Annotated in this window: 46 protein-coding genes (1 of these 46 cut by a window edge); 30 read left to right on the forward strand and 16 right to left on the reverse strand. The window is 62.3% G+C overall.

The window, feature by feature from the left end; all coding sequences use genetic code 11:
- The 7 genes from IAE33_RS10780 to IAE33_RS10810 all read left to right on the forward strand — a co-directional run.
- Positions 1-432, forward strand: the 3' portion of a protein-coding gene (locus tag IAE33_RS10780; protein ID WP_201163528.1) for a type VI secretion system Vgr family protein. Its footprint begins 1,731 nt before the window's first position; 432 of the gene's 2,163 nt are visible here — the last part of the coding sequence; the start codon falls outside the window, past its left edge; its stop codon occupies positions 430-432.
- Positions 432-1,364, forward strand: coding sequence for a DUF4123 domain-containing protein (locus IAE33_RS10785; RefSeq protein WP_236406386.1), 933 nt, complete (start codon positions 432-434; stop codon positions 1,362-1,364). Before IAE33_RS10780 ends, IAE33_RS10785 begins: the two co-directional genes overlap by 1 nt.
- Positions 1,364-4,180: a toxin VasX gene (locus IAE33_RS10790; protein ID WP_328804854.1), complete on the forward strand. Its 2,817-nt coding sequence runs from the start codon at positions 1,364-1,366 to the stop codon at positions 4,178-4,180. Before IAE33_RS10785 ends, IAE33_RS10790 begins: the two co-directional genes overlap by 1 nt.
- On the forward strand, positions 4,177-5,088 hold the full coding sequence (locus IAE33_RS10795) for a DUF6708 domain-containing protein (protein ID WP_201163495.1): 912 nt from the start codon (positions 4,177-4,179) through the stop codon (positions 5,086-5,088). The genes IAE33_RS10790 and IAE33_RS10795 overlap by 4 nt, the downstream gene beginning before the upstream one ends.
- Positions 5,089-5,538: 450 nt before the next feature.
- Entirely contained in the window at positions 5,539-7,242 is a 1,704-nt protein-coding gene (locus tag IAE33_RS10800) for an amidase (RefSeq protein ID WP_201163496.1), read from the forward strand.
- Positions 7,243-7,328: 86 nt separating this feature from the next.
- The gene (locus IAE33_RS10805; protein ID WP_201163497.1) at positions 7,329-8,003 is read left to right on the forward strand and encodes a helix-turn-helix transcriptional regulator; all 675 of its coding nucleotides are present in this window, start codon (positions 7,329-7,331) and stop codon (positions 8,001-8,003) included.
- Positions 8,000-8,923 (forward strand): pyridoxal-phosphate dependent enzyme, encoded by a 924-nt coding sequence (locus tag IAE33_RS10810; RefSeq protein ID WP_201163498.1) that lies wholly within the window; start codon positions 8,000-8,002, stop codon positions 8,921-8,923. Before IAE33_RS10805 ends, IAE33_RS10810 begins: the two co-directional genes overlap by 4 nt.
- A 55-nt stretch (positions 8,924-8,978) precedes the next feature.
- Here IAE33_RS10810 and IAE33_RS10815 read toward each other — a convergent pair whose 3' ends face one another.
- Positions 8,979-9,188, reverse strand: a complete 210-nt coding sequence (locus tag IAE33_RS10815; protein ID WP_201163499.1) for a DUF2945 domain-containing protein — start codon at positions 9,186-9,188, stop codon at positions 8,979-8,981.
- Positions 9,189-9,381: 193 nt separating this feature from the next.
- Here IAE33_RS10815 and nspC point away from each other — a divergent pair, with 193 nt between their 5' ends.
- From nspC to IAE33_RS10840, 5 genes are all read left to right on the forward strand, one after another.
- Positions 9,382-10,479 carry a carboxynorspermidine decarboxylase gene (gene nspC, locus IAE33_RS10820; protein WP_060483342.1) on the forward strand — a complete coding sequence of 366 codons (1,098 nt, stop codon included), beginning with the start codon at positions 9,382-9,384 and terminating at the stop codon, positions 10,477-10,479.
- Positions 10,480-10,512: 33 nt separating this feature from the next.
- Positions 10,513-11,757: a saccharopine dehydrogenase family protein gene (locus IAE33_RS10825; protein ID WP_060483341.1), complete on the forward strand. Its 1,245-nt coding sequence runs from the start codon at positions 10,513-10,515 to the stop codon at positions 11,755-11,757.
- A 142-nt stretch (positions 11,758-11,899) separates the two neighbouring features.
- Positions 11,900-13,237, forward strand: a complete 1,338-nt coding sequence (locus tag IAE33_RS10830) for a UDP-glucose dehydrogenase family protein (protein WP_201163500.1) — start codon at positions 11,900-11,902, stop codon at positions 13,235-13,237.
- A 118-nt stretch (positions 13,238-13,355) separates the two neighbouring features.
- Positions 13,356-14,576 carry a putative DNA modification/repair radical SAM protein gene (locus IAE33_RS10835; RefSeq protein ID WP_028634179.1) on the forward strand — a complete coding sequence of 407 codons (1,221 nt, stop codon included), beginning with the start codon at positions 13,356-13,358 and terminating at the stop codon, positions 14,574-14,576.
- Positions 14,567-15,439 carry a TIGR03915 family putative DNA repair protein gene (locus tag IAE33_RS10840; protein ID WP_201163529.1) on the forward strand — a complete coding sequence of 291 codons (873 nt, stop codon included), beginning with the start codon at positions 14,567-14,569 and terminating at the stop codon, positions 15,437-15,439. Before IAE33_RS10835 ends, IAE33_RS10840 begins: the two co-directional genes overlap by 10 nt.
- Before the next feature lie 168 nt (positions 15,440-15,607).
- Here the strand turns inward: IAE33_RS10840 and IAE33_RS10845 are convergent, their stop codons facing one another.
- From IAE33_RS10845 to IAE33_RS10855, 3 genes are all read right to left on the reverse strand, one after another.
- The gene (locus IAE33_RS10845) at positions 15,608-16,579 is read right to left on the reverse strand and encodes a biotin-dependent carboxyltransferase family protein (RefSeq protein ID WP_201163501.1); all 972 of its coding nucleotides are present in this window, start codon (positions 16,577-16,579) and stop codon (positions 15,608-15,610) included.
- Positions 16,576-17,463: a 5-oxoprolinase subunit B family protein gene (locus tag IAE33_RS10850; RefSeq protein ID WP_201163502.1), complete on the reverse strand. Its 888-nt coding sequence runs from the start codon at positions 17,461-17,463 to the stop codon at positions 16,576-16,578. Before IAE33_RS10850 ends, IAE33_RS10845 begins: the two co-directional genes overlap by 4 nt.
- 89 nt (positions 17,464-17,552) lie before the next feature.
- Positions 17,553-18,311, reverse strand: coding sequence for a 5-oxoprolinase subunit PxpA (locus IAE33_RS10855; protein WP_201163503.1), 759 nt, complete (start codon positions 18,309-18,311; stop codon positions 17,553-17,555).
- A 122-nt stretch (positions 18,312-18,433) separates the two neighbouring features.
- On the opposite strand from IAE33_RS10855, the gene IAE33_RS10860 reads away from it, so the two are divergent.
- From IAE33_RS10860 to IAE33_RS10875, 4 genes are all read left to right on the forward strand, one after another.
- Positions 18,434-19,351 carry a LysR family transcriptional regulator gene (locus IAE33_RS10860; RefSeq protein ID WP_201163504.1) on the forward strand — a complete coding sequence of 306 codons (918 nt, stop codon included), beginning with the start codon at positions 18,434-18,436 and terminating at the stop codon, positions 19,349-19,351.
- 84 nt (positions 19,352-19,435) lie between these two features.
- Complete coding sequence (treS, locus tag IAE33_RS10865) at positions 19,436-21,502, forward strand: maltose alpha-D-glucosyltransferase (RefSeq protein ID WP_201163505.1); 2,067 nt, start codon at positions 19,436-19,438, stop codon at positions 21,500-21,502.
- A 73-nt stretch (positions 21,503-21,575) separates the two neighbouring features.
- On the forward strand, positions 21,576-22,205 hold the full coding sequence (locus IAE33_RS10870; RefSeq protein ID WP_028634185.1) for a riboflavin synthase: 630 nt from the start codon (positions 21,576-21,578) through the stop codon (positions 22,203-22,205).
- Positions 22,206-22,214: 9 nt separating this feature from the next.
- On the forward strand, positions 22,215-22,916 hold the full coding sequence (locus IAE33_RS10875; protein WP_201163506.1) for a YoaK family protein: 702 nt from the start codon (positions 22,215-22,217) through the stop codon (positions 22,914-22,916).
- Here the strand turns inward: IAE33_RS10875 and proP are convergent, their stop codons facing one another.
- The 3 genes from proP to IAE33_RS10890 all read right to left on the reverse strand — a co-directional run bounded on the left by proP (position 22,917) and on the right by IAE33_RS10890 (position 26,566).
- Positions 22,917-24,419 (reverse strand): glycine betaine/L-proline transporter ProP, encoded by a 1,503-nt coding sequence (gene proP / locus IAE33_RS10880; RefSeq protein ID WP_028634187.1) that lies wholly within the window; start codon positions 24,417-24,419, stop codon positions 22,917-22,919.
- A gap of 165 nt (positions 24,420-24,584) precedes the next feature.
- Positions 24,585-25,559, reverse strand: coding sequence for a porphobilinogen synthase (hemB, locus tag IAE33_RS10885; RefSeq protein ID WP_201163507.1), 975 nt, complete (start codon positions 25,557-25,559; stop codon positions 24,585-24,587).
- Between the two features lie 113 nt (positions 25,560-25,672).
- On the reverse strand, positions 25,673-26,566 hold the full coding sequence (locus IAE33_RS10890; RefSeq protein ID WP_201163508.1) for a PA4780 family RIO1-like protein kinase: 894 nt from the start codon (positions 26,564-26,566) through the stop codon (positions 25,673-25,675).
- A 189-nt stretch (positions 26,567-26,755) separates the two neighbouring features.
- On the opposite strand from IAE33_RS10890, the gene IAE33_RS10895 reads away from it, so the two are divergent.
- The gene (locus tag IAE33_RS10895; protein ID WP_028634557.1) at positions 26,756-27,436 is read left to right on the forward strand and encodes a response regulator transcription factor; all 681 of its coding nucleotides are present in this window, start codon (positions 26,756-26,758) and stop codon (positions 27,434-27,436) included.
- Positions 27,414-28,805: a sensor histidine kinase gene (locus IAE33_RS10900; protein WP_201163509.1), complete on the forward strand. Its 1,392-nt coding sequence runs from the start codon at positions 27,414-27,416 to the stop codon at positions 28,803-28,805. Before IAE33_RS10895 ends, IAE33_RS10900 begins: the two co-directional genes overlap by 23 nt.
- A gap of 36 nt (positions 28,806-28,841) precedes the next feature.
- Here IAE33_RS10900 and cysS read toward each other — a convergent pair whose 3' ends face one another.
- Complete coding sequence (gene cysS, locus IAE33_RS10905) at positions 28,842-30,224, reverse strand: cysteine--tRNA ligase (protein WP_201163510.1); 1,383 nt, start codon at positions 30,222-30,224, stop codon at positions 28,842-28,844.
- A 9-nt stretch (positions 30,225-30,233) separates the two neighbouring features.
- On the reverse strand, positions 30,234-31,937 hold the full coding sequence (locus IAE33_RS10910; RefSeq protein WP_201163511.1) for a glutamine--tRNA ligase/YqeY domain fusion protein: 1,704 nt from the start codon (positions 31,935-31,937) through the stop codon (positions 30,234-30,236).
- A gap of 249 nt (positions 31,938-32,186) precedes the next feature.
- Between IAE33_RS10910 and IAE33_RS10915 the strand changes: the two genes are divergently transcribed.
- On the forward strand, positions 32,187-32,687 hold the full coding sequence (locus tag IAE33_RS10915; RefSeq protein ID WP_028634193.1) for a peptidylprolyl isomerase: 501 nt from the start codon (positions 32,187-32,189) through the stop codon (positions 32,685-32,687).
- The gene (locus tag IAE33_RS10920) at positions 32,684-33,406 is read left to right on the forward strand and encodes a UDP-2,3-diacylglucosamine diphosphatase (RefSeq protein ID WP_201163512.1); all 723 of its coding nucleotides are present in this window, start codon (positions 32,684-32,686) and stop codon (positions 33,404-33,406) included. Before IAE33_RS10915 ends, IAE33_RS10920 begins: the two co-directional genes overlap by 4 nt.
- Here IAE33_RS10920 and pvdQ read toward each other — a convergent pair.
- Positions 33,399-35,702: a bifunctional acylase PvdQ gene (gene pvdQ, locus IAE33_RS10925; protein ID WP_328804853.1), complete on the reverse strand. Its 2,304-nt coding sequence runs from the start codon at positions 35,700-35,702 to the stop codon at positions 33,399-33,401. The genes IAE33_RS10920 and pvdQ overlap by 8 nt on opposite strands.
- Positions 35,703-35,898: 196 nt before the next feature.
- Here pvdQ and IAE33_RS10930 point away from each other — a divergent pair, with 196 nt between their 5' ends.
- Positions 35,899-36,273, forward strand: a complete 375-nt coding sequence (locus IAE33_RS10930; RefSeq protein ID WP_201163513.1) for a fe2+ zn2+ uptake regulation protein — start codon at positions 35,899-35,901, stop codon at positions 36,271-36,273.
- Between the two features lie 35 nt (positions 36,274-36,308).
- Here IAE33_RS10930 and IAE33_RS10935 read toward each other — a convergent pair whose 3' ends face one another.
- The gene (locus IAE33_RS10935; protein ID WP_201163514.1) at positions 36,309-36,497 is read right to left on the reverse strand and encodes a hypothetical protein; all 189 of its coding nucleotides are present in this window, start codon (positions 36,495-36,497) and stop codon (positions 36,309-36,311) included.
- Between the two features lie 148 nt (positions 36,498-36,645).
- Between IAE33_RS10935 and IAE33_RS10940 the strand changes: the two genes are divergently transcribed.
- The 4 genes from IAE33_RS10940 to IAE33_RS10955 all read left to right on the forward strand — a co-directional run bounded on the left by IAE33_RS10940 (position 36,646) and on the right by IAE33_RS10955 (position 39,096).
- A complete protein-coding gene (locus tag IAE33_RS10940; protein ID WP_201163515.1) occupies positions 36,646-37,104 on the forward strand; it encodes a hypothetical protein in 459 nt (152 codons plus the stop codon).
- Positions 37,105-37,355: 251 nt separating this feature from the next.
- Positions 37,356-37,736, forward strand: a complete 381-nt coding sequence (locus tag IAE33_RS10945) for a Mor transcription activator family protein (protein ID WP_028634199.1) — start codon at positions 37,356-37,358, stop codon at positions 37,734-37,736.
- A gap of 62 nt (positions 37,737-37,798) precedes the next feature.
- The gene (locus IAE33_RS10950; RefSeq protein WP_201163516.1) at positions 37,799-38,473 is read left to right on the forward strand and encodes a DUF2589 domain-containing protein; all 675 of its coding nucleotides are present in this window, start codon (positions 37,799-37,801) and stop codon (positions 38,471-38,473) included.
- Positions 38,474-38,541: 68 nt separating this feature from the next.
- A complete protein-coding gene (locus tag IAE33_RS10955) occupies positions 38,542-39,096 on the forward strand; it encodes a DUF2589 domain-containing protein (RefSeq protein WP_201163517.1) in 555 nt (184 codons plus the stop codon).
- Between the two features lie 17 nt (positions 39,097-39,113).
- On the opposite strand, the gene IAE33_RS10960 is transcribed toward IAE33_RS10955, so the two are convergent.
- From IAE33_RS10960 to IAE33_RS10970, 3 genes are read right to left on the reverse strand one after another with little or no spacing between them, the layout of a single operon-like run.
- Positions 39,114-42,776 (reverse strand): translocation/assembly module TamB domain-containing protein, encoded by a 3,663-nt coding sequence (locus IAE33_RS10960; protein ID WP_236406376.1) that lies wholly within the window; start codon positions 42,774-42,776, stop codon positions 39,114-39,116.
- Positions 42,777-42,784: 8 nt separating this feature from the next.
- Entirely contained in the window at positions 42,785-44,527 is a 1,743-nt protein-coding gene (locus IAE33_RS10965) for an autotransporter assembly complex protein TamA (protein WP_201163531.1), read from the reverse strand.
- 52 nt (positions 44,528-44,579) lie between these two features.
- Positions 44,580-45,230: a GNAT family N-acetyltransferase gene (locus IAE33_RS10970; RefSeq protein ID WP_201163519.1), complete on the reverse strand. Its 651-nt coding sequence runs from the start codon at positions 45,228-45,230 to the stop codon at positions 44,580-44,582.
- Between the two features lie 162 nt (positions 45,231-45,392).
- Here IAE33_RS10970 and xthA point away from each other — a divergent pair, with 162 nt between their 5' ends.
- Complete coding sequence (gene xthA, locus IAE33_RS10975) at positions 45,393-46,205, forward strand: exodeoxyribonuclease III (RefSeq protein ID WP_028634204.1); 813 nt, start codon at positions 45,393-45,395, stop codon at positions 46,203-46,205.
- Positions 46,206-46,231: 26 nt separating this feature from the next.
- Here the strand turns inward: xthA and IAE33_RS10980 are convergent, their stop codons facing one another.
- Together IAE33_RS10980 and IAE33_RS10985 are read right to left on the reverse strand one after the other, a co-directional pair.
- A complete protein-coding gene (locus IAE33_RS10980; protein WP_201163520.1) occupies positions 46,232-46,984 on the reverse strand; it encodes an anti-sigma factor family protein in 753 nt (250 codons plus the stop codon).
- The gene (locus tag IAE33_RS10985) at positions 46,981-47,502 is read right to left on the reverse strand and encodes a sigma-70 family RNA polymerase sigma factor (protein ID WP_201163521.1); all 522 of its coding nucleotides are present in this window, start codon (positions 47,500-47,502) and stop codon (positions 46,981-46,983) included. The genes IAE33_RS10980 and IAE33_RS10985 overlap by 4 nt, the downstream gene beginning before the upstream one ends.
- Positions 47,503-47,631: 129 nt before the next feature.
- On the opposite strand from IAE33_RS10985, the gene IAE33_RS10990 reads away from it, so the two are divergent.
- The 4 genes from IAE33_RS10990 (at position 47,632) to IAE33_RS11005 (ending at position 51,114) form a co-directional block, all read left to right on the forward strand.
- On the forward strand, positions 47,632-48,678 hold the full coding sequence (locus IAE33_RS10990) for a catalase family peroxidase (protein WP_201163522.1): 1,047 nt from the start codon (positions 47,632-47,634) through the stop codon (positions 48,676-48,678).
- A complete protein-coding gene (locus IAE33_RS10995; RefSeq protein WP_201163523.1) occupies positions 48,675-49,244 on the forward strand; it encodes a cytochrome b in 570 nt (189 codons plus the stop codon). Before IAE33_RS10990 ends, IAE33_RS10995 begins: the two co-directional genes overlap by 4 nt.
- Positions 49,245-49,282: 38 nt before the next feature.
- Positions 49,283-50,488 carry an MFS transporter gene (locus IAE33_RS11000; protein WP_201163524.1) on the forward strand — a complete coding sequence of 402 codons (1,206 nt, stop codon included), beginning with the start codon at positions 49,283-49,285 and terminating at the stop codon, positions 50,486-50,488.
- A gap of 80 nt (positions 50,489-50,568) precedes the next feature.
- Positions 50,569-51,114 carry a cupin domain-containing protein gene (locus tag IAE33_RS11005; RefSeq protein WP_028634209.1) on the forward strand — a complete coding sequence of 182 codons (546 nt, stop codon included), beginning with the start codon at positions 50,569-50,571 and terminating at the stop codon, positions 51,112-51,114.
- The last annotated feature ends 68 nt before the right edge of the window (positions 51,115-51,182 follow it).

Below are 51,182 nucleotides of genomic sequence, written 5' to 3' on the forward strand. Positions count from 1 at the left end.
AAACGCAATCGGGTGATTAGGGTTGGCAAGGACCACACGCTGGAAGTTGGCAATAATCGCTACGACCGGACTGCTGTGAATCATCTGCATCAGGTAGGCGGTCATCAGCAGACCACCGTGCAGGGGTCTGTGCACTTGGTTGCGGGGCAGGACATTCAGCAGGATGCCAGGCGTCTTCTGGTAAGGATACAAGACGAGATCCTGCTAGAAAGCGCGGGTGGCACCCTCCTCATCAACGAGAGCGGTATCACGCTCAAAGGGGTCGCGCTGCACCTCGAAGCCCCGATTGACACGTTGCCCAAAGGTGATGGCAGCGTTCACCCTGCATCAGGTACGCCTGCTCCAGGTGCCGACCTGGACCTCGCATGCGGTATGCGCAGTGATGGCAGTTGCACCCGCACCCCCTGCCCTTGCCGCAAGGTGGGCGCATGATGGACGAAGCGTATGTAAAAGCGGGCTGGCCAAGGCAGCACGTGAAAGTAGTACCACAACCCAACTGGCCTCTGTCGGAACCTGACACTGCATGGTTGCTGTTGAACGGTAACGATATCCCAGCACTGGCGGATACCATCCGTTCGCTGTCCCCACCTGGCGGGCACCATTGGGTGTGGCGAGGTACCCAGCACGAGTACTCAGGCCGCGGTTACCAGGCAGGCCCTTTGTTGGCGCGCCTCAACTGCGCACTCTTCGAGCAATTTATTGCCTGTTGGGGGCCGGACCAGACTGGTTTACTGCTACTGGGGCCAGATCATCACACCCTCCTGTTGCAACAACTTCAGCACGTGAAGCACCTGCGTTCGGCAGACGGCAACACGCTCATGTTCCGCTGGCAAAACCTGCGCAAGCTCGAAGAGCTGTGCGAGGCCTTGCCGCAAGTCACGTTGCAGCGACTGTTCAGCCCGATCCGCCAGATGATCTGGCACGGTGGCTTGGCTGCGCACACCTGGCTGCAGCAGAGCATTGCGCAGGCGACTGCACCGGACCTTTCTCCCCCACCCCCGGTGGTATTGACCAGCACAGAGGAGGCAGCCCTCAACAGCGCCTCGCACGCCTTGTTCATGCGCCGCGCCGAGTACCTGCTGAGTGGATACCTGCAGAAGATTGCCGGCGATCGTACGGCCGATGAGATGCGCGAGTACCTCGCCACGCTTGATGAAGAAGGCAGGTACTTCAGGTTTGAGTTTGAAGATGAGCGCATGTACTACCTGCAACTGCGCCTCTTCTACCCCGTTGAACCCTTCATCGAGGATCGAAAGATCCAAGGCCTGTTGCGTGACACTGAACGACAAGGGCGCCAGCGGGGGGTCGAGATCCTCGGGCGGCTGCGAGAAATCTCCACCCCACGGATCAAGGAAACGGCTTGATGGCCCACCACCCTGTTCTCGCGCTACAACCACCCCACCCGAGCGCCCCCCGGGTAGGCCAGGCGATTGCACCACCTCCCTGCGAGCGGGGGATTCCCTTGTACCCCGTTCGCTACGGAGTTGCCGATCAACCCCTGGACAGGGAGGTTTTCCAGACACTGAGCGTGGACCGCTATCCGCGCCCGCATTCGCCAAAGCCATACGGCCTGAGGCTGCTGCGCCCCGGTAGCTATGTCTACCTGTTCTATTTTCAGCACGGGCGTATGAAGACACGCCATTATCGGGTGACGGAAGACTTCCGCTTTGCGCACCTGTGGTGGACAGTCTACGACTACAACAGCGACATCCCAGGGAGCTGTGCACGCCCAGATGAGTCACGCGCCTCGCATACCGTACTTGCGCCAGAAACCCACATTGCCGATACGGTCTACCTGCTGGTCAGTGAAACACTGCTCAGCCATGCCATTCTGTGGCAGATCGAGCAAGACCAGGGCGGACTGCGCAGCCAGCTGACAACACAAGTCAAGCCCGCCGAGCCGCATCAGCAACCACACGTATTCGATTCTGCTTACGCAGGCAATGTACTGCCTGAACTGCAGAACATCGGTACAACCGGCATATTCACGACGTTTTCCGGCGCCTCAGTCCGGCCGGATTTTGCTGCCCGGTACGGCCAGTCGCTGCGCAACCTGGTACGCAACCTGGGGCCGCGCCCGGGGGTCAGCCCACTGGGGGTGGCGCTGCACGATCCGGTCGGCGTGGTCAGCGAATTGCACCACCTGGTAACACTAAGCGTTGAGCGGAAAACCCGCTTCGCCGGCCAGCACGCCCATCGCCTGCAAAGTGCCAAGTTCATTGCCGGTTACTTCCATAGCGCAGAACAAACAGCGAGCACCAACCCTGATATCGCCGGCGCGCTGAATCGCCAGCGCAAGCTGTTGGACTACAACGGCGCAATGCGCTTTCCCACGTGGTACGCCAAGGAGTTGGCTGAGCACGACACCGCCATCGGAAAACAGGTGATGGACATCATCGCCTGGGTTCGGACCCTCCAGCCAGGTCAGCTATTAAGCCTGGCGTTGAGCACCTTCGACCTAAACGTCAAAGCGGTAGCTGACGCATATGAAGCCGTGGTGTTCGACATGCTAGGTGGCCTGGTTCACTCGGGCGAAGGCCAGCAGCAACTCAACGACGCAGTGATGATGCCGCCCGACACCAGCCCTTTCTGGCTTGCCATCAGCAATGGGAGCCAACTGCTGGCGGACAGAATCAGAGACAAAGGCGGCGAGATCGTCAAGGACACGCTGACGGTACTGGATCAGTACGTGGACGACTATGTAGCAACCCCTGCCACCAACGCCCTGATCGGTCTGCTGCAGGCGCTGCCTGCCAGCCACCCGGCAGATGTGCTGGTTCGGCGTTTGCGGCACGTAGTTGAGGTCCGCTTCAGCGCAACCATCGTGCTGCATGAGATCAGCCTTGCAGAACTGGTGAGGCAGGCTCGGGAGTTTCAGCTGAACCAGGGGCCGGGGAGTGAGTACCTGAAAACATGGGACCTGCCTGAGCCGAAGGTGGGCCGGGTCGATTTTACGGCTCGGGTGAAGGTGTATGAGTGGATCAAGGTGGGTGAGTCTGAATACACGAACATTACAGATGTGGCAAAAAAAAATATCGAGGCACCCAAAATAAACGCTCAGGAGAATATATTTACGCAGAGTCAAAGAGCCATGACCGCAGCACTAGGCCCGGCATTATCAGGACTGGGAGGATACCTGGCAGTAGTTAACTTCATAAAAACAGTTCAAAAAGGCGAAAATTCAGCCAGCCCGCTATTGGGCCTGTCTGAACTCGCCAGCGCAAGCATGACGCTATTGGGCGCAAGTATAGAAATCGGCGGCAACCTTACTGCGCTTGGATTACAAGTGAATGGAAGACAACTTTCAGCAACGTCAGTCAGACATTTTTCGACACGGTTAGGCGTCAACATTTTTATAGTTGGGGGAACTGCCCTAAGCGCGATTATTGATAGCATTCGGGCCTTCAAATCACTTAACAATTACAACCCCGAACAGGCAACGATGTATTTAGGCTCCGCTCTGGCGGGAGGCTTTACAGCTGTGGCCACGTGGGCAGGCGGTAGCGCTGCCGCTGCGAGTCTGATTGCAGGCGCTGCGGTGCCAGTTTTGGGCATGACAACAGGTGCATGGGCAGCGGTAGCATTGCTTGCGCTAGGCGTCAGCATCTATTTCAGTGCAGGAGTAGATAATTTAACGCATGGACCCGCTGAAGCCTGGCTGAAGCACAGTGCGTGGGGGATTCACCATGACAGCTACACCGCGAGTCAAGAACTGGAAGCGGTGCAGAGCCTGTATCACCGCCCACGCATCGCTTCAGAATGGCAACTGAATAGCAGCTCTCAGGTGGGTACACTCTGGATAAAATATCAGACCCCAAGTCAAACAGACAATTCAAGGGGAACTTTTCAAGCCAGATTAGCATTCAAAAAAGATAATCGAAGCCTAAGGAGAATCGATGGCCCCGTCATACTCAATATGGATAAATCATCGTTCAATCCAGATGAAGAGTGCATCGTCACATCTATTTATCATGAAGGCGCGATGCAGGGATGGATGATAGTGATGCACAAAGCGACTAAAGTGTTATTGGAGTATCTCTACACCCCTGACCTAGAGAATCCTGAAAATAGTTTAGCTCAGCCCGACGCACCTGAACCTTTGGTATTTTCCGCCGCGGGTTTATTCACACAGTCAATCGACGCGAGCAAACTGAACATCGTCAATGGTCCAGCCAAATGAGCATAAAACCTTTACCTACTTTTATGCTGGCTGGAAGCACGGTCTTGCATCCTGAGCTGAGCCAGGCTATTACATCTCAACCAAATGCAGTTCGGCGAATAAACAGCACGTGTGTAGAGCTTGAGTCATATGCCAATGTAGCCCTAAGCGGCCATGCCGGCATGTTGGGAGTATCAATATTAATTCCAGTTATTTGTGCAATCACTCTATTAAGCATTGTGGAAATAACTCCAGATATGCTGCTAGCGATCTTGATAGCGAGCCCGATAATACCACTTTTAGCTTTTCTAAACTATTTGGTTATGGGGGCGCACCGGATTCGGGGCTCATACATTCGCGTCAACCGCATTACTCGCAAGGTCTATTTCATTAGCCCCCTGACTCCAGGCAACGTGCATGCCATAGATTGGAATCGACTGGTTGCGCGGGCTGGGCATATTTCTAGAAGATCCTCATACGGCCCCGCTTACCGTCGCCCTCTATTTTTGATAGGCGTAGACTACACCTTGGTCCCACCCACCGAGCTCTGCATTGCTTTCGGCAACACAGATATGCCCGGTGATGAACGTTCAGCACAGACGCTTTGGGGTTACCTTCAGCATTTCATGGAATACGGTGTGAGTGATCTACCCGACTTCGTCGCCCCTCAGAAAAAATTAAGTCGCCGCGATGCCGCGACCCAGCCATATCGCGAGTGGTACACCGGTGTCTGTACCATGTGCGATGGCGCAAATGCTTTATTATGGGCGCCGATTATGATCCCCATTTGGATATTTTTGCTTGCTTTCAAGGCTTATCCAGATAGTGTCGAGGCCTGGATCCAGCACAAGGTTCCTTACACCACATTCCCACACGAAATCGACATAATTTGTGGCTTCGACACCGCCTCACCTGTTTCTTTCGGCTGACTTTTATTCATCCAGCGATTCACAAATGCCGTGGTGCCTTTGTTCTTATAAACCGAAACGCCTATAAACCATGGCGAAACGTGGTGCAGTGCTTGCTTATATCGAGAAGGGACGGCCAGCGTGCAAGAAAAAAATTCCACATCGGACAGGAGGTGATTTTGATATGGAGACTGGACCCCTGAAATACAAAAAAATTAAGCGACTGCCCAAAAGTTTTTTGTTTGGCTGCACACTATTTGAACACAATTCAAGAGGACCATTACCCAAGCACGCTGAGGGCCTAAGACGCGCTAACAACATTTGTGTATCAATACCCAATACCGCCCTCAACCGCAGCCCAAGAACAATGCCCCCCTGCACGCACCCATTTGCCCCTGCGCAAGCCTGCGCCCGCGAACCCCTTCTTGTACACTCCCCGCACTAGCCCCAACCCGCATTTTTGGTGAACGCATGATCGAGGTAACCGAGGTTTCCATTGCCGCACTGCGCGAGGCGCTCGAAGCGGGCCGCACGACAGCAGTCGAATTGGTCAAGGCCTACCTGGCGCGTATCGAGGCATACGATGGCGCAGACACCGCCACTGCCCTCAACGCCGTGGTAGTGCGCAACCCGCAGGCCCTGGCGGAGGCCGAGGCCTCGGACGCCCGGCGTGCGCAGGGCAAGCTGCTTGGCCCGCTCGACGGCATCCCGTACACCGCCAAAGACAGCTATTTGGTAAAAGGCCTGACGGCGGCGTCCGGCAGCCCGGCCTTCAAGCACCTGGTCGCACAGCGCGACGCCTTTACCATCGAGCGCCTGCGCGCTGCCGGCGCCATTTGCCTGGGCAAGACCAACATGCCGCCCATGGCCAACGGCGGCATGCAGCGCGGCGTCTACGGCCGAGCCGAGAGCCCGTACAATGCCGACTATCTGACCGCCCCGTTTGCATCGGGCTCGTCGAACGGCGCTGGTACTGCTACTGCAGCCAGTTTCAGCGCCTTCGGGCTGGCCGAAGAAACCTGGTCCAGCGGCCGAGGGCCTGCGTCCAACAATGGGCTGTGCGCTTATACCCCGTCCCGAGGCGTCATCTCGGTGCGGGGCAACTGGCCGCTCACCCCGACCATGGATGTGGTGGTGCCATACGCACGGACCATGGCCGACTTGCTGGAAATCCTTGACGTGGTGGTGGCCGACGACGCCGACCCTCGTGGCGACCTGTGGCGCCTACAACCTTGGGTGCCCATTCCGGCCCCATCCGAGGTGCGCCCAGCCTCGTACCCGGCGCTGGCCGCCAAGGCCGATGCACTCAAGGGCAAGCGCTTTGGTGTACCGCGCATGTACATCAATGCCGATGAACAGGCAGGCACCTCGGAGAAGCCCGGCATTGGCGGCCCGACCGGCCAACGCATCCACACCCGCGCCAGCGTCATCGCGCTGTGGCAGCAAGCCCGCAAAGCCCTGGAGGCTGCGGGTGCCGAGGTGGTCGAGGTGGCCTTCCCGCTGGTGTCCAATTGCGAGGGCGATCGGCCAGGGGCACCCACCGTGTACAACCGGGGCATCGTCAGCCAGGCATTCTTGCAAGACGAACTGTGGGAACTGTCGGGGTGGGCGTTCGATGATTTCCTGCGCGCCAACGACGACCCCGCACTGAATCGCCTGGCCGACGTAGATGGCCCGCAGATCTTCCCGCACGACCCGGGCACCCTGCCCAACCGTGAGGATGACCTGGCGGCGGGCATGGACCAATACGTCGTCATGGCCGAGCGCGGCCTTAAAACCTGGGACCAGATCGACACCTTGCCAGACGGCCTGCGGGGCCTGGAGAAAACCCGCAAGCTGGACCTTGAAGACTGGATGGACAATCTTGGCCTGGATGCGGTGCTGTTCCCAACCGTGGCAGACGTGGGCCCGGCGGATGCCGACGTTAACCTGGCGTCAGCGGACATCGCCTGGAGCAACGGCGTCTGGGTCGCCAACGGCAACCTGGCTATCCGTCACCTGGGCATCCCCACCGTGACCGTGCCAATGGGCGTGATGGCTGACATTGGTATGCCCGTAGGCCTGACGTTTGCCGGGCGCGCCTACAGCGACAATGCGCTGTTGACCTACGGCGCTGCGTTCGAAGCTACCGGGCTCCGCCGCATGATTCCGCCTCGCACGCCCCCGCTTGGCTGAGCCTCTGGCAACCGTTACCCAAACGGCTATCGCGCAGGTCAACATTTTGTGTAAATATGCACATATTGTTGAACTGCGTGAAACCAATGCCCATCGAACCTAACGACGAACGCCGCATCACCCTGACCGTGCTCAAGGCCGCCTTACAGGCCATGGGGAGCGTCGCTGCGCGGAACATGGAAATTCTCCTGCATGACCTCGAGCAACCGGAGCGATCCGTCATTGCAATCGTCAACGGGCACTTGTCTGGCCGTCGCATCGGCAGCCCTATCCTGGCAGCCCCCGAGCAGGACCAAGGTTTCAAGGCGCTGATGCAGGCTACGGCCGACCAGCGCGGCATTGAGCCTATCGTGCTGCCGGACTACCCGACGCAACTGAAGGGTCGAAGCCTGCGAAGCGCGACAGCCATTTTTCGTGACAGCAATGGCCAGGCATTTGCCAGCCTGTGCATCAACACCGACGTCACCGGCCTGGACGCCGCCATGGCGTTTCTGCAGCAGTTCCAGCCACTGGGCGCGGTGCCCGTCACTCAGGAGGCCGCGGACATCGAGGTGTTGATGGCCGACATAATGCAGGCCGCACTACAGCGCAGCGGCCAAGGCCGCATGACCAAACAAGCCAAGGTCGACGCCGTGCGGGTGATGCAGGAGCGCGGGCTGTTCATCGTCAAAGGCGGCGTAGAAAAAGCCGCCGCCGCCCTGGGTGTGACCCGCTACACCATCTACAACTACCTCGAACAACTGCGCGGAGCCAGCCAGTGACCTTGCACATCCCGACCCCTTTGATCGAATCGCGCCCGTTGTCCCAGGCCTGCGGCAGCAACATGTGGCTGAAACTCGACGCCCTGCAACCCAGCGGCTCGTTCAAGCTGCGCGGCGTGGGCCATGCCTGCGAAGTGCACCACGCCCGGGGGGCCCGTCGCTTCGTGTCATCGTCTGGGGGCAATGCAGGCCTGGCGGTGGCTTATGCGGGGCGCAAGCTAGGCGTGCCGGTGACCGTGGTGGTGCCAGAGACCACCACCGAGCGGGCGAAAGAGCTGCTGCGCCAGGAAGACGCCGAGGTGATCGTCCACGGCAGCGCCTGGCACGAGGCCAATGCCCTGGCGCAAACGTTGGTAGGCGCCGATGCGGCTTTCATTCACCCGTTCGACGACCCATTGCTGTGGGCCGGCCATGCCAGCCTGGTGGATGAGGTGGCGCAAACCGGCTTGAAACCTGATGCCGTGGTGCTTTCGGTGGGCGGCGGCGGGCTGTTGAGCGGCGTGGTCGAGGGGCTGCAGCGCAATGGGTGGGTGGATGTGCCTGTAGTGGCCGTAGAAACCGAAGGCGCGGCGTCGCTGCATGCCGCCATGCGCGCCGGCCACTCCGTGGAGTTACAGCAGCTCACCTCTATCGCCACGAGCCTGGGCGCGAAGCGGGTGGCCGATCAGGCGCTGGCCAGCACCCGGCAGCATCCCGTTGTCAGCCAGTTGGTCAGCGACCACCAAGCCGTGCAAGCCTGCCAACAGTTCTTGCACGACCATCGCCTGCTGGTGGAGCCGGCCTGCGGTGCCGCCCTGGCGCTCGCCTACAGCACCCAGGCGCTGGCCGCGTATCGCACTGTACTGATAGTGGTATGCGGCGGCGCCACAGCCACGCTGGCGCAGATACAGGCCTGGGCTGCTTCAACCCGGCCTCAGTGATAAAAAAGCCCGTGGCAGGCACGGGCAACTGAGCAGCAACGCAGTAACCTGTGTTTCACCCCTTTTTCAGCGCCTGTTCCTTGTGCATGGCCAGGTGCCCGGTCTTGTCACTCTTGACCTCGTATTGCGGCTCGTCCTTTGAACAGTGGCGCTGGCGCCCGCAGAACTCCACATCCTGGGTATGCACTTTGACCACGGTACCGTGGATGGTGCCGGCTTCAGAATTCCACTGCACCTTGTCACCTGCCTTGTATACGTGACTCATCGGTTTCTCCTGACTGCAGGCTTGGGACGATTGAGATCGTCATATCCAGTTGTTTTACTGAGCCCGCTGTCAGCCAAAAAATTCCTTCGCACTGGCCATACCCGGACGAAATGCGATTGCACCCTTTCGGTCTGCAGCAAGTGAAGGCACAATGCGTGTCCTTTTTTTGGCCGGCCTGGCCGGGGGCCTCTAAATGATCAAAACGCCGTACTACCTCATCGACAAAACCAAGCTGCTCGGCAACATGGAGAAGATCGCCTACGTGCGCGAACACTCCGGTGCCAAGGCGCTGCTGGCCCTCAAGTGCTTTGCGACCTGGTCGGTGTTCGACCTGATGCAACAGTACATGGACGGCACCACCTCTTCGTCGCTTTACGAGCTCAAGCTCGGGCGCCAGAAGTTCGCCGGCGAAACACACGCCTACAGCGTGGCGTGGGCAGACGACGAAGTAGAGGAAATGCTGGAGAACTGCGACAAGATCATCTTCAACTCCATCGGCCAACTGCAGCGTTTTGCTGCTCAGTCCGAAGGCAAGGTGCGCGGGCTTCGCGTGAACCCGCAGGTCAGCAGTTCCGACTACGCGCTGGCCGACCCGGCTCGCCCGTTCAGCCGCCTGGGCGAATGGGACCCGGCGAAGATCGAGCAGGTGATCGAGCAGGTCTCCGGCTTCATGTTCCACAACAACTGCGAGAACGGCGACTTCAGCCTGTTCGACAAGATGCTGTCGCACATCGAACAACGCTTCGGCCACCTGTTGCACAAAGTGCAGTGGGTGAGCCTGGGCGGCGGCGTGCACTTCACCGGTGAAGGCTATGCACTGGACGCGTTTTGCGCACGCCTGAAAGCGTTCTCGGAAACCTACGGTGTACAGGTCTACCTGGAGCCGGGTGAGGCCGCGATCACCCAGAGCGCCTCGCTGGAAGTGACTGTGCTCGACACCTTGTACAACGGCAAGCACCTCGCCGTGGTCGACAGCTCGATCGAAGCACACATGCTCGACCTGCTGATCTACCGCCTCAATGCCAAGATGGCGCCCAACGACGGCGAGCACACCTACATGGTTTGCGGCAAGTCATGCCTGGCCGGCGATATCTTTGGCGAGTACCAGTTCGACCGCCCATTGGCCATCGGCGACCGTCTGTCGTTCGTCGACGCGGCGGGCTACACCATGGTCAAGAAGAACTGGTTCAACGGCCTGAAAATGCCATCCATCGCGGTTAAACAACTCGACGGCAGCGTCGAGGTCGTACGCGAGTTCGGTTTTGAAGATTACGTTTCCAGCCTGTCGTAAGACGGGCACAGCGAGTAAGGAGCAACAGGTAAATTGAAGAAGAACGTTCTTATCATTGGTGCAGGAGGTGTCGCCAAGGTGGTGGCCCACAAGTGCGCGCAGCATAACGACGAACTGGGTCGTATTGCCATCGCGTCACGGAACATCTCCAAATGCCAGGCCATCATCGACAGCGTCAAGGCCAAGGGTAGCCTCAAGGTACCCGCCGACATCCAGGCCTTCTCGCTCAATGCCCTCGATGTCGAGGCCACCAAGGCCCTGATCCGCGAGACCGAATCGCAGATCGTGATCAACGTAGGCTCCGCCTTCCTCAACATGTCGGTGCTGCGTGCCTGTATCGATACAGGTGTTGCCTATCTGGACACCGCCATCCACGAAGAGCCGGGCAAGATCTGCGAGACCCCGCCGTGGTACGGCAACTACGAGTGGAAACACCTCGAAGAGTGCCAGGCCAAGAACATTACTGCCATTCTCGGCGTCGGTTTCGACCCGGGTGTGGTGAACAGCTACGCCAAGCTGGCGCAGCAGCAATACTTCGACCGCATCGACTCGATCGACATTCTCGACGTCAATGCCGGTTCGCATGGCAAGTACTTCGCCACCAACTTCGACCCGGAAATCAACTTCCGCGAGTTCACCGGGCAAGTGTGGAGCTGGCAGAACAGCCAGTGGACCAGCAACACCATGTTCGAAGTCAAGCGCACTGACGACCTGCCGGTGGTAGGTTCGCAGAACCTGTACCTGACCGGTCATGACGAAGTGCACTCGATCTCGAAGAACCTCGACGTGCCAAACGTGCGTTTCTGGATGAGCTTCGGCGAGCACTACATCAATGTGTTCACGGTGCTGAAAAACCTTGGCCTGCTCAGCGAGCAACCCGTCAAAACCGCCGAAGGGCTCGAAGTGGTGCCGCTCAAGGTGGTCAAGGCCGTGCTGCCAGACCCGGCCTCGCTCGCCCCGGGCTACACCGGCAAGACCTGCATCGGTGACCTGGTCAAAGGCACCAAGGATGGCCAGCCGCGGGAAGTCTTCATCTACAACGTGGCCGACCACGAAGAAGCCTACGCCGAAACCGACAGCCAAGGCATTTCCTACACCGCAGGCGTACCGCCGGTGGCCGCTGCCTTGCTGGTGGCCCGTGGGGAGTGGGATGCCAAGCGCATGGTCAACGTCGAAGAGCTACCAGCAGAGCCGTTCCTCAAGGCGCTTGACGTGATGGGCCTGCCAACCCGCGTCAAGGATGAAAAAGGCGACCGTCCATGGGACGCTGAAGCCTGAGCAACACCCAGGGGGCGCCAATAAGGCGCCCCTTTCTTTTGGCCGCCATCAGTGCGCCCCTTCGCACCCGCCTCACCCAGGTCATATTAAGTAAACAACGCTGTGCCATGTTCTGACGGTGTTCTCGCCATGGGGCTGTCAGATGAAAGTGTCGGTGTTCGGTACCGGATACGTTGGCCTTACCCAGGCCGTGTGCCTTGCTCAGGTTGGGCATACGGTAATGTGCATGGATGTGGATACGGACCGGGTTCAAGCCCTCGCCCAAGGCAATTGCCCGCTGTTCGAGCCAGGCCTGCCGGCCATGCTCCAGCACAACCTGGCATGCGGGCGCTTGCAGTTTACTGCCGATGCTGGCCAAGCTACCCACCACGCTGCTGTTCTGTTCATTGCAGTCGGCACCCCTGCCCTGGCCGACGGCAGCGCAGATTTGGCCCAGGTAATCAGCGTTGTCGATAACATCGTCGAGCACGCCGTCGGGCCTAAGGTGATCGTCAACAAATCCACCGTACCGGTCGGGACGGTAGACCTCATCAAAGCGCGCATTGGGCAAGCCGTGAGCGATGCCGGCCGCTTTCAGGTGATAAGCAACCCCGAGTTCCTGAAGGAAGGCTCTGCGGTAGACGACTGCATGCGCCCAGAGCGCATCATCATCGGCGGTGCAGGGCCAAACGCGCTTGCACTGCTGCGCGAGTTGTACCAGCCGTTCAGCCGCAACCGGGAAAAACTGATGGTGATGGACGCACGCAGTGCCGAAATGAGCAAATACGCGGCGAATTGCATGCTGGCCACGAAAATTTCGTTCATGAACGAAATGGCCAGCCTGGCCGAGCACCTGGGTGCCGACATCGAGATGGTGCGGCGCGGCATAGGCTCTGACTCGCGTATCGGCTACGATTTCATCTATGCGGGCTGCGGGTTTGGCGGTTCGTGTTTCCCGAAAGACCTGCAGGCCTTGCGCCACAGTGCAGAGCAGGCAGGCTTGCAACCGCAGATCCTGCAAGCTGTTGAGCAGGTGAATGAACGGCAGAAAGGCCTGCTCTTTGCCAAGATTCAACAACATTATCCGGCAGGTATTGGCGGCAAGGTGTTTGCGGTATGGGGGCTGGCGTTCAAACCCAATACCAATGACATCCGCGAAGCACCTAGCCGCGTGCTGCTGGAGGCACTGTGGGCCGCAGGGGCCCGTGTACAAGCACACGACCCGCAGGCCATGGATGAGATCCAGCGGTTGTACGGCGCTCAGCCCTATCTGACCTTGGCAGCCAGCAAGGAGCATGCGTTAGCAGGCGCTGATGCGTTGGTGATCGTCACCGAGTGGCAGGACTATCGGGTCCTCAACCTTGAAACAGTACCCGGGCAACTGGCCGATCGTGTGGTATTCGATGGTCGCAACCTGTACGAGCCCGAACACATGGCCAGCGCCGGCTTGACGTATTACGGCATTGGGCGTGGAGAACGGGTGTCTGCATTCGGCTCTTGATGAAAAGCGTCCGTTTCTGACCAATTTTGTCGGATTTCTTACAGGCGGCTGTCAGGACGCTTGCAATCCGCCCCGGCCCTAAATACTGTATGAATAGTCAGTATCAAGGGTCAGCGCCATGCAACTCATTGCCAAACTCGGCATTCTTGCCGATGCCGCCAAATACGATGCGTCCTGCGCCAGCAGCGGTGCGCCTAAGCGAAATTCGCGGGGTGGTGACGGCCTTGGCGCAACCAATGGCATGGGCATCTGCCACAGCTACACGCCCGACGGCCGCTGCGTATCGCTGCTGAAAATATTGCTGACCAATTTTTGCCTGTACGACTGCCAATACTGCGTGAACCGCCGCTCCAGCAACGTGCCCCGCGCACGCTTCAGCCCCGAGGAGGTGGTACGCCTTACTCTGGATTTTTACCGGCGCAACTGCATCAGCGGCTTGTTCCTGAGTTCCGGCATCATTCGCTCCGCAGACTACACCATGGAGCAGCTGATACGCGTTGCGCGGCTGCTGCGCGAGGAACACAACTTTCGCGGCTATATCCACCTCAAGACCATCCCCGATGCCGACCCGCTGCTGATTGAAGAAGCCGGCCGCCTGGCGGACCGCCTGAGTGTGAATATCGAACTGCCAACGGACGAAAGCCTCCAGCGCCTGGCGCCAGAAAAGCATGCGCACACCATTCGCCAGGCCATGGGGGTGATCCACCAGGGGCAGCAGGCGGTGGCGAACGAGCCGAAAGCACCGCGCTTTACGCCCGCCGGTCAAAGCACCCAGGTTATCGTGGGAGCAGACAGTACCGATGACAGCACCTTGCTGCGCAATGCCGAATCGCTGTACCAAGGCTATGGGCTCAAGCGTGTGTACTATTCCGCCTTCAGCCCCATCCCCGACAGCCCGGGCAGCGTACCGCTCGCGGCGCCGCCGTTGTTGCGTGAGCATCGGCTGTACCAGGCTGACTTCCTGTTGCGCGGTTATGGTTACAAGGCTGGGGAGCTGCTGGGCCAGGCCGGGAACCTGGCCCTCGATATCGACCCCAAGCTGGCTTGGGCCCTAGCTAACCGGGAGGTATTCCCGTTGGACGTGAACCGTGCCGAACCCGCCCTGCTGGCACGCATCCCGGGTATTGGCCTGCGCAGCGTGCAACGCTTGGTAGCGCTGCGGCGAGAGCGGCGCATTCGTTACGACGACCTCATTCAGCTGCGCTGTGTGCTGGACAAGGCCAGGCCCTTCATCGTCACCAGCGATTACCGCCCAGCCCAGGCCGAATTGCGCAGCGGGCTGTTGCGCGCCCGCCTTCGTGAGCCGCAGGCACCTGTGCAAATGGGGCTCTGGGGGTGATAGCGCTGGATTGCGACAACCTGTTCAGCACCTGGCGCTCGCAGGCGCGGATGCTGTTGAGCCATGGCGTCGATCCTTCACAGGCCACCTGGTCCCAAGGCCCGGTGGCTGATCTGCTGGCAGAGGCAGTGGCGCTACCTGAAGTTCAAGGGCCGTTCCGCGCATCCATCCCCGCTGCCTTGCTTGGCCAGCTGGAGCAGGCCTCCCGTTATCACGGGGAACAACGCTGGAATTTTCTGTACGAGGTGCTGTGGCGCGTGGCCCACGGCGACCGTACCGCGATGCTGGCGGGTGATCGCCTGGGCAGTGAACTGCACCGGCGTATCAAGCAGGTAAGCCGCGAGGCGCACCATCTGCATGCGTTTCTGCGCTTCGTACCCCTGCCAGAATCATTGGTGGGGCCTTTGCAACTGGACCTGGTGGCCTTCCATGAGCCGGCACACGATATTCTGCAAAGCGCCAGTGGGCATTTTGCAGACCGGCTGGGGCGCTTGCGCTGGTTGATCGCAACACCTCGGGACGGCATTCGGTTCGATGGCCAGGCGTTCGATTATCAAAGGCAGTGCCCTGCGCTATGGCAGCAGTGGGCGCGCAATGCTGAAGACCCAGGCGCCGAACTGTGGCGTACGTATTATCGCCACACGTTCAACCCAGCCAGGCTCAACCCGGATGCCCTGCGCTTGCACATGCCAGGCCGGTTCTGGCGGCATCTGCCGGAGGGCATGCTCATTCCCCAGCTCGAAGGCCTGGCGCGGCAAGGTAAACAGCGGGATGGGCAGGCTCAGGAAGTGGCGGCCCAGGGCGGGAAAACGATCAGCGCCATTAAGCGTGAGGTGTTGGCCGCAAAGCCTCCGACTCAGTGACTGGCACCGGCTTCGCCGGTGTTTGCGGGTAAACCCGCTCCCACAGTGATTGCGCCAGCTTTGAGATCTTGTGGAAGACAGTTGCTACCACAGGTTGCCCCGCTGCTGACTCAACAAATAAAGCCGGCTTGCAGGTAATGCAATGCAGTGCAGCGCGGCCCGCCAGCCTCAACCGAACAACCGCTCCAGGCAGCCAATACGTTTCTTGTACACGCGGCGCGCCTCCAGTGCCTGGTCCATGGTCACAGCCAGAAACCGTGCCTGTTGGTTGGGTTGCATCTGCCCCACCAGGTCCAGGTCAGCACTGATCACCGTGCCGATCATGGCATAGCCCCCGCCAGACACCGCATCGCGGTGCAGAATGATGGGCTCCAGCCCTGCCGGCACCTGGATTGAACCGATGGGGTAACAGCTGTCGACGATATTGGACGGGTCAGACCCTGCGCCGAAGGGCTGCTCCCGCGGCTGGAAGCTCAAAGCGCCGCCCCCTTTGTAGCGGTAGCCAATACGATCAGCCTCAGAGCCTACCGTCCAGGCGTCCGTGAAAAATCGGCGGGCCGCTGACTCGGTCAATCGGTGGTAGTACAGGCCCGGCACCACCCGCAGCACCACCTCGCCCCCCAACGCCTGGCGCAGGGCCATGGGCAGGCTGGCATTGACGCGGCCCTTGCCGCTGGGTGCGCCCACTGCAAGGTCGTCCCCGGCCATCAGCTTGCGCCCCTGAAAACCGCCCAGGCCACCCAACGCGTAAGTGGAGCGGCTGCCCAGCACCTCGGGCACATCGATGCCACCGGCCACTGCCAGGTACGCCCGAGCGCCCGCCGTCGGGAAGCCAAACCGCAGCACCTGCCCCGCACGCACGGCGAACGAAGTATCGGGGCGCTGCTCACGGCCGTCGACCAGCACGGCCATCTGCGCACCACACACTGCCACCAAGGCATCCTGTACAAACTCAAGCTCAGGCCCCACCAGCGCGCATTCGATGCAGGCGGCGCCAGCCGGGTTGCCCACCAGGTGGTTGGCGGTTCGCAGGGCGTACTGGTCAAGCGCGCCCGACGGTGGAATGCCTAGGTGATAGAACCCCTCGCGCCCCAGATCTTGCACAGAGCTGGCCAGGCCGGGTTTGAGAACCTTGATCATGCCAGTGCCTCCTGCAGCGACTTGGGGTACCCCGCAGGGTCTTCCAGAAAGGCATCCAGGGAGAACGCCACCGGGCGGATGCGCAAATCGAAAATCCCTTGCTCCACCTCCGCCACCGCCTGGTCGTAGGCGGCACGGTCCATGGGTTTGAACTGCACGATGTCACCGGGGCGGAAAAACACCATGTGTTCCTTCAAATAGCCAAGCGCTTGCTGAGGGTCATAGATGGGTGCGGGCGTGACGCCAAACATCTGATAACCCCCTGCCCCACGTACCGAATAGATGCAACCGAAGCAGCCACCGTGGCCCAGGGTAAGCCTGGGGGTGTCGGTGCGCGGGCGCAGGTACTTCGGCACCTGTAATTGCCGCTCGCGCTCCACCATCTGGAACATGAACGGCAGGCCCGCCACAAAGCCGACCATGGACACGAACCAGGGCGCGCCGCTGTGGGCCTCTATAAACGCATCTACCCCCTGCAGGCCATTGATCCGGGCAGCGTATTCGAGGTCAGTGCTGTCTGGGTCTTGATGGCGGTCGCGAAAGCGCATCAGGGTTTCGTGGGTCCAGGGGTCGTTGTACAGCACCGGAATTTCGATGATGCGAGTGTGCAGCGAGCGTTCGGCAACCGCCTGGGTCTCGGCGCCCTGTACGGCCTGCAGCAGGGCCTGCGGTGCAATGCGGTCCGGGTCGAAGCGGATCTGGAACGAGGCGTTGGCCAGGCAGATGTCCAGCACACCGTCTAGGTCAAGGCGCTCCACCGCACGGGTGATGGCCATGCCTTTGAAAAAGGCCTCGAGCGACATACTGTCGCTCACTTCGGCGAACAGGTGCTCGTCAGCGCCGAAGCTGTAACGGACGGGGGTTGAAGCGAGCGATTCGGCCATGACTGTTCCTTTTTTGGAGTCTTTGTAGAAAGGCAGGCAAAAGCAACTGTGGCAGGCTCCGGCTTGTATGCGCCGGCTAGCCGTGTTTTCTAGCGTGGCGCACGCACTTCGATGCCCGCGACCCTCAGCGCCTCACGGGTAGCTTCAACCAGGTCCAACGCCCCAGGCGTGTCGCTGTGCAGGCAGATGGAATCGAATGCGATTGCCAGGTCCTGCCCCTCGACAGTGCGCACAACACCCTGCTGGCAGGCCCGCACCACGCGCTCGGCAACGGCTGCAGGTTGCAATGCGCGAACATTGCGCGTGAACACGATCGAGCCGCTCGCATCGTACTCGCGGTCGGCATAGAACTCGCGAATCACAGGCTGGCCGAGCTGTTGAGCGATACGGCAGATTGCCGAGCCCGGCATGCAGTACAGCAGCAGGGCTGGCTCGACCGCCTGCAGGTTCTGCACCAGTAAACGCGCGGCTTCTTCGTCCCGTGCCAAGTGCATGTACAGCGCCCCATGGGGCTTGACGTGCTGCAGGCTTACGCCTTGGGCGCGGGCGATCTCACGCAGTGCCCCTAGTTGGTAGAGGATGTCGTCTACCAGCTCCTGAGCCGTGGCGTTGATATGGCGGCGCCCAAAGCCAACCAGGTCGCGAAACCCCGGGTGCGCCCCAACCGCCACCCCAAGCGCCTTGGCCCGGGCAACAGTGCGGCGCATGGTGCCTGGGTCTCCGGCATGGAAGCCGGTCGCGATATTGGCCGAGCTGATATGCGTCATCAGTTCGTTGTCCACGCCGTCGCCGATAGTCCAGGGCCCGAACCCTTCACCCATGTCGGAATTGAAGTCCACCACCTGCATAAGCCTGCCTCCCGGCACTTGTGACTGCATGCCTGCCACGGTAGATTCCTGCCACCCCCTTGGGAAGATCTATAAACAGAGGGGGTATCTTCGGAAAATCAGATATTCGTGGAGGTGTAGCGTTGTCCCTTACCTTGCGTCAGGTTCGCTACTTTGTGGCCACCGCCGAAATCGGCCAGATCTCTCAGGCTGCCATCCACCTCAATATCTCGCAGTCCGCCATCACCACCGCCATCAAGGAACTGGAGGCGCTACTGGGTGCCCTGCTGTTTCAGCGCTCTGCCCAGGGCATGAGCCTGACCGAGGCCGGGCGGCACTTTCTCAACCGTGCCTACGGGATTCTGCGCAGCGTCGACGATGCACTCAACAGCCCGTTGCCGGATGGGCGCGCCAGCGGCTTGCTGCGCCTGGCGGCCAGCTACACCGTCATTGGCTACTTTTTGCCCCATCACTTGCAGCGCCTGGAGCACTGGCATCCCGACGTCACCCTGGAGCTCTACGAACAGGAGCGCAGCGCCATCGAGCACGGCCTGCTCGATGGCCGCTTCGACATGGCCGTCGTACTCACGGCCAACCTCACCCACCCGCACATCTTCTCTGAAACCCTGTTCAACTCCGAGCGCAGGCTGTGGTTGCCCGGGCAGCACCCCTTGTGCGAACGCTCGGCGGTTAGCCTGGAAGACGTGGCAGGCGAGCCCTTCATTCTGCTGACGGTCGATGAAGCCGAGCACAGTGCCATGCGTTACTGGAAGCAAGCCGGCCAGCGGCCCAACGTAAGGGTGCGGACCAGCTCGGTAGAGGCCGTGCGCAGCATGGTTGCCAATGGCAGCGGCGTGGCGATTTTGTCGGACCTGGTGCACCGCCCCTGGTCACTGGAAGGCAAGCGCATCGAGACGTTGACCATCAGCAACCCGGTGCCACCCATGAGCGTGGGCCTGGCCTGGCACCGCGAGCGCGCCTTCAGCCCGGCCATGCAGGCTGTGCGTAATTACTTCCGCGATGCCTTCCTGGCGCCACAGCAGTTGGCAACGCGGCGCTGAGGGCAAACGCGCATACAGGCCGAACGTTCCGCGTGCGTCGCCGTCATAACCTGAGCCGGTGCCGACACGCAAAGAGGACGCGACATGACCCAACCCGACCCGTCATACGTCAAATGGCTTGAAGAGCGTTCCATGCTCAAGGCTTCCCAGGAACGTGCCAGCCTGTATTCCGGGCAGTCGCGGCTTTGGCAGCAACCCTATGCCGAAGCGCAGCCCCGCCGCGCTACCGAGATCGCCTCGGTGTGGCTGACCGTGTACCCGGACGCGATCATCGCGCCTGAAGGTTGTTCGGTACTGGGCGCACTGGCCCACGAAGCGTTGTGGAAGCGCCTGTCAGAAATCGGCATCCAGGGTGTGCATACCGGCCCCATCAAGCGCTCGGGGGGCATTACCGGCCACGAAGTCACGCCGAGCATCGACGGCAACTTCGACCGCATCAGCTTTGATATCGACCCGCTGTATGGCAGCGAGCAGGAAGTGGTGCAGATGAGCCGCATGGCCGCCGCCCACAATGCGGTGACCATCGACGATCTGATCCCCTCGCACACCGGCAAGGGCGCGGACTTCCGCCTGGCCGAGCTGGGCCAGGCACCCTACCCCGGCCTCTACCATATGGTCGAGGTGCGCGAGGAAGACTGGGATCTGCTGCCGGAAGTACCCGCAGGGCGCGACTCGGTCAACCTGCTGCCAGCGCAATGCGACGAGCTCAAGGCCCGTCACTACATCGTCGGGCAACTGCAGCGGGTGATCTTCTTCGAACCCGGCGTCAAGGAGACCGACTGGAGTGCTACCCCACCCATTACCGGCGTCGACGGCAAGACCCGCCGCTGGGTCTACCTGCATTACTTCAAAGACGGCCAGCCCTCGTTGAACTGGCTGGACCCAACCTTCACCGCCCAGCAGATGATCATCGGCGATGCCTTGCATGCACTGGATTGCCTGGGCGCACGGGGTTTGCGCCTGGATGCCAATGGTTTTCTCGGCGTTGAAACCCGCGCCACCGGCACCGCCTGGTCAGAAAGCCACCCCCTGTCGATCGTCGGCAACCAGCTGATCGGCGGCATGATCCGCAAGGCGGGCGGCTTTAGCTTCCAGGAACTCAACCTGACCCTCGACGACATCGCGCAGATGTCCAGCGGCGGGGCCGACCTGTCCTACGACTTCATCACACGGCCCGCCTACCAGCACGCCCTGCTGACCGGCGACACCGAGTTCCTGCGCCTGATGCTCAAGGAAATGCACAGCTTCGGCATCGACCCGGCCTCGCTGATACACGCCCTGCAGAACCACGACGAACTGACGGTGGAGCTGGTGCATTTCTGGACGCTGCATGCTCACGACATGTACCTGTACAAAGGCCAGACGTTGCCTGGCAGCATCCTGCGCGAACACATACGCGAAGAAATCTACGAACGGCTGTCTGGCGAACATGCGCCCTATAACCTGCGCTTTGTCACCAACGGCATTTCCTGCACCACCGCCAGCCTGATCACGGCAGCTCTGGGCATTCGCGACCTTGAAGACCTGAGTGCCGATCAGCTGGAGTGGGTGCAGAAAGTGCACCTGCTGCTGGTGATGTACAACGCCATGCAGCCAGGCGTGGTGGCGATTTCCGGCTGGGACCTGGTGGGTGCCCTGCCACTGCCGGCAGAAGCTGTTGCTGAACGCATGACCGATGGGGACACGCGCTGGATCCACAGGGGCGCCTACGACCTGGCGGGGCTTGACCCGGAGGCCCAGGCTTCGGTGCGGGGCATGCCGCGTGCCCGTGCCCTGTATGGCAGCCTGGATGAGCAGCTTGCACGCGACGACTCCTTTGCCAGCAAGGTCAAGAAACTGCTGGCGGTGCGCCAGGCCTATGGCATCGCCACCAGCCGCCAAGTGCTGGTACCCGACGTCACCACGCCCGGGCTGTTGGTCATGGTGCACGAGCTGCCCGCCGGCCGGGGTATCCAGATAAGCGCCTTGAACTTCAGTCAGCAGGTAATCGCCGAAGAACTTCAGCTGGCCGGTTTCACACCGGGGCCCGTGGTGGACATGATCAATGAGACCGTCGAGGGCGACCTCACCGAAGACGGCCGCCTGATGGTGAACCTGGACCCGTACGAGGCGCTGTGCCTGCGTATCGTCAACAGCACCGGGCACGTCTGAACCCCGGGCAACTTGCTTTTGCGACGCTACAGGCATAGCGTGCGGGGGTTCCCATCCGTGCCCAGGAGCCCCCATGTACACCGGCATCGTCCAGGCCGTGCGCCCTTTGCTTGATGTGACCCGTCACCCAGGCCACAACCAGTTCACCATCGACCTCACCCCTGCGCTGCTGGACGACCTCAAGGTCGGCGCCAGCGTAAGCGTCGAGGGCACCTGCCTTTCCGTCACCGAAATCGACGGCACCCAGGTTCGCTTCGATGCCATGACCGCCACCCTCGAACGCACCAACCTGCGCACCTTCGTTTCAGGGCAACAGGTCAATATCGAGCGTTCGGCGAAAATGAACGCGGAGGTCGGCGGCCACTTGATGGCGGGTCATATCGCCACCACTGCCGAAGTGGTCGAGCTCTGTATTGCCGAGAGCGGTGCCTTCGTGCGCTTCCGCATGCCGGCCGAGTGGGGGAAATACGTGTTCGCCCGGGGCTTCATCGGCGTGAATGGTTGCAGCCTGACGGTGGCCGATATCGACGACAACGTAGTCACGATCAATCTGATCCCGGAGACGCTGCGGCAAACCACGTTCGCCCGCTACACGCCCGGCGACCTGCTGAACATCGAGGTGGATCACCACACCATGGTGCTGGTGGATGTGGTTGAACGCACCATCAAAAGCACCCTCGCCCGCGAAAACCTGCTGCCCTGAGGCCTGCCCATGCTGCCTTACGCTCCAACCGCACGCAGCGCCAGGCGGCTGCACTTGCAAGTCTTGCGTGGCCGCGTAGGCCTTGGCCTGGTGGCTGGCCTTTCGGTGCTGGCGGGCATGACCGATGCTATCGGCCTGCTGGCGTTGGGCGACTTCGTGTCGTTCATGAGCGGTAACACGACCCGCCTTGCCGTCGCCATCAGCGAGGCAGACGCGGGCATGGTACTGCGCCTAAGTGGCGCGGTGCTTGGGTTCGTGGCCGGGAACGCCGTTGGCGTGATGCTAGCGCGCGGATGCCGGCGCCGTGCCTGGCCGGTATTGGTGGTGGTCGCCGGGTTACTGGCGTTCGCCGCAGGCTGGCCGTGGCCGGCTACATTCCCTGCTCTGCTCGCGGCCACCGTGGCCATGGGCATGATCAACGCGGTCGTGGAGCAGGTGAACGGGCTGCCCATCGGCCTGACGTATGTGACCGGGGCGCTGTCACGCTTTGGCCGTGGCCTGGGGCGCTGGCTGCTTGGGGAGCGTCGCAACGGCTGGCGGGTGCAACTGGTGCCGTGGGCGGGGATGTTGCTGGGCGCGGCATTGGGGGCATGGCTGCAGAAACACCTGGGCCTGCAGGCCCTGGCAGGCAGTTGTGCCTTGACCTGCCTGCTGGCCCTGGTGTCGCTGTTCATACCGCGTTCATGGCAGCGGGGCTATATGCCCCACTGATCAATCGATGCGCGGATGCTGCTGCACCAGCAGCTTGCGCTTGGCTTCCAGCTCGGCGATCTGGGTGTCGATGTCCTCGATCTTCTGCTCGATATTGTCGTGGTGCTCCTGCAGCAACTCACGGGCTTCACCAATATCCGATGCCGCGGGGGCGGCGCCACGCAGAGGCTTGTTGGCGGTTTCCTTCATGGTGATGCCGGTTACCAAGCCGATCACCGCGATGACCATCAGGTAGTAAGCCGGCATGTACAGGTTACCGGTGCTTTCCACCAGCCAGGCTGCGAGGGTGGGCGTCACGCCCGCAATCAGCACCGAAATGTTGAAGGCGCTTGCCAGGGCGCTGTAGCGGATGTGCGTGGGGAACATCGCCGGCAATGTCGATGCCATTACGCCGATGAAGAAGTTCAGCAATACCGCGATCAACAGCAGGCCTGCGAAGATCAGGCCAAGCACACCACTGGTAATCAGCATGAAGGCCGGGATGGCCAATACGAACAGGCCGATGCTACCCACGATGATGAAGGGACGGCGGCCAACCTTGTCGCTGAGCAGCCCGATGATCGGCTGCACGAACAGCATGCCCACCATGATCGCGATGATGATCAGCACACCGTGGTCTTCGCTGTAATGCAGGTTGTGTGACAGGTAGCTGGGCATGTAGGTGAGCAGCATGTAGTAGGTCACGTTGGTCGCAATCACTACCCCGATGCAGGTAATCAGGCTACGCCAGTGCTTGGTTGCCACCTCCTTGAACGACACCTTCGGCCCCGAGGCCAGGCCTTCACGGTCACCTTGCTCCAGTTTTTCCACGTGTTGCTGGAACGCCGGGGTCTCTTCCAGCGCATGGCGCAGATAGAGGCCGATAATGCCCAGCGGCAGTGCCAGGAAGAACGGCAGGCGCCAGCCCCACTCAAGGAACTTCTCTTCTCCCAGTACTGCGGAGATCATCACGACCACACCGGCACCCAGTACAAAGCCGGCGATGGAACCGAAGTCCAGCCAGCTGCCGAGGAAGCCGCGCTTGCGGTCGGGTGCGTACTCGGCAACGAAGATGGACGCGCCGGTGTACTCACCGCCTACCGAGAAGCCTTGGGCCATCTTGGCCAGCAGCAACAGTATCGGCGCCCATATGCCAATACTGGCGTACGACGGTATAAGGCCGATGGCAAAGGTGCTGAGCGACATGATGACGATGGTCGCTGCCAGCACTTTCTGCCTGCCAAGCCGGTCCCCCAGCGCGCCGAAGAACAGCCCGCCCAGCGGGCGGATCAGGAACGGCACCGAGAAGGTGGCCAGTGCTGCGATCATCTGCACGCTGGGGTCGGCGTTGGGGAAAAACACCTTGCCCAGTGCATAGGCGACAAAGCCATAGACCCCGAAATCGAACCACTCCATCGCGTTGCCGAGTGCTGCGGCCGTAATGGCCTTGCGCATCTTGGCGTCGTCGACGATGGTGATGTCCTTGAGGCCGATTGGCTGGACTTTTTTCTTGCGAGACTTCATTTGTGTATCCCTGACGGTGACTGCTCTATGCCATCAGATACAAAGGGACACTAAATAATTCAGCGCTTAGTGATTTTTTGTGCAGGGGTTGCGGCGCTGGTCTCCCACGCGCCGCACCCGTCAAGAACAACACCTCCCAGCCAAACCGCATAGCCGACGCTTGGGTCAAATACCTTGCAACGCCAAATCCATCGCAAAATACGTAAGGATCACATCCGCACCCGCGCGTTTGATGGCGCCGATGCTCTCGCGCACCACCCGGCCTTCATCGATCGCCCCAGCCAGGCCACCGAACTTGATCATGGCGTACTCCCCGCTCACCTGATAGGCGGCCAACGGCAAGCGTGACGCCGCACGGATGTCGGCGATAACGTCAAGGTAGGCACCGGCTGGCTTGACCATCAGCACATCCGCCCCTTCCTGCTCGTCCAGCAGCGATTCGCGCACCGCCTCACGGCGGTTCATGGGGTTCATCTGGTAGCTCTTGCGGTCGCCCTTCAGCGCCGTGCCGCCTGCCTCGCGGAACGGCCCGTACAGCGAAGAGGCGAACTTGGTGGAGTAGGCCATGATCCCCGTGTCATGGAACCCGGCCCCGTCCAGGGCGCTGCGGATCGCCTGGACCTGCCCGTCCATTGCAGCGGAAGGTGCAATGAAGTCGGCGCCCGCCGCGGCAGCGATGACGGCCTGCCTGCCCAGGTTTGCAATGGTGGCATCGTTGTCCACGCCATGGTCGTGCAGCACACCACAGTGGCCATGGCTGGTGTATTCGCAGAAGCAGGTGTCGGACATCACTACCATTTCCGGCACGGTGTCCTTGCAGATGCGCGACATACGGGCCACCAGGCCGTTCTCGTTCCAGGTGTCGCTGCCAACCTCGTCCAGGTGGTGGGACACGCCAAAGGTCATCACCGAGCGGATGCCGGCGCGGGCATAACGCTCGATTTCCTGGGCCAGCCGTTTTTCAGGGATACGGTTAACCCCTGGCATCGTGCTGATCGGCACGAAGTCATCGATACCTTCTTCAACGAAGATCGGCAGGATCAGGTCTTCGAGACGAAACTCGGTTTCCTGGAATACAGTGCGCAGCGACTCGCTCTGACGCAGACGACGGGGGCGAACGGACGGAAAACGGTTGGGCATGACAGCTCCAGGGAATTTGAACGGCGTATACCTTATGCCTGCGGCGGCGCAGTGAAAAGGCCAAATGACGAGTTATTGCCCTGCGTCAAAGGCAATGATCGCAGGGCGCAGTTTCAACGCATCCAGGGTGGGGTTGGCTCTTCGGTCTTGGGCGCGCCCTGCTCGGCCTCGGCACGCGCCTCGCGGCGGCGTGCGTCGTCCAGCCGCGCGGCGTCGATCTCGCGCATCACACCTGCAACGTCTGCCGCCTGTTCCTCGTCTTCGAATACCCCGGTCAGCAGGCTGTCCGGGCGCAATTCGCCGGCTTCGAACAAGGCCCACATTTCCTGCGCATAGCGGGTGGCCTTGAGTTCCGGGGCAAAACGGCCGAAGTAATGGGCCATGTTGGTGACGTCCCGCTCCAGCATGCTGAACGCGTGGTTATTGGCCGCCGCATCTACCGCCTGGGGCAGGTCAATGATCACCGGGCCGTCGGGGCCCAGCAGCACATTGAATTCCGACAGGTCACCGTGCACCAGGCCTGCGCAAAGCATCAGCACGATCTGACGGATGACGAACCCATGGTAGTCGCGCGCCTGGTCAGCTTCGAGGTGCACATCGTTCAGGCGCGGAGCCGCATCGCCATCGGCATCGGTCACCAGCTCCATTAACAGGACGCCGTCCTGGAAGTCGTAGGGTTTAGGCACCCTTACCCCGGCGCCCGCCAGGCGGAACAACGCGGCCACTTCAGCGTTCTGCCAGGCATCCTCCGCCTCCTTGCGCCCGTACTTGCTGCCCTTGGCCATCGCCCGGGCCTGACGGCTGTTACGCACCTTGCGGCCTTCCTGGTACTCGGCGGCCTGGCGGAAGCTGCGCTTGTTGGCTTCTTTATAAACCTTGGCACAGCGCACCTGGGTGCCACAGCGCACCACGTACACGGCCGCTTCCTTGCCACTCATCAACGGCCTGAGTACCTCGTCGACCAGGCCATCTTCGATCAGGGGTTCGATTCTTTTAGGGGTCTTCATCAGGCTGTGTTCGGGTCCTGGCTGTATTGCCGTACATCCTCTCACAGCCAGATTCCAGATGCTTGCCTGTGTTCACGAGAGGCAGCGTGCACCTGAGCGTGCCAATGGCGCTAGATGAATTATTCTTAAATCGCCGGCCAGCTATTATTTGGCACAATCATGTCTCTATCTGGATGCCCGGGAACCCGCATGCCTCGCGTACTCACCATCGAAGACGACGCCGTCACCGGCCAGGAAATCGTCGCAGAACTCAACAGCCACGGCCTGGAGGTGGATTGGGCCGACAATGGCCGTGAAGGGCTGGCCAAGGCCATTGCCGGCGGCTATGACCTGATCACCCTGGACCGCATGTTGCCAGAAGTAGACGGCCTGACCATCGTCACCACCTTGCGCAACCTCAAGATCACGACGCCCATTCTGATGATCAGCGCCCTGTCCGATGTGGACGAACGGGTGCGCGGGCTGCGCGCAGGTGGGGACGACTACCTGACCAAGCCGTTCGCCTCCGACGAAATGGCAGCACGGGTCGAGGTGCTGCTGCGCCGCAACAGCGTGCCCCTGACCGAGACCCGCCTGCAGGTCGCCGACCTGCAGCTTGACCTGATCAGCCATGAAGCCCGCCGTGGCGAGCAGGCGCTCAACCTGTTGCCAACCGAGTACAAGCTGCTGGAATACCTGATGCGCCACAGCGGCCAGGTGATTACCCGCATGATGATCTTCGAAGAGGTATGGGGCTATCACTTCGACCCCGGCACCAACCTGATCGACGTGCACATCGGCCGCTTGCGCAAGAAAATCGACATGCCAGGCCAATCGCCACTGATCCGGACCGTACGGGGCTCCGGCTATGCCATTGCTGAACCCGTCTAAAGGCTGGAGCTCGTCCACCAGCCGCCTGCTGGCGCTGTACAGCTTCCTGTTCGTGGCCTGGAGCAGCATCCTCATGGGGGTGCTGTATTTCGAGGTGTCCAGCTACCTGAACAAGCTCACCCGCCACTCGATGCTGCAGCGTCAGCACCTGTTCGCCCACATGAGCGGCAAGCAGCTCGACGACGCCCTGATCGCCAGCCAGGCCTTCGAAGAGCGCAGTTTCGATGCCTACGGCCTGTTCGACACCCAGCTCAACCCACTGGGCGGCACCCTTCGCAACCTGCCGCCGGAGCTTGGGCTTGACGGCAGAATCCACGAACTCAAGCGCTGCCTGGATGCCGATGACCCGCGCATGCCCCGCGACAGCTGCGATGCCGTAGCCATCAAGGTGCAGGATGGCCGCTGGCTGGTGCTGGTGCGCGACAACGGCTCGTTGTTCGTGGTCACCCGCATCATCCTTCACGCGTTGCTGTGGGGCATATCGTTAACGCTGATACCAGGTTTTGCTGGCTGGTACCTGCTCAGGCGCCGGCCACTCAAGCGCATCCGCGCCATTCAGGGACAGGCCGAACTGATCGTGGCCGGCGACCTTACCCATCGCCTGCCCCTGTCGGCCAGGCGCGATGAGCTGGACATGCTGGCGGCCATCGTCAATGCCATGCTCGACCGCATCGAACGACTGATGCATGAGGTGAAAGGCGTGTGCGACAACATCGCCCATGACCTGCGCACACCCCTCACCCGCCTGCGCGCCCAGCTGTACCGCATCCGCCAGCAGAGCAGCCACGACCCGGCGCAAGCCGAGGCCCTGGACCAGGCCATTGGCGAAACCGATACCCTGATGGCGCGCTTTCGGGGGCTGCTGCGCATCAGTGAGCTGGAGGACCGCCAACGCCGTGCCGGCTTCGTCGAACTCGCACCCCACGACCTGCTGGTGGAGTTGCACGACTTTTACCTGCCGCTTGCCGAAGACGGGGGCATTAGCCTGGAGCTGCAGCAGCCGGCGCGATTGCCGGCGCTGCACGGGGACCGCGAGCTATTGTTCGAGGCGCTGGCCAACCTGGTGGGCAATGCCATCAAGTTCACCCCCGAAGGCGGCCACGTACGCCTCTATGCCAGGCACGACGACGAGGGTGTTCACCTGGGCGTTGAGGACAGCGGGCCGGGCATCCCGGAAGAGGAGCGCGCCGCTGTGCTGAAGCGCTTCTACCGCAGCGATGAAGGCCATCGCCACGCAGGCTTCGGGCTGGGGTTGTCGATCGTTGCGGCAATCGTCGACTTGCATGGCTTTGGGCTGGAAATCGGCGAAAGCGAGTTGGGCGGTGCCAAGCTGGTGCTGCACTGCCCGCTACCCGGGGTAACCCAGTAAACGGAAGGCCGCCACACGGCGGCCCCCACGCCCCTGTCAGTCAGCCAGGCGCCAGGTGGTGGTGCCCTTGCTGTCTTCCAGCACCACACCCATGGCCGTCAGCTGGTCGCGAATGCGGTCCGACTCTGCCCAGTTCTTGTCCGTACGCGCCTGCAGCCGGGCCTGGATAAGGGCTTCGACCTCAGTTGCATCCACTTTGCCTTCGGCGCCGGCGCGCAGGAAGTCATCGGCCTCCAGCTGCAACACCCCCAGCACATCACCCAGTTCACGCAGGCGCCCGGCCAGGCCAGCGGCTGCTTGTGGGTCGCTTTCGCGCAGGCGGTTGATCTCGCGCACCAGGTCGAACAGCACAGCGCAAGCTTCTGGCGTACCGAAGTCGTCGTTCATGGCCACGCTGAAACGCTCGACGTACGCCTCACCGCCACTGGCTGCCACACGCGGCAAACCGCGCAGGGCGTGGTAGAACCGCTCGAGCGCACCCTTGGCATCACGCAGGCTGTCTTCGGAGTAATTGATCGCACTGCGGTAGTGGCTGGCCACCAACAGATACCGCACCACCTCCGGGTGATACTTCTCCAGCACATCGCGGATGGTGAAGAAGTTGTTCAACGACTTGGACATCTTTTCGCCGTTGATGCGGATCATGCCGCAGTGCATCCAGGCGTTGGCGTACTGCTTGCCGGTGGCCGCCTCGCTCTGGGCGATCTCGTTCTCGTGGTGCGGGAACTCCAGGTCGCTGCCGCCGCCGTGAATGTCAAAGCTGTCGCCCAGGCAGCAGGTGGACATCACCGAGCACTCGATGTGCCAACCGGGCCGCCCCGGGCCCCAAGGCGATGCCCAGCTCGGCTCGCCGGGTTTCACGCCTTTCCACAGCACGAAGTCCAACGGGTCCTGCTTGGCTTCATCCACCTCGATGCGGGCACCAATGCGCAGGTCTTCGATTTTCTTGCGCGACAGCTTGCCGTAACCGACGAACTTGCCCACACGGTAATAGACGTCGCCGTTGCCAGGCGCGTAGGCGTAGCCTTTGTCGATCAGGGTTTGGATCATGGCGTGCATACCGGCTATGTGGTCGGTCGCACGGGGCTCCTGGTCGGGCGGCAGGATGTTCAGACGGCGCTCGTCTTCGTGCATGGCGTCGATCATGCGCGCCGTGAGGGCATCGAAGGTTTCGCCGTTCTCGTTGGCACGGTTGATGATTTTGTCATCGATGTCGGTGATGTTGCGCACGTAGGTCAGGTCGTAGCCGCTTTTGCGCAGCCAACGGGTAACCAGGTCGAAAGCCACCATGCTGCGACCATGGCCCAGGTGGCAATAGTCGTAGACGGTCATGCCGCACACGTACATGCGCACCTTGTTGCCATTGAGCGGCTTGAAGGTTTCTTTCGCTTTGCTCAGGGTGTTGTAGATGGTAAGCACGGCGGTTCCTCAGCTGCCCCAGGAGTCACGCAGGGTGACAGTGCGGTTGAACACCGGGCGGCCCGGCTGGCTGTCCTTCAGGTCTGCGCAGAAATACCCCTCGCGCTCGAACTGGAAACGGTCCTCCGGCTGGGCCTGGGCCAGGGAGGGCTCAGCACGGCAACCGCTCAGCACGTGCAGCGACTCAGGGTTGATATTGTCGAGGAAGGTACCGCCCTCTTCGGTTTTTTCCGGGTTGGACGAGCGGAACAGGCGGTCGTACAGGCGCACTTCGCACTCCACGCTGCCTTCGGCCGGTACCCAGTGGATCACGCCTTTGACCTTGCGGCCCTCGGGGTTCTTGCCCAGGGTGTCCGGGTCGTACGAGCAGCGCAGCTCGACGATGTTGCCCTCTGCGTCCTTCACGGCTTCGTCGGCACGGATCACGTAGCTGCCGCGCAGGCGCACCTCGCCATTGGGCTCCAGGCGCTTGTAGCCCTTGGGCGGTTCTTCCATGAAGTCGTCGCGGTCGATGTACAGTTCACGGGCAAACGGCAATACCCGCACGCCCATGTCTTCTTTCGGATGACGCGGCAGCTCCAGCTGTTCGACCTGCCCCTCGGGGTAGTTGGTGATGACCACTTTCAGCGGGCGCAGCACGCACATGGCGCGTGGGGCGGTACGGTCCAGGTCGTCACGGATGCTGAACTCGAGCATGGACATGTCCACCACGCCGTCGGAGCGGTTGGTGCCGATCATCTCGCAGAAATTGCGGATGGACGCCGGGGTATAGCCACGGCGGCGGAAGCCCGACAGCGTGGACATGCGCGGGTCGTCCCAGCCATGGACGTGCTGCTCGTCAACCAGTTGCTTGAGCTTGCGCTTGGAGGTGATGGTGTAGTTCAGGTTCAGGCGGCTGAACTCGTACTGACGCGGGTGCGCCGGCACCGGCAGGTGCTCGAGGAACCATTCGTACAGCGGCCGATGGCCTTCGAACTCCAGGGTGCAGATGGAGTGCGTGATGCCTTCGATGGCGTCCGACTGGCCGTGGGTGAAGTCGTAGTTGGGGTAGATGCACCAGGTGTCGCCCGTCTGGTGATGATGGGCGTGGCGGATACGGTACAGGATGGGGTCGCGCAGGTTCATGTTGGGCGACGCCATGTCGATCTTGGCCCGCAGCACGCGCTCACCGTCCTTGAACTCGCCGGCCTTCATGCGTGCGAACAGGTCCAGGTTCTCGTCCACGCTGCGCTCGCGGAACGGGCTGTTCTTGCCCGGTTCCTTGAGGTTGCCGCGGTATTCCTTGGCCTGCTCCGGGGTGAGGTCGCAGACATAGGCGTTGCCGGACTTGATCAGCGCAACGGCCCAGTCGTGCAACTGGTCGAAGTAGCTGGAGGCGTAGCGCACCTCCCCCGCCCAGTCGAAGCCCAGCCACTTCACATCGCGCTGGATGGCGTCGATGTACTCCTGGTCTTCCTTGGCCGGGTTGGTGTCGTCGAAGCGCAGGTGGCAGACGCCGCCGAACTCCTTGGCCAGGCCGAAGTTCACACAGATCGACTTGGCGTGGCCGATGTGCAGGTAGCCGTTGGGCTCTGGCGGGAAGCGGGTGACGATCTGGGTGTGCTTGCCCGAGTCCAGGTCGGCCTGGATGATCGGCCGCAGGAAGTTCGCAGGGACAGCGGGGGCGCCTTTGGCAGCGGCGTTGGGCGCGTTGTCGGCAGTGGGCTTGCTCATAGGATCCTTGAATGCACGTAGCCGGCCTGGGTAGGCCGATTGAATCAAAGGGCCTATCATAGCCGAAGCAGTCAAGCTGCTGACAGTCGGGCCCGGGCAAACTCGCGTGATTTATCACCGCTTTTTTGCCGCGGCCGGGCAAAATGGCCGGTGCGCGCCATGTGTCGTAACCGCCCGAACCAGCGTCAGGTGGTAACGTGCGCCCTGCGCACCCCAATTTTCGATTGCCTTGAAAAAGCGAGTTTCAGCATGTCCAAAGTCAAACTGACCACCAACCACGGCGTAATCGTCCTGCAACTGGACGCTGAAAAAGCGCCAGCGACCACTGAAAACTTCGTTCAGTACGTCAAGGACGGCCACTATGATGGCACCGTGTTCCACCGCGTGATCAAAGGCTTCATGATCCAGGGCGGCGGCTTCGAAGCGGGCATGAACCAGAAAAAAACCCGCGCCACCATCCAGAACGAAGCCGACAACGGCCTGAAGAACAAGAAGTACAGCATTGCCATGGCCCGTACCATGGAGCCGCACTCCGCCTCCGCGCAGTTCTTCATCAACGCCTCCGATAACGACTTCCTCAACCACAGTGGCAAGAACGTGCAGGGCTGGGGCTACGCCGTGTTCGGCGAAGTCACTGAAGGCCGCGAAGTCGTGGATGCCATCGAGAAAGTCGCCACCGGCTCCAACGCCGGCCATCAGGATGTGCCCAAAGACGACGTGATCATCGAGAAAGCCGAGATCATTGAGTGATTCTGCTGATCTCCGATCTGCACCTGCAAGAAGAACGCCCGGACATCACCCGGGCGTTTCTTGATCTGCTCGATGGCCGGGCGCGCCACGCCAAGGCGTTGTACATCCTGGGCGACTTCTTCGAAGCCTGGATCGGCGATGACGCCATGACCCCGTTCCAACGGCAGATCTGCCAGGCCCTGCGGCAGCTAAGCGACAGCGGCACCGCCGTCTACCTGATGCATGGCAACCGGGACTTCCTCATAGGCCAGGCATTCTGCGACGCTGCCGGGTGTACGCTGCTCAGCGACCCGAGCGTGATCGAGCTGGGGGGTGAGCGGGTATTGCTGATGCATGGCGACACCCTGTGCACCCGCGACCTGGGCTACATGAAGATGCGCCGCTTGCTGCGCAACCGCCTCAGCCTGTGGGTTCTGACCCACCTGCCACTGTCGATGCGCCAACGCCTGGCGCGCAAATTGCGCAGTGAAAGCCGCGCACAGACGCAGATGAAGGCGACCGACATCGTCGATGTCACGCCCGAGGAAGTGCTCAGGGTGATGGCTGCACAGGGTGTGCTCACCCTGGTGCATGGCCACACCCACCGCCCGGCGATCCACAAGCTGGTGGTCGACGGCCAGCCGGCGCGGCGTATCGTGCTGGGTGACTGGGACCGCCGGGGCTGGGCCTTGCAGGTGGACGAGCAAGGCTTCCAGCTCGCGCCGTTCGAATTTACCTGACAGCAGCGCGCTCGCTGATCACCACCTCTGTGTATGCGGGGTCGGCCTTGATCTGCGCCTCGGTAAACGGAATCGCCGCCAGTTGCTTGGCAGAGAAGGCCTTGGTCTGATCGCTGGCGTGGGGGGATGCCGCTTCGCTGGATTGCGAAAACGCCAACAGCCCCCGCGCCTCAGGCCCCTTGTCGGTGAAGCTGACCAGTTGCAGGTAGCTGGTGCCACTGACCACCAAGCGCTTGCCCGCCCCGTGGGGTACGCTGTACATCGCGTTGTAGATGCCCAAGGCCTGTGGGCCGCCCGGCACCGGCGTGCCATCGAGGGCCTGCTGCACCTGCCCCCACTTCGCCTGCCCTGGGGTACCGCTTTCGCTCAATTGCGCCAGTGACGCCAGTGCAGCTTCGTGCACCCGCTTGCTCACCGCTGCCTGCTCCACCGCCAATCCGCGCGGCGTGTGTTGTGGGTCTTTGGCGTCGAAGGCCACTCGCCAGACCTCCGGGTGCTCCGCCAGGCTGTCGAGCAGGTTTTCGAAGTGCACCAGGCCCATGCCACTGTCCAGGTCGGCCTTGCCATTCCAAGCCGCCAGGCTTTCACAAACCGATTGCACGTCGGCGCTCGCTGCCTTGCACCACTGCAGCAGGTCAGGCAGCATCAGCCGAGCGAGGTACACCTCGTCATCCAGCACCATGTGCTGCAGGTCGTCCACACCCAGCCGCCCCTTGCCCTGCAAGCGCTGCAACGCATAGCGCCCACGCATGCTCAGCGGCTGGTCATTGCGGCTGACCAACGGCGAATAGCCTGTCAGTGGCTGCGCCGGGTTGGTCATCCAGGCTGGGTCGTTGGAGTTTTGTACGTAGTCATCGCGCTCCAGGCTCGGCAGTAGCCGCGCCGGAAAGATGCCTGCCTGAGCCGCCTGCGGGTCGACCTTCCACTGGCAAGCGCTGCGCGAGCCGTCCAGGATAACCAGGGGCCCTTGCTGCCGGGTATCGCCGCAGGTCGCCAGCATGGCTTGGTCGACATAGGGCACAACCGACTTGTTCAGGTACAGCGTGCTACCGGCAGCGTCCACCGCCAAGGTGTTGACCCATGGTATGCCCTGCAGCTGATCCACCGAGCGTTTCAGCCCTTTCAGGCTGTCGGCGCGGTTGATCTGGTACCACTGCTGCAACACCCGGGTGTTGTCGGCGTTGGCGTCACGCAGGCTGTACGCCATGTGCGAGTCCCAATCGAGGCGCCCCGGCCATTGCACGACGGGCCCGAACTGTGAGCTGTAGACCACGTGTTGCACTTCGCCCAGGCTGCCATCCTTGGCTTTGACGGTGACAGAGACGGCGTGTTTGGCGAGCGGTATCGACTTGCCATCGAGCAGGTAGTGGGTCGGGTCCTTGGGGTCCAGCTGCAGGCGATAGAGGGTGAAGTGCCTGGACGTGTCAACCGTGTGGGTCCAGGCCAGGTGATGATTGAAACCGATGTTGATCACTGGCAGCCCTGGCAGCGCAGCGCCCATCACGTCGAGTTTGCCGGGGATAGTCAGCTGCATTTGGTAAAAACGCATGCCACCCATCCAGGGGAAATGCGGGTTGGCCAGCAGCAGCCCGCGCCCATTGGCCGAGCGCTGCGCCCCCACCGCCACGGCGTTGCTCCCGCGTTCGCTGGCAAAGCGTGCCTGCTGGGCCAGTGCCTGGGCGTAATCGGTAGCCGCCTGCGCCTGCTGCCGGGCCTGGCCTGGTGGCTGCGCGCCCGCCAGGGCCTCGACGAATTGCCCTGCACCGCCTTCGGCCAGCAGGCGCCGAGTGAGTTTGACCAAGTCTTGGCTGGTGATGGGGCGCAGCCAAGTGCCGTCGCCGCACTCGGCCGGCAGGCCCTGGCTGCGGCGCTCCGCCAGCGCCCTGTTGTAGCCGCTGGCATACCCGGCAAGCAGCGCCTGAACCGCCGCAGGCTGGGCCTGAAGAAACGCATCAACCGCCTCCGGGCGATTCAGCCAGCTGAAGAACACGTCGCTGGCAAGGTTCTCCCGTTGCTCCAGGGTCTTGCCGTCAGCACCGAAATGGCGGGACCGCTCGCCGCTCACCGTCAGCACCTCGTTGCCCAGCAAGCACAGGTTGTCCTGGGCGTAGGCATACCCCACGCCGTACCCCAACCCGCGCTCATCCTGGGCAACGATATGGGGCACGCCGTAACTGGTGCGACGGATCTGCGCACTGGCATCGGCCACCACGGCCTGCGCCTGCGCGCCAACGCTCACCGCGAGCAGCGCGCAGGCCAGGCCTGCGAAATGGATGGGGCGGGTAAGTGAAAGCACGGGCACTCCTCGGGTTCGGGGTCATCCCGTTCAGACGAGCGGATGTGCCGGATTTTTAGCCAAATCGACCCGCAGGCAATTGTGAAACAAAATTAAGCATTTTTTTAACCGGTTTGGTTGCAGATTTTTATGGCTCATTCGTCCTAATAAGTGAGGCACCCAACTTTCGGGTTCGTCCACGAAAAGGAGCATTCACATGTACAACCCGCAAACCCCGGTTCACGCGGGGAGCCCTCCAGGTAAAGCGCCCAAGGGACAGGACGCGTTTGCCGACGAACGTGTAGGCAATGAGCAGATTCGCGAGCTGTTGCGTAGCTTTGGCCTGCGCACCAGCCTGATCCGGCTGAAGGTGATCGATGCGCTGCATGCCGCCGACCGCAACGGCCGTAGCATAGGCGTGCGCGGGGTCCATGCGCAGCTTGAGCAACTGGACATACCGCTGTCGTTTCTCAGCGTGCGCGAAGTGCTGAAACGGCTGTGCTCAGAAGGCGTTATCGAACTGGGCAGCGACAAATGCTATAGCCTCAACCCCCAGGCGCGGGCAATGCTGGAACAAACGGCATCACGCTGAGGGCGTGGCCGGCCCCGCAGGCCGGCCGGCACGGGTCAGCGCCTGACCTTGCGCCGCAGAATCCCGTTGATTACCACGACCACGACAGCAATGGCGATGGCCAGCAGCTGGAAGGTCTGTTCGCTGATGGTGCCCGCCTTCTGCAAATGGGAGAGCCCAAGCATCAGGCAAAGCACCACCAGAATGATCAGAAGGGAGTATTTGAGGCGCTGCACGTGTGTCATCAGAGGTTCCTTGCAACATCATGGGCAAATGGCTCGCTGCGAGCCGCGGCAATGATACAACGCACACCGGGCCTGGCGCTGTATTTCCTGCTGGTTTGGCCGGCAACGGGCTGAAAGCATGGGGTTTCACAGCACATGCGGAGCCTCTATGTACAAGCCCCTGTTGTTAGCATCGTTGTACCTGACCTCACCCTCCCTCCATGCCCTCGATACCCAACAGCTCCCGGCCGAACAATTGCTTGAGTTGGGGAGCAGGCTGAGCGCGCAGGCGGGCAGCAGCCAATGGCAGCAACTGTGGCGACGGGTGCGTCAAGCTGGCTACCTGCACCCCGGCGGGCCTTCGCTGCGCTTTACCCTACCGGCTGCGCAACTGCCGGCGTTGGCCCGCCAGACCTTGGCCGATGCCGACCAGGCAAGCCCGCTACACGCCACGCAGGTGGTGTACCGGCGCAGCTTTGCAGACCAGGTGATTGGCCAGCGCGATGGCCAGCCACTGCATGCACTGTGCCTGCTGGTGGATTGGCGCACCCTGCCGGACCGCATGCGGGACGCCCCTGACGCCTACCTCAAAAGTGCGGGGCTGATCAGTAGCTACCCCTGCGATTGAGGGTAGTGGTACCCACCGCGCAGCAGCCAGCACGCGGCCAACGCAAACAGCCCGCTGCGGCGGTACCGGGCGTTTATTTCCTACATCGGCAGATATCACTGCCTGCAAAAGCTAATCATCGAAGCTACAACCCCCAGCCTATATACCGCCTAGCGAGCAGCTTGGGCTGTCGCTGAGAATCCGGTCACACCTTCGACATAACGCCGCGGGTGATCGGGTAGCACATTCCATCCATCCCGAAGGAGCGTCATATGGAAATGCCAGACCTCAGCCATATCGATATCAGCCAACTGCCTCATTCACTGCAGGCCCTGATCGACTGCATCGGCATCGACAACGCGTACCAGCTCACCTGTGCCTACGGCGGCAGGCCAAAGTACATCCCCAAGCACCGCGAACGCACCAAGCTTGCCGACGTACTGCCGCCAGCAGCACTGGACGCTCTGATCAAGCGTTTTGCTGGCGTCGCGCTGGAAATTCCCAAGGCCGACCACTTCCTGCGCCAACTGCGCAATCAGCAAATCCAGGAAGAGAGCGCCAAAGGCCTGTCGCGCAGCCTGCTGGCCAACAAGTACGGCCTTAGCCTGCGCCAGATTGGCAACATCCGCCGCCAGGACTTGCCTGCACGCTAAGCACGACAGCGTGACCGTCAAGCGCCATTTCACCCCTACCCCTATTAAAAAGAGAATCCAGCATGTCGATAGACAACAGCTTAATTGGATCGGTCATCAACGCCTTGCCCATGGACCGCATGATCGCAGGCCCACTGCAAGCCATGGTCCAGGCCCAGGTTACCGCCAGCAAATCCTATGCAGACTTCCTGATGCAGGTGTGTGTGCAGGATGGCAAGGCGGTGGCCATCCAGTTCGACTATGACGAAACCATCGTTGACGAACAGGGCGAATACAAGGGTGTGGTCAGCAAGACCATGAAGGTGCCCCTGGTGGCGGCCATCACTCATCCAAACATCGCCATCGAACAAGGTACTGTCGAGTTCGAACTGGTCATCAACCAGATGTCCGAAGAAACCTCGGGCAAGGACCTCAACGCCGAGGGTGCTGCATCCCTGGGCTGGGGGCCTTTCAAACTGAACGTCAAAGGCAGCGTGAGCCATAAGGCCGCGCAAACCCGCAAGACCGATACCCGCGCCCGCTACGCGTTCAACACCACGCTCAAACGGCAGGAGCCGCCTGAGGCGATGATGAGGGTGATTGATTTTCTGACCGACGCTGCCACCAAACCCACAGTGGTCAAGAATGCCGCCCTGGAAAGCCAAGAACACATTTCGCAGGCAGACAGGCTCAAGGCCCCTGAAACCAACCCGACACCTCCCAGCACCACGCCCGCTCCGGGCGGAGCAATCACCTGAACCTCACCCTTGATCGCGCCCACAGCCCCCGTACATCGGGGGCCCCCAAGGCCTGAAGAGTCGACCCCTTGAACAAACCCCCTGCCCCCATGACCTCAATCGACCTGCGCGAGATCACCCGCGGCCTGCAGGAAGCGGCCAGCGCAGCCAATAGCCTGATCGCACAGCAGTACATCAACCTGTTCGACCAGTTCTTCGAATGCGACACCGACGCACTGGGCGCCCCCATGAAAGCCAAGATGGTGGAGGTGGCCATGGACGGCCATCACATCATGCGGGTGCCCTTGTTCGCCCTGGTGTCGCCCAAAGGCCTGGCGCTGGAGCGCATGCAAGTGGACTTGTCGGTGCGGGTGAAGGGTACCGAAGCCCGCCAGGCCCTGCGCAGTACCGGGGATGACAAGACGGCAAGCTTCAAGGTCACCATCGGCGGCCAGGGCCGCCAAGGGGACAACCGCGACCCTGACGAGGTGCAGATTCGCATGCAGTTCCAGGCCAGCGAGCCACCCGAGGCGCTCAACCGGTTGATCGAGGAATACACCAGCCTGATCATCCCGGTTCGCGCCCCGGCTGCCCCTCCCGCGCCTGACAGCAACGAGTTCATCGAGGCAGCCACTGTGCGCTGAACAGCGCCCAGGCGCTGCTAGAAGTCTCGCTTGTAGAAGATGTCGAGGGAGCTGGCCAGCCCGCTGGCCGCCTCCACATACACCTTCTTGCTGAGTTTGTAGCGCAGCGCAATGGTGTTGGCCGGCTCGAACACGCCCACCCCGTAACGCAGGCTGAGCTTCTCCGTGAGGTTACCGCTGGCCACCACGCTGGTGGTGTTGCCCGACCCCTCGGTATCGAGCTGGAAGTCATCGATACCCAGCCGCGACGCGACGCCGCCGGTAAACCCGGCACTCCCCGCCAGCCCCAGGCCCAGTGCTGCCTCGGCCAGCATGTTGTTGTCTTCGCCAGACGCCCCCAGCGGCCGGCCCAGCACCAGGTAGGACAGCGCCTGCTCCTGGCTCATGGCAGGTTCCGAGAACACCGTGGAGGTGGGCTGCTCGGCATTGCCGCTCAAGCGAATGCCTGCCACCACGTCATCCACCTGGCGGATCGCCTCGATATCCAGATAGGGCTGATCGATAGGGCCTGCAAACAACAGCCGTGCCCGGCGAATGGTCAACCGCTGGCCATAGGCGCGGTAGCGGCCATCGGCCAGGCTGAGTTCACCACGGGTATCGAGGTTGTCGCCGATATGCACATGGCCCAGCAGGTTGGCCGTGAGGCCGAACCCGCTGAACGACAATTTATCCCGGCCCACTTCCACATCGATGTCCATGGCCATGGCCATCGGCGGCTTGCCTTCTTCGGTCTGGTTGCCGACGATCACGGTGTCGTCCGACACCTTGACGGTAGAAGGCGGCAGCTCACGCACGGTGATCTTGCCCTTGGGCACCTGCACTTTGCCCGTAACCGCCAACTTGTCATCGATCAGTTGCAGGGTCAGGTCGGGGGCGACTTCGAGCGTGGCATAGGGCTCCACCGTGACCGGCAGCTGCTGGCCCTGAATGCGTACCTGCATACCCAGCGCCTGCCCCCAGGTCAGGCTACCACCCAACTGGCCGCGCCCTGCCGCACCGCTACGCCAGCTGCCATCAAGCTTCACCTGCTCGCCGGCAATCTGCGCCTGCAGGTTAAGGTCCTCGAAGCTGGTGGGCAGTTCGGCACCGCTCACCTCACCCCCGCTGAGCATCAGGTTACCGTTGACCTGGGGTGTGAGCAGTGTGCCAGACAGCTGGCCACTGCCCTTCAACTGCCCAGCCAGGCGTTCGACCATGGGCACGAACGGGCGAGCGATGGCCAGGTCGAGGCCGGCCAGGTTGAAGTCACCCGACAACGGTTTGTTCTGGCCCAATGGGTCGATACGGGCATTTACAGTCAGTTGGCCAAGGCGCTCACCGCGAAAGGCCAGGCGTGTGTCGATACGGCGCGGTGCCAGTGTGCTGTCCAGGCGCAAGGCCTGGTACGGGAAGTCTACCCAGCGCTCATTGTCACGCACGCGCAGCGTGCCACCGCTGGCATCCACAGCAACCGTACCTTTCGGGCCACTGGCGGGCAGGTCCAGGTTGATGTCGGCGTTCAGCAAGCCCTGCCAGGCAAAATCCTTGGGCATCCATTGCGCCAGGCTTTCCAGTGGGAAGCGTTTGAGGTGGTAGCGCAGGCGTGGCTCCGGCGCCAGCCGCTGGTCATCACCGCACAGGCTGGCCTGGCCGGAACGCCAGCAGTGGGCACCAAAATCCACCTGCCCGCTGGCCAGGCGCTGTAGCCGCGCTGGTGCTTGCAACTGCCAGTCCTGGCCACCGGCCTGGATGCGCCCGCTTGCCAGGCGTCCACGCCAGTCCTCCTTGTCCATCTGGCCATCCAGACCCAGGTCGAGCTTGAGCTGCGGCCCGTTCAGGGCCAGTGTAAGGGCCTGCCGACGGGCATCGCCCTTGCCATTGGCCTGCAAGGTGCCCAGTGCGGTATCGCCTGCCTGTATGCCACTCGCCTTGAGGTCGATTACACCGCGCTGTTGGTTGTCCAGGCGGGCATCGAGGTTGAGCTGCTGCAGCCTGTTGTCGGCCTGCGCCAGCCGCTGGCCTTGAAGGGTCAGTACACCCTGCGGCGCTTGCAGGGTACCGGCGACGTCCAGGCGCCCTTTGACCTGCCCTTGCAGTTCTGGCCACAACTGGCCCAGGCGTGGCAGGTCGATGTCCACCCTGCCGGCCAGCCGTTGTTGCAGGCTACCGCTGCCGTTGATGCGGTTGTCACCCAGTTGCACGGCCAAGGTGCCCAAGGTCCAGTGTTGCCCAGCGCCGTCGGCCAGCACCTTCAGCGTGGCAGGCTGCCCCCGTAGCCGGCCCTTCAGGTCCAGCTGCGCATCGAGGTTGAGCGCCTCGCCTTTCATCTCCCCTTTGCTGCGCAGCGGCCCCGCCAAGGTGCCTGGCAACTCGGCCACCCAGTAGGCAGGGTTCAGGGCTGATAACTGCAGGTCGACATCCCAGGCAACGCCTTCTGCGAAGCGCACCGCGACACTGCCTGCCGCCTTGCCTTGCCCGGCGCTGAGGGCGAGCTTGGGCAACGACACCTGGCCGAGGTCGCCCTCGAACGGGCTCGCCAGGCTGAACGCACCGGCCGGGCCATCCAGGTCACCCTTGAAGGAGCCCTGGTAATGGCCATCGCGATAGTTCACCACCGCATCCAGGCGCTTCAGGCTTACCTGTGGCGGTGCGTCCAGCGGGTACAGGCGCAACCACGGGAAGTCCTGCCAGGCCAGCTGGGCGTCCGCGGCCAGGCCATTTTGCCAGTCGACCGAAGCTTGCAGCTTGACCCGCTGCGTGTCGCTGGCCGTCAGGTCCAGGCCATTGAGCTTCGCCCCTTTGCTGTCGACGATGCCCGATAAAGCCAACGGGATGGGACCCTGCCTGGCCGGCAGGCTGGCGGAGCCAGAAAGCGCGTAACCGTCGTTCAGGTTGCCCTGTGCATCCAGCACCAGTTGATCGAGCTGCAAGGTGTCTGGCAACGTGTCAGCCGGTTTGAACGCCGCAGAGCGGATTTGCAGGGTCGCGGGCAAATGCTCTGCCAGCGCCTGCAACTGACCGGTGAGTGTGGCGTCCAGGTAACCGCTGCTGGTGCCGGTCAGGTTCAGGGTTTTCTGCAGTTCACCTGTGGCATTCAACGCCACTTGCCAGGGCTTGCCCTCTACCGCAGGCAACTGCACCTGACCTTGTAGCTGCACCGGCCAGTCACCTTCCGGCTTCAGGTCACCTTGCAGGTTCAGTTGCAGGTCATCGCGCTGCAGGTGCAGGCTGTCGATGCGCAGCCCATCGCGGGCCCAGTGGGCCGCCAATTGCAGGTCACCCAACAGATCACTGCCATCCAGGCGCAGTTGCCCCACCTTCACCTCGCCCAGTTCGATGGCCAGTGGCAAGCGCAAGGCAGGTAACTGCAACGGGCCTGTTTCGCTGGGTTCGGTTGCAGGCGCAAAGGCCATGTCGATGCGCTGCGCATGCAGGCGGCTGATGCACAGCGTGGCACGCAGCAGACAGGCAGGCGACCAGGCCAGCAGCGGCGCCTGCACCTCCACCCGAGTCTGCCCATCGACGAAGCTCAACTGGCTCGCTTGCCAGGTACCACCCAGCCGGCCCTGAAAGCCCACCACTTCAAGGCCCGGCACTTTATCCAGCACCCAGCGGCTGCCCGCTTGCGTGCCTGCCAGCACACTCACCACCAGCATCACTGTCACCACCAGGCCAAGCAGGCCCAGCACCCCATACGTCATTACACGCTTCACAGCTCAGGCCCCATGGAAAAGTGCAGGCGGATGCCACCGTCTTCGTCCAGTGCCTTGGCCAGATCAAGGCGCAACGGCCCTACTGGCGACACCCAACGCACGCCAAACCCGACACCAGTCTTCAGGCTGGGCAGTTCCAGGTTGTTGAAGGCATTACCTTGGTCGACGAAGGTTGCCAGGCGCCATTTTTCAGTCAGCGAATACTGGTACTCGACACTGCCCGCGACCAGATAGCGCCCGCCAATACGGTCGCCATCACTGTTCTTGGGCGACAGGGTCTGGTAGTCGTACCCACGTACGCTCTGGTCCCCCCCTGCAAAGAAGCGCAGCGAGGGCGGGATGCTGTTCTTGAAGCCATTGCTGGCGCTGCCCCCGAACTGCAAGCGCCCAAGCAGCCGGTGGTTCTGGCCTAGGGTGGTCAGGCCCTTGAGCACCACGTTACCGTGCACCAGGTTGGTGTCCGAGCCCAGCCCCTCCTTGGCTACCTGCGCGTCGAACTGCAATCGGTAACCATTGTGCGGATCGATGCGGTTGTCGCTGCGCAGGAATGAATAGCTGATGCCGGGCATCAGCAGGTTGCTCAAGCCGGAATCGTCACCCAGGCGGTATTCCTCGCGCTGGTACTTGAGCGATATCACCCGTTGCCAGCCACTGGGCAACTTGCTGTGCCATTCGGGGCCAACGGTGAGCAGCTTGCTGAGGGTGTCTGTGCCTGCCAGTTCCTCATTCTGGTAGCCGCCAGCAAAACGCAGCTTGTCGGTGAGTGGGGGATCAAGCGGAATGTCGTACCACAGCCCTACGTTCTGCCGCGGTGCCGACAGCTCGGTTTCCCAGCCATAGCTGTGGCCTTGGGCGTTGACCCAATGCCGGGTCCAGTTGGCCTTGCCGCGTGGGCCAACGTCGGTCGAGTAGCCCAGGCCAAGCCCCAGGGTACGGGGTTTGCGGGTTTCGAGGCGCACGTCCACCGGGATGTTTTCACCCACTGCGGCGGTAGGTGCGGCATCGACGCGCACACCCTCGAAATAACCGCTCGACTGCAGGTCGTTGTTCAGCTCGGCAATCAGCTCGGAATCGTAGGGGGTGCCGGGCTTGAACGCGACCATGCGCTGCAGCAGGTCGTCGTCCAGCGGGGTATCACCGCTGAATGACACAGCCCCGAGGCGATAGCGCGGGCCGCTCTGGTACACCAGGCTGATGTCCGCCACCCCGGCCCGGGGGTCGACCGCCAGGCGCTGCTCGCTGAAGCGCCCGGCGAAGAAACCGTAGCGCGATGCCTGGTTCTGGATCAGCCGCTTGGCGTCTTCATACAGGCCATGGTTGAGCTGCTCGCCCGGGCGCAGGGCCCTGCTGTCTGGCACCCGGAAGGCCGCCATTTCGCTGGCAGGGCCTTCGATGCGCACGTTGACGTTGCGCAGCCGGATCGGCTCGCCGGGGACAATGCTGATGATCAGTTGCGGGGAGCCGTCTGCACCACTGGTGGGCTTGACCTCGGTGTTGATCTGGGCCTGGTAGTAACCCAGTGCCTGAGCGGCTTTGCGCGCCTGCTCCTCTGCCCCGCGACTGAAACGCAAAAGCGCTTCTTCGTCGCGGTTACCCAAGGTGCCGATATAGCCTTCGACATTGGCCTTGAGCGCCTTGTTGGCGGGTTTCACCTTGACCAATAGTTCACTCTGGCCCCATGCAGCAAAACTGGCAGCCCAGAACACCAGGCCCCAGCGTAATCTTCCTGAATAAGTCATGCGGCGCATGCTACCAGACCAAAACGTTCAAGGGAGCCGCCCCGTGCACTGCTTACAGCGAAGCGGCGCAGGCAGCGGTCGGGTTGGCGTGCAGGAACACGCGCTGGCGGATCGGCCCCACGGCAACTTCGCCGATCTGCGCAAAGCCCTGGCTCTGGTAGAAGGCAAGGTGGTGCTCGTTTCCGGTATCGACCACTACACCCTCGGTGACTGTGTCTTGCGCGCACCACGCTTGAACAGCTTGTAACAATTGCGCGGGGTAGTGGGTGCCCTGATGCTGTACCTGCACGCCCAGAAGCGGCAACACGTGCAACTGGTCACTGGGCATACAGGTGGCGATGGCTGCCTGATAGTCCATGAACCGGCGGGTGCAGCGCACACCAGCGCCCAGCATCATGCGCAGCCGCCAGGCCCAGCTGTCGGCTACGCCCAGGCGCCGCAGGGGCGGCACGATCAGCGCCACGCCGATCAGGCGGTCTTCGAGCAGCAGGCCGACGGCCGGCAACTGCAGGTAGAAATGCTGGCGCACCCACTCGCGAATGAGCGTACGCAGGCGCCGCTCAAAGCCTGGGCGCTGGGCATCGAACAGATAGGCAAAAGTAGGGTCGTTGCGGTACACGTTGTACAGCAGCGCGCGCGCCTCACGGCGATAACCACCATCTAGAACACAGACACGAGCCGGGGCGGCAGTAGTGTGGGGCATTGCGGGCAGACCTCCTGGAATGGGCGTACTGTGCCTTGGAGGCGCTACGCCGGGCATCGTTCACCTGGCAACGCACGTTAGCAGCCACACCCCGAAGCCGCCACGCTGGTGATGCACAGCGATGTCCGCTAGCATCGCGCGTTTTACCGGGATCGTCTTGCCATGAAGATCGTCTGTTTCAACATCAACGGCCTGCGCGCACGCCCACACCAGCTTGCCGCACTCATCGAAAAGCATCAGCCGGATGTAATCGGCCTGCAGGAAACCAAAGTCAGCGACGAGCAGTTCCCGCTCGCAGACGTGCAGGCCCTGGGCTATCACGTGCACTACCATGGGCAGAAAGGCCATTACGGCGTGGCGCTGCTGTCGCGCCAGGCGCCACTGAGCCTGCACAAGGGTTTCGCCACCGATGAAGAAGACGCTCAGCGCCGCTTTATCTGGGGTACCTTCGCCGACGCCCAAGGCAACCCGATCACCATCATGAATGGCTACTTCCCGCAGGGTGAAAGCCGCGACCACCCGACCAAGTTCCCAGCCAAGCAGCGCTTCTATGCGGATCTGCAGGCGCTGCTTGAAAGCCAGTTCCAGCAGGACCAGCCGGTGCTGGTGATGGGCGACATGAACATCTCGCCCCAGGACTGCGACATTGGCATTGGCCCGGACAACGCCAAGCGCTGGCTCAAGACCGGCAAGTGCAGCTTCCTGCCAGAGGAGCGCGAGTGGATGGAACGCCTGAAAGGCTGGGGGCTGGTGGACAGCTTTCGCCACCTGCACCCTGAGGTGAACGACCGCTTCAGCTGGTTCGACTACCGCAGCCGTGGGTTTGAGGACGAGCCCAAGCGCGGCTTGCGCATCGACCTGATCATGGCCTCGCAGCAGCTGGTGCCACGGCTGAAGGCGGCGGGTGTGGACTATGACCTGCGGGGGATGGAAAAGCCGTCGGACCATGCGCCGATCTGGCTTGAGCTCAGCTGATCAGCCCGTGCCCTGGCCGGGCGCTGCTACAAGCCCAGGCGCAGGGCCTCACCTACCCCGGCCCCGCGCCTGTCGTCTGCCTGGCTGATCAACGCAAAGTTGTACGCCCCGTGCGACCAGTAGCGGGCCTCCAGTGGGCCGTCGACCCGTTGCCCGGTCGGCATGCGGCGGTAATGCTCGCCGGGTGAACGCAGAAACAGGCTGATGCGTCGGCCGCTGCCGTCCTCGAACACCAGCAGTGCAGCCGGCCCCTGCTCATTGCTGAGCAAACGGGCGCCGACCGGGGTGAAACCATACCCGCTCAGGTCTGGCAGCTGGCCTACCTGGCTGAAGTGCCGCTGCAACCAGCCACGCATCTGCTCTGCGTCGCGGGCCTGAATGTCCAGCACCTGGCTGCCTGCAAACAACCGGTGGGCCTGCACGGCGTCGGCCATGGGCAAATCTGCGCGGGCAAGCGACACGTCACGCACGTGCCAGCCGCCCAGGCCGCCAATACCCAGCGCCACCACCACCATTGCAGCAGCGGCCCAACGTCGCTGCCGGCGTTGCCGCGCCTGGCGCAGCAGGTGCTGCCGGTTAACGGGGGTGCCCGCGTTAGGCTCGGCGTAACCGGCCAGTGCTGCGCGCAGGCGACGGGCATCGGCGCGCCAACCTTCCACGCGCTCGGCTGCCTGCGGGTTGCTGGCCAGCCAGGCTTGCACTTCGGCCCTGCGCACTGCGTCAAGCCGGTCGTCGACATAAGCGTGCAGTTCGTCTTCGCTGGGGATCAGGCGGGTCATTTCAGTCTCCGCAATGCCGGTGGCTGGGGGGCGCCTTCGGTAAGTTCACGCAAGGCGGTGCGCGCGCGCGACAGGCGCGACATCACGGTTCCAATGGGGATGCCCAAGGCCTGGGCGGCTTCCTTGTAGCTCAACCCTTCAATGCTGACCAGCAGCAACAGCGCGCGCTGCTCGTCCTTGAGCTGGGCGAAGGCCTGCAGGTCGGCCTGGGCCAGGACGATGTCCTCCAGATTGTCACCCACAGGCTCGGCGTCCGGCTCAGCGCGCCCGAACCAGGCCAGCCAGCGCGCATGCAGGCGATCCCGGCGCTTGCCGTCGAGGAACAGCCGATAAAGGATGGTGAACAGCCAGGCGCGCAGGGCTTCGCCGTCGCGCTGTTGCTGGCGACGGCTGAGGGCGCGCTCGACGGTGGCCTGGACCAGGTCGTCGGCGCTGCCGGGGTCGCGGGTCAGCCATACGGCAAAGCGCCGCAGGCGGGCAAGCAGTTCGCGCCACTGATGGTCGTCCAGGTCCTGCATGGCTATGGTCCGGCCCTAAAGGCTGTGAGTGTAGAGAACAGACGCCTGGCGGAAAAAACTATTCCTGATCAGGGAATAAATTTTTGCCACCACCGTCCTACCGGCATCTTCACTGAACCGGATGCCCCCATGAACCCACCTTTGCACGGACCGGCAAAAGCCTTGCGCTTCGCCGCCATTGGCGCCGTGATGCTGGCCGCAGGCGCAGGCTTCGCCTACGCGGCCGGCTGGCTCGGCACACCAGCGCTGACGCCCCAGCGCATCATCGACACCTTCGAAGCACAAGCTGGGCACTATGCTGGCTACCGCAAGAACCACGCCAAGGGCCTTTGCGTGAGCGGCTACTTCGAACCCAGCGGGCAGGCTGCAAGCCTGTCCACCGCCCGCGCGTTCACCCAGCCCCAGGTGCCGGTGATCGGCCGCTTCGCCATTGGCGGTGCAAACCCGTTCGCACCCGACACCGCCATCCCCGTGCGCAGCCTGGCGATCCAGCTATCCACCGACGATGGCCAGGTCTGGCGCACCGGCATGAACAACCCGCCAGTGCTCGCAGTGAGCACAGCCGAAGCGTTCTACGAGCAGGTGCTGGCCAACACACCGGACCCTGCAACCGGCAAGCCAGACCCGGCCAAGGTCCAGGCGTTTTTCGCCGCACACCCCGAAAGTGCGCCGTTTCGCCAGTGGGCTGCGGGGTACAAACCTAGCGACAGTTTTGCCAGCACCGCCTACCACAGCATCAATGCCTTTCGCCTGATTGACCCCAAAGGGGGTGAGCACCCAGTGCGCTGGCAGCTCGAACCCCAGAGCCCTTTCGCGGCACTGCCGCCCCAGGTGGATGACAAGCTGTTCCTGCAGCACGACTTGCAGGCACGCCTGGCCAAAGGCCCGTTGCGCTGGACCCTGCGCCTGGTACTAGCAGAGCCCGGTGATGCCGTGGACGACCCTGCCAAACCCTGGCCTGCCGACAGGCCCAGCGTGAATGCTGGCACCCTGGTGCTCCAGAGCGTGGACGCCCCTGAGCAGGGGGCCTGCCGTGACCTCAACTTCGACCCGTTGATTCTGCCGCAAGGCATAAAACCGAGCGCGGACCCGATTCTTGCTGCACGCTCGGCGGCCTATTCGGAGTCGTTCAACCGCCGTAGCCGCGAGTCCCTCAACACCGGAGCCCAGCCATGAAATCCACCGCCTTCCACCCACTTGCTCGCCTGCTGCACTGGATGATGGCCGTGATGATTCTGGTGATGTTGTTCATCGGCGTCAGCATGGTCGGGGACCTGTCCGTACGCCACCCTGTGCTGGTCAGCCTGCACAAGGCGACAGGCCTTGCACTGCTGGTGCTGGTGACCGTACGTATCATCGTGCGGCTGAGCCTGCCGCACCCGCCACTGCCTCGTGACCTGCCGCTGCTACAGCGCTGGGCAGCCGCGGCATCGCATTGGGTGCTGTACGGGTTGATGCTGGCCATGCCGCTGCTGGGCTGGGCCATGTTGTCCGCCGGGGGCTACCCGCGCCCGCTGGGCCTGCCGGCAATCGCCCCGCATGACCTGCAACTGTATGCGGTGTTGCGCCAGGCCCACGGCTGGGCAGGTTACCTGCTGTTCGCCACGGTGCTGGTGCATGTGGGTGCCGCGCTGATGCACGCATGGGTGCGCCGCGATGGCGTGATGCGCAGCATGTGGCCCGGGCCTCTGCGCCGCCGGGGCGCCGCAAAGGGTTCGACAGCCGATAATGGTTCTTACTAATATCGTCGGCCTCTTATCTGCACTGCCTGGACTTCCCCATGATCGCTGCAAAGGACACTGCCTCCCCAGCTGCCGCAAGCACCCTGGACCTCCGCCCACTGCTACTGGCCAACCTGGCCTGCACCATGTCGATGATGGCCTTCGTCGTGCTGGTAGGCCCGCTGGCACGCCAGTTGGGGCTTGCCACCTGGCAGGCGGGCGCCGCGGTAACGGTGGCGGGCGTTGTCTGGGTGCTGCTGGCGCGCCCGTGGGGGCGCGCAGCCGACCGCCTGGGCCGTTGGCGTGTGCTGTTGCTGGGCAGCGCAGGCTTTACCTTGGCGTACTGGGTGTTGTGCCTATTCGTCGAGGGGGCCTTGCGCTGGTTGCCAGGCCCGACACTGGCGTTCATCGGCCTCATGCTTGCCCGCGGCTGCATCGGGGCGTTCTACGCCGCAATCCCGGTGGGTTGCAACGCACTGATCGCCGACCATATCGAACCCCAGCGTCGGGCACGGGCCATGGCATCGCTGGGGGCGGCCAATGCTGTTGGCCTGGTGGTAGGCCCGGCACTCGCGGCGCTGCTGGCCCGTCACAGCCTGAGCCTGCCACTGCACGTCATGTCGGTGCTGCCGGCATTGGCGTTTCTGGTGCTGTTGTTCAACCTCAAGCCCCATGCACCGGCCCAGGGCCACGCGCCCAGCCCGGTCAAGTTGAGCGACCGGCGCCTGCGGCGCCCCCTGCTGGTAGCGTTCAGCGCGATGTTCAGCGTTACCGTGTCACAGATCGTGGTTGGCTTTTTTGCGCTGGATCGCTTGCACCTGGCAGCAGCCGAAGCCGCCCAGGCGGCAGGTATCGCACTGACCACGGTGGGTGTGGCACTGATACTGGCCCAGGTCCTGTTGCGGCAGCTGCAATGGCCGCCACTGAAAATGATCCAGGTGGGTGCAACCGTTTCGGCCCTTGGTTTTGCGGCCGGCGCGCTGGCGACCACAGCGCCTTGGCTGTGGGCTTGTTACTTCGTGGCCGCTGCTGGCATGGGCTTTGTTTTCCCGGCATTTTCAGCGTTGGCGGCCAATGCCATGCAGGCCTCGGAGCAAGGCGCTACGGCAGGCTCGGTGGGCGCTGCACAGGGCATGGGGGCAGTGCTTGGCCCACTGGCAGGTACGCTGGTGTACGCACTGGACCCACGGCTGCCTTTTGTGATGGTGGCGCTGTTGCTGCTGCTGGTGGGGCTGTGGCCGATGCCTAGGGCCAGGCATGCCTAGATGCACAGCGCGTGCGCCCTCAGAGTGTGTTTTAATGCGCGTCGCTCATTATTCTTGACACCTCTGATTACAAGGCGGCTATGGACACGGGGACACGACTCAAACTGGTGCGTGAACGCAACAACCTCTCCCAGCGTGAGCTGGCGCGCCGCAGCGGGCTGACCAACTCGACCATTTCGCAAATCGAGCAAAATCGTGTGAGCCCCTCGGTCAGCTCGTTGAAGAAGCTGCTGGAAGGCATCCCCATGAGCCTGGCAGAGTTCTTCAGCTTCGATGAGCCCGTGCGCGAGGAGCGCTATGTTTTCCGGGCGGGTGAGCAGCCAGACCTGGGGCGCAACGGGCTGCGTATGTTGCTGGTAGGGGCCAGTGTCGAGGGCCGGCAGATGCGCATGCTGCGCGAGCTGTATGCCCCCGGTGCCGATTCGGGCGAGCCGATCGTGCATGCCGAAGGCGAAGAGTGTGGCCTGGTTACCCGGGGCACCGTGGAACTGTGGGTTGATGGCCAGGTGAGTGTACTCAGCTCGGGCGATGGCTATTACATTCCCACCACCCTGCCCCACAGTTTCAAGAACATCGGCCCGGACGAGGCCGAGATCATCAGCGCCAATACGCCCGCCAACTTCTAAGCAGGCCCAGCGGCCCGCGCGCGCGGGCCGCCCGCCGCGTCAGGGCGCCGCCAGCACATACAGTGGGT

This window comes from Pseudomonas sp. S60, assembly GCF_016647865.1.
Lineage (GTDB): Bacteria > Pseudomonadota > Gammaproteobacteria > Pseudomonadales > Pseudomonadaceae > Aquipseudomonas > Aquipseudomonas parafulva.

Coding starts and splice junctions, on each gene's coding strand:
- IAE33_RS10785 (WP_236406386.1), top strand. CDS start 432: ATGGACGAAGCGTATGTAAAAGCGGGCTGGCCAAGGCAGCACGTGAAA.
- IAE33_RS10790 (WP_328804854.1), top strand. CDS start 1,364: ATGGCCCACCACCCTGTTCTCGCGCTACAACCACCCCACCCGAGCGCC.
- IAE33_RS10795 (WP_201163495.1), top strand. CDS start 4,177: ATGAGCATAAAACCTTTACCTACTTTTATGCTGGCTGGAAGCACGGTC.
- IAE33_RS10800 (WP_201163496.1), top strand. CDS start 5,539: ATGATCGAGGTAACCGAGGTTTCCATTGCCGCACTGCGCGAGGCGCTC.
- IAE33_RS10805 (WP_201163497.1), top strand. CDS start 7,329: ATGCCCATCGAACCTAACGACGAACGCCGCATCACCCTGACCGTGCTC.
- IAE33_RS10815 (WP_201163499.1), bottom strand. CDS start 9,188: ATGAGTCACGTATACAAGGCAGGTGACAAGGTGCAGTGGAATTCTGAA.
- nspC (WP_060483342.1), top strand. CDS start 9,382: ATGATCAAAACGCCGTACTACCTCATCGACAAAACCAAGCTGCTCGGC.
- IAE33_RS10830 (WP_201163500.1), top strand. CDS start 11,900: ATGAAAGTGTCGGTGTTCGGTACCGGATACGTTGGCCTTACCCAGGCC.
- IAE33_RS10835 (WP_028634179.1), top strand. CDS start 13,356: ATGCAACTCATTGCCAAACTCGGCATTCTTGCCGATGCCGCCAAATAC.
- IAE33_RS10845 (WP_201163501.1), bottom strand. CDS start 16,579: ATGATCAAGGTTCTCAAACCCGGCCTGGCCAGCTCTGTGCAAGATCTG.
- IAE33_RS10850 (WP_201163502.1), bottom strand. CDS start 17,463: ATGGCCGAATCGCTCGCTTCAACCCCCGTCCGTTACAGCTTCGGCGCT.
- IAE33_RS10855 (WP_201163503.1), bottom strand. CDS start 18,311: ATGCAGGTGGTGGACTTCAATTCCGACATGGGTGAAGGGTTCGGGCCC.
- treS (WP_201163505.1), top strand. CDS start 19,436: ATGACCCAACCCGACCCGTCATACGTCAAATGGCTTGAAGAGCGTTCC.
- IAE33_RS10870 (WP_028634185.1), top strand. CDS start 21,576: ATGTACACCGGCATCGTCCAGGCCGTGCGCCCTTTGCTTGATGTGACC.
- IAE33_RS10875 (WP_201163506.1), top strand. CDS start 22,215: ATGCTGCCTTACGCTCCAACCGCACGCAGCGCCAGGCGGCTGCACTTG.
- proP (WP_028634187.1), bottom strand. CDS start 24,419: ATGAAGTCTCGCAAGAAAAAAGTCCAGCCAATCGGCCTCAAGGACATC.
- hemB (WP_201163507.1), bottom strand. CDS start 25,559: ATGCCCAACCGTTTTCCGTCCGTTCGCCCCCGTCGTCTGCGTCAGAGC.
- IAE33_RS10890 (WP_201163508.1), bottom strand. CDS start 26,566: ATGAAGACCCCTAAAAGAATCGAACCCCTGATCGAAGATGGCCTGGTC.
- IAE33_RS10895 (WP_028634557.1), top strand. CDS start 26,756: ATGCCTCGCGTACTCACCATCGAAGACGACGCCGTCACCGGCCAGGAA.
- IAE33_RS10900 (WP_201163509.1), top strand. CDS start 27,414: ATGCCATTGCTGAACCCGTCTAAAGGCTGGAGCTCGTCCACCAGCCGC.
- IAE33_RS10910 (WP_201163511.1), bottom strand. CDS start 31,937: ATGAGCAAGCCCACTGCCGACAACGCGCCCAACGCCGCTGCCAAAGGC.
- IAE33_RS10915 (WP_028634193.1), top strand. CDS start 32,187: ATGTCCAAAGTCAAACTGACCACCAACCACGGCGTAATCGTCCTGCAA.
- IAE33_RS10930 (WP_201163513.1), top strand. CDS start 35,899: ATGTACAACCCGCAAACCCCGGTTCACGCGGGGAGCCCTCCAGGTAAA.
- IAE33_RS10935 (WP_201163514.1), bottom strand. CDS start 36,497: ATGACACACGTGCAGCGCCTCAAATACTCCCTTCTGATCATTCTGGTG.
- IAE33_RS10940 (WP_201163515.1), top strand. CDS start 36,646: ATGTACAAGCCCCTGTTGTTAGCATCGTTGTACCTGACCTCACCCTCC.
- IAE33_RS10945 (WP_028634199.1), top strand. CDS start 37,356: ATGGAAATGCCAGACCTCAGCCATATCGATATCAGCCAACTGCCTCAT.
- IAE33_RS10950 (WP_201163516.1), top strand. CDS start 37,799: ATGTCGATAGACAACAGCTTAATTGGATCGGTCATCAACGCCTTGCCC.
- IAE33_RS10960 (WP_236406376.1), bottom strand. CDS start 42,776: ATGACGTATGGGGTGCTGGGCCTGCTTGGCCTGGTGGTGACAGTGATG.
- IAE33_RS10965 (WP_201163531.1), bottom strand. CDS start 44,527: ATGACTTATTCAGGAAGATTACGCTGGGGCCTGGTGTTCTGGGCTGCC.
- IAE33_RS10970 (WP_201163519.1), bottom strand. CDS start 45,230: ATGCCCCACACTACTGCCGCCCCGGCTCGTGTCTGTGTTCTAGATGGT.
- xthA (WP_028634204.1), top strand. CDS start 45,393: ATGAAGATCGTCTGTTTCAACATCAACGGCCTGCGCGCACGCCCACAC.
- IAE33_RS10980 (WP_201163520.1), bottom strand. CDS start 46,984: ATGACCCGCCTGATCCCCAGCGAAGACGAACTGCACGCTTATGTCGAC.
- IAE33_RS10985 (WP_201163521.1), bottom strand. CDS start 47,502: ATGCAGGACCTGGACGACCATCAGTGGCGCGAACTGCTTGCCCGCCTG.
- IAE33_RS10990 (WP_201163522.1), top strand. CDS start 47,632: ATGAACCCACCTTTGCACGGACCGGCAAAAGCCTTGCGCTTCGCCGCC.
- IAE33_RS10995 (WP_201163523.1), top strand. CDS start 48,675: ATGAAATCCACCGCCTTCCACCCACTTGCTCGCCTGCTGCACTGGATG.
- IAE33_RS11000 (WP_201163524.1), top strand. CDS start 49,283: ATGATCGCTGCAAAGGACACTGCCTCCCCAGCTGCCGCAAGCACCCTG.
- IAE33_RS11005 (WP_028634209.1), top strand. CDS start 50,569: ATGGACACGGGGACACGACTCAAACTGGTGCGTGAACGCAACAACCTC.